The organism is Bacillus sp. NTK074B (genome assembly GCF_017303375.1).
Lineage (GTDB): Bacteria > Bacillota > Bacilli > Bacillales > Bacillaceae_B > Rossellomorea.
Window position 1 is genome coordinate 230,321 of the sequence record NZ_JAFKOH010000001.1, and the last position, 56,933, is coordinate 287,253.

General features: G+C 42.3%; 68 protein-coding genes and 1 riboswitch (2 of these 69 running past the window's edge). Of the genes, 10 read left to right on the plus strand and 58 right to left on the minus strand.

What is annotated here, in order from left to right:
* The 6 genes from JI667_RS01270 to sleB form a co-directional block, all read right to left on the minus strand.
* On the minus strand, window positions 1-104 hold the 5' portion of the coding sequence (locus tag JI667_RS01270; protein ID WP_206849339.1) for a lysophospholipid acyltransferase family protein. It extends 478 nt beyond the left edge of the window; 104 of the gene's 582 nt are visible here — the first part of the coding sequence; its start codon is at window positions 102-104; its stop codon lies off the left edge, out of view.
* 1 nt (window position 105) lies between these two features.
* A complete protein-coding gene (gene cmk, locus JI667_RS01275) occupies window positions 106-774 on the minus strand; it encodes a (d)CMP kinase (protein ID WP_211201151.1) in 669 nt (222 codons plus the stop codon).
* Window positions 775-901: 127 nt separating this feature from the next.
* On the minus strand, window positions 902-1,090 hold the full coding sequence (locus JI667_RS01280) for a YpfB family protein (protein ID WP_206849349.1): 189 nt from the start codon (window positions 1,088-1,090) through the stop codon (window positions 902-904).
* 52 nt (window positions 1,091-1,142) lie between these two features.
* Window positions 1,143-1,841 carry a flagellar brake protein gene (locus tag JI667_RS01285; protein ID WP_244668162.1) on the minus strand — a complete coding sequence of 233 codons (699 nt, stop codon included), beginning with the start codon at window positions 1,839-1,841 and terminating at the stop codon, window positions 1,143-1,145.
* A 93-nt stretch (window positions 1,842-1,934) separates the two neighbouring features.
* Window positions 1,935-3,281 carry a germination protein YpeB gene (gene ypeB / locus JI667_RS01290; RefSeq protein ID WP_206849357.1) on the minus strand — a complete coding sequence of 449 codons (1,347 nt, stop codon included), beginning with the start codon at window positions 3,279-3,281 and terminating at the stop codon, window positions 1,935-1,937.
* Window positions 3,282-3,295: 14 nt separating this feature from the next.
* Window positions 3,296-4,117, minus strand: a complete 822-nt coding sequence (gene sleB, locus JI667_RS01295; RefSeq protein ID WP_244668176.1) for a spore cortex-lytic enzyme — start codon at window positions 4,115-4,117, stop codon at window positions 3,296-3,298.
* A 256-nt stretch (window positions 4,118-4,373) separates the two neighbouring features.
* On the opposite strand from sleB, the gene JI667_RS01300 reads away from it, so the two are divergent.
* Entirely contained in the window at window positions 4,374-4,718 is a 345-nt protein-coding gene (locus JI667_RS01300) for a hypothetical protein (protein WP_206850486.1), read from the plus strand.
* A 32-nt stretch (window positions 4,719-4,750) separates the two neighbouring features.
* Here JI667_RS01300 and prsW read toward each other — a convergent pair whose 3' ends face one another.
* Window positions 4,751-5,434 carry a glutamic-type intramembrane protease PrsW gene (gene prsW, locus JI667_RS01305; protein WP_206849376.1) on the minus strand — a complete coding sequence of 228 codons (684 nt, stop codon included), beginning with the start codon at window positions 5,432-5,434 and terminating at the stop codon, window positions 4,751-4,753.
* A gap of 90 nt (window positions 5,435-5,524) precedes the next feature.
* Between prsW and JI667_RS01310 the strand changes: the two genes are divergently transcribed.
* Window positions 5,525-6,499, plus strand: a complete 975-nt coding sequence (locus JI667_RS01310) for an asparaginase (RefSeq protein ID WP_206849378.1) — start codon at window positions 5,525-5,527, stop codon at window positions 6,497-6,499.
* 47 nt (window positions 6,500-6,546) lie between these two features.
* Here JI667_RS01310 and JI667_RS01315 read toward each other — a convergent pair whose 3' ends face one another.
* The 7 genes from JI667_RS01315 to JI667_RS01345 form a co-directional block, all read right to left on the minus strand.
* Window positions 6,547-7,515, minus strand: a complete 969-nt coding sequence (locus tag JI667_RS01315; protein ID WP_206849380.1) for a YpdA family putative bacillithiol disulfide reductase — start codon at window positions 7,513-7,515, stop codon at window positions 6,547-6,549.
* A gap of 227 nt (window positions 7,516-7,742) precedes the next feature.
* A complete protein-coding gene (locus tag JI667_RS01320) occupies window positions 7,743-9,020 on the minus strand; it encodes a Glu/Leu/Phe/Val family dehydrogenase (protein ID WP_206849384.1) in 1,278 nt (425 codons plus the stop codon).
* Between the two features lie 666 nt (window positions 9,021-9,686).
* Window positions 9,687-10,271, minus strand: a complete 585-nt coding sequence (locus JI667_RS01325) for an adaptor protein MecA (protein ID WP_206849395.1) — start codon at window positions 10,269-10,271, stop codon at window positions 9,687-9,689.
* A gap of 71 nt (window positions 10,272-10,342) precedes the next feature.
* Entirely contained in the window at window positions 10,343-11,254 is a 912-nt protein-coding gene (locus JI667_RS01330) for a MerR family transcriptional regulator (RefSeq protein WP_206849397.1), read from the minus strand.
* 92 nt (window positions 11,255-11,346) lie between these two features.
* The gene (locus tag JI667_RS01335; protein WP_206849399.1) at window positions 11,347-12,114 is read right to left on the minus strand and encodes a metallophosphoesterase; all 768 of its coding nucleotides are present in this window, start codon (window positions 12,112-12,114) and stop codon (window positions 11,347-11,349) included.
* Entirely contained in the window at window positions 12,107-12,490 is a 384-nt protein-coding gene (locus JI667_RS01340) for a hypothetical protein (RefSeq protein WP_206849404.1), read from the minus strand. The genes JI667_RS01335 and JI667_RS01340 overlap by 8 nt, the downstream gene beginning before the upstream one ends.
* A gap of 59 nt (window positions 12,491-12,549) precedes the next feature.
* A complete protein-coding gene (locus tag JI667_RS01345) occupies window positions 12,550-13,185 on the minus strand; it encodes an HPP family protein (RefSeq protein WP_206849413.1) in 636 nt (211 codons plus the stop codon).
* 151 nt (window positions 13,186-13,336) lie between these two features.
* Here JI667_RS01345 and JI667_RS01350 point away from each other — a divergent pair, with 151 nt between their 5' ends.
* From JI667_RS01350 to JI667_RS01360, 3 genes are read left to right on the plus strand one after another with little or no spacing between them, the layout of a single operon-like run.
* Window positions 13,337-13,558: a spore coat associated protein CotJA gene (locus JI667_RS01350; RefSeq protein ID WP_206849415.1), complete on the plus strand. Its 222-nt coding sequence runs from the start codon at window positions 13,337-13,339 to the stop codon at window positions 13,556-13,558.
* Window positions 13,559-13,564: 6 nt separating this feature from the next.
* Window positions 13,565-13,825: a spore coat protein CotJB gene (locus JI667_RS01355; protein WP_173106616.1), complete on the plus strand. Its 261-nt coding sequence runs from the start codon at window positions 13,565-13,567 to the stop codon at window positions 13,823-13,825.
* Window positions 13,826-13,848: 23 nt separating this feature from the next.
* The gene (locus JI667_RS01360) at window positions 13,849-14,418 is read left to right on the plus strand and encodes a manganese catalase family protein (RefSeq protein WP_206849426.1); all 570 of its coding nucleotides are present in this window, start codon (window positions 13,849-13,851) and stop codon (window positions 14,416-14,418) included.
* Between the two features lie 78 nt (window positions 14,419-14,496).
* Here JI667_RS01360 and JI667_RS01365 read toward each other — a convergent pair whose 3' ends face one another.
* The 7 genes from JI667_RS01365 to JI667_RS01395 all read right to left on the minus strand — a co-directional run bounded on the left by JI667_RS01365 (window position 14,497) and on the right by JI667_RS01395 (window position 20,718).
* Complete coding sequence (locus JI667_RS01365) at window positions 14,497-14,952, minus strand: DUF2663 family protein (RefSeq protein WP_206849428.1); 456 nt, start codon at window positions 14,950-14,952, stop codon at window positions 14,497-14,499.
* Window positions 14,953-15,057: 105 nt separating this feature from the next.
* Window positions 15,058-16,203 (minus strand): glycosyltransferase family 4 protein, encoded by a 1,146-nt coding sequence (locus tag JI667_RS01370; RefSeq protein WP_206849430.1) that lies wholly within the window; start codon window positions 16,201-16,203, stop codon window positions 15,058-15,060.
* Window positions 16,204-16,254: 51 nt separating this feature from the next.
* The gene (locus JI667_RS01375) at window positions 16,255-16,782 is read right to left on the minus strand and encodes a phosphatase PAP2 family protein (RefSeq protein WP_211201152.1); all 528 of its coding nucleotides are present in this window, start codon (window positions 16,780-16,782) and stop codon (window positions 16,255-16,257) included.
* Between the two features lie 151 nt (window positions 16,783-16,933).
* Window positions 16,934-17,602, minus strand: coding sequence for a LysM peptidoglycan-binding domain-containing protein (locus JI667_RS01380; RefSeq protein ID WP_206849432.1), 669 nt, complete (start codon window positions 17,600-17,602; stop codon window positions 16,934-16,936).
* Entirely contained in the window at window positions 17,595-18,194 is a 600-nt protein-coding gene (locus JI667_RS01385) for a CPBP family intramembrane glutamic endopeptidase (RefSeq protein ID WP_206849434.1), read from the minus strand. The genes JI667_RS01380 and JI667_RS01385 overlap by 8 nt, the downstream gene beginning before the upstream one ends.
* Window positions 18,195-18,203: 9 nt before the next feature.
* A complete protein-coding gene (locus JI667_RS01390) occupies window positions 18,204-19,676 on the minus strand; it encodes a RecQ family ATP-dependent DNA helicase (protein WP_206849436.1) in 1,473 nt (490 codons plus the stop codon).
* Window positions 19,654-20,718 (minus strand): helix-turn-helix domain-containing protein, encoded by a 1,065-nt coding sequence (locus tag JI667_RS01395; RefSeq protein WP_206849438.1) that lies wholly within the window; start codon window positions 20,716-20,718, stop codon window positions 19,654-19,656. The genes JI667_RS01390 and JI667_RS01395 overlap by 23 nt, the downstream gene beginning before the upstream one ends.
* Window positions 20,719-20,940: 222 nt before the next feature.
* On the opposite strand from JI667_RS01395, the gene JI667_RS01400 reads away from it, so the two are divergent.
* A complete protein-coding gene (locus JI667_RS01400) occupies window positions 20,941-21,189 on the plus strand; it encodes a ferredoxin (RefSeq protein WP_138775684.1) in 249 nt (82 codons plus the stop codon).
* Window positions 21,190-21,302: 113 nt separating this feature from the next.
* On the opposite strand, the gene JI667_RS01405 is transcribed toward JI667_RS01400, so the two are convergent.
* The 15 genes from JI667_RS01405 to JI667_RS01475 all read right to left on the minus strand — a co-directional run bounded on the left by JI667_RS01405 (window position 21,303) and on the right by JI667_RS01475 (window position 36,671).
* Entirely contained in the window at window positions 21,303-21,872 is a 570-nt protein-coding gene (locus JI667_RS01405; RefSeq protein ID WP_206849446.1) for an ECF transporter S component, read from the minus strand.
* 153 nt (window positions 21,873-22,025) lie between these two features.
* A riboswitch (FMN riboswitch) is annotated at window positions 22,026-22,159 on the minus strand.
* Window positions 22,160-22,272: 113 nt separating this feature from the next.
* Window positions 22,273-23,166, minus strand: a complete 894-nt coding sequence (locus JI667_RS01410; RefSeq protein ID WP_206849454.1) for a peptidoglycan DD-metalloendopeptidase family protein — start codon at window positions 23,164-23,166, stop codon at window positions 22,273-22,275.
* Between the two features lie 228 nt (window positions 23,167-23,394).
* A complete protein-coding gene (locus JI667_RS01415; RefSeq protein ID WP_206849456.1) occupies window positions 23,395-24,615 on the minus strand; it encodes a hypothetical protein in 1,221 nt (406 codons plus the stop codon).
* Window positions 24,587-25,141 (minus strand): RNA polymerase sigma factor SigX, encoded by a 555-nt coding sequence (sigX, locus tag JI667_RS01420; protein WP_206849458.1) that lies wholly within the window; start codon window positions 25,139-25,141, stop codon window positions 24,587-24,589. The genes JI667_RS01415 and sigX overlap by 29 nt, the downstream gene beginning before the upstream one ends.
* A 252-nt stretch (window positions 25,142-25,393) precedes the next feature.
* Complete coding sequence (locus tag JI667_RS01425) at window positions 25,394-27,157, minus strand: ATP-binding protein (RefSeq protein ID WP_206849460.1); 1,764 nt, start codon at window positions 27,155-27,157, stop codon at window positions 25,394-25,396.
* A complete protein-coding gene (locus tag JI667_RS01430; protein WP_206849463.1) occupies window positions 27,154-27,870 on the minus strand; it encodes a response regulator transcription factor in 717 nt (238 codons plus the stop codon). Before JI667_RS01430 ends, JI667_RS01425 begins: the two co-directional genes overlap by 4 nt.
* 120 nt (window positions 27,871-27,990) lie before the next feature.
* Window positions 27,991-29,166, minus strand: a complete 1,176-nt coding sequence (gene ccsB / locus JI667_RS01435) for a c-type cytochrome biogenesis protein CcsB (RefSeq protein ID WP_206850497.1) — start codon at window positions 29,164-29,166, stop codon at window positions 27,991-27,993.
* Window positions 29,147-30,823 (minus strand): cytochrome c biogenesis protein ResB, encoded by a 1,677-nt coding sequence (gene resB, locus JI667_RS01440; protein ID WP_206849465.1) that lies wholly within the window; start codon window positions 30,821-30,823, stop codon window positions 29,147-29,149. Before resB ends, ccsB begins: the two co-directional genes overlap by 20 nt.
* Window positions 30,824-30,854: 31 nt before the next feature.
* The gene (gene resA / locus JI667_RS01445; RefSeq protein WP_206849467.1) at window positions 30,855-31,385 is read right to left on the minus strand and encodes a thiol-disulfide oxidoreductase ResA; all 531 of its coding nucleotides are present in this window, start codon (window positions 31,383-31,385) and stop codon (window positions 30,855-30,857) included.
* Between the two features lie 260 nt (window positions 31,386-31,645).
* A complete protein-coding gene (locus JI667_RS01450; protein WP_206849469.1) occupies window positions 31,646-32,377 on the minus strand; it encodes a pseudouridine synthase in 732 nt (243 codons plus the stop codon).
* Window positions 32,378-32,713: 336 nt separating this feature from the next.
* On the minus strand, window positions 32,714-33,241 hold the full coding sequence (locus JI667_RS01455) for a spore maturation protein (RefSeq protein WP_206849471.1): 528 nt from the start codon (window positions 33,239-33,241) through the stop codon (window positions 32,714-32,716).
* Window positions 33,242-33,835 carry a nucleoside recognition domain-containing protein gene (locus tag JI667_RS01460; RefSeq protein ID WP_206849473.1) on the minus strand — a complete coding sequence of 198 codons (594 nt, stop codon included), beginning with the start codon at window positions 33,833-33,835 and terminating at the stop codon, window positions 33,242-33,244.
* On the minus strand, window positions 33,828-34,934 hold the full coding sequence (locus tag JI667_RS01465; protein ID WP_244668177.1) for a D-alanyl-D-alanine carboxypeptidase family protein: 1,107 nt from the start codon (window positions 34,932-34,934) through the stop codon (window positions 33,828-33,830). The genes JI667_RS01460 and JI667_RS01465 overlap by 8 nt, the downstream gene beginning before the upstream one ends.
* A 359-nt stretch (window positions 34,935-35,293) precedes the next feature.
* The gene (gene scpB, locus JI667_RS01470) at window positions 35,294-35,887 is read right to left on the minus strand and encodes an SMC-Scp complex subunit ScpB (RefSeq protein WP_206849483.1); all 594 of its coding nucleotides are present in this window, start codon (window positions 35,885-35,887) and stop codon (window positions 35,294-35,296) included.
* Complete coding sequence (locus JI667_RS01475; RefSeq protein ID WP_206849493.1) at window positions 35,874-36,671, minus strand: segregation/condensation protein A; 798 nt, start codon at window positions 36,669-36,671, stop codon at window positions 35,874-35,876. The genes scpB and JI667_RS01475 overlap by 14 nt, the downstream gene beginning before the upstream one ends.
* A 132-nt stretch (window positions 36,672-36,803) precedes the next feature.
* Here JI667_RS01475 and JI667_RS01480 point away from each other — a divergent pair, with 132 nt between their 5' ends.
* Window positions 36,804-37,334 carry a DUF309 domain-containing protein gene (locus JI667_RS01480; protein WP_206849495.1) on the plus strand — a complete coding sequence of 177 codons (531 nt, stop codon included), beginning with the start codon at window positions 36,804-36,806 and terminating at the stop codon, window positions 37,332-37,334.
* A 17-nt stretch (window positions 37,335-37,351) separates the two neighbouring features.
* Here JI667_RS01480 and JI667_RS01485 read toward each other — a convergent pair whose 3' ends face one another.
* The 17 genes from JI667_RS01485 to spoIIM form a co-directional block, all read right to left on the minus strand.
* The gene (locus JI667_RS01485) at window positions 37,352-37,723 is read right to left on the minus strand and encodes a GNAT family N-acetyltransferase (protein WP_206849497.1); all 372 of its coding nucleotides are present in this window, start codon (window positions 37,721-37,723) and stop codon (window positions 37,352-37,354) included.
* 357 nt (window positions 37,724-38,080) lie between these two features.
* Window positions 38,081-39,379 (minus strand): diaminopimelate decarboxylase, encoded by a 1,299-nt coding sequence (gene lysA / locus JI667_RS01490; protein ID WP_206849499.1) that lies wholly within the window; start codon window positions 39,377-39,379, stop codon window positions 38,081-38,083.
* 76 nt (window positions 39,380-39,455) lie between these two features.
* Window positions 39,456-40,934: a spore germination protein gene (locus JI667_RS01495; protein WP_206849501.1), complete on the minus strand. Its 1,479-nt coding sequence runs from the start codon at window positions 40,932-40,934 to the stop codon at window positions 39,456-39,458.
* On the minus strand, window positions 40,900-41,496 hold the full coding sequence (locus JI667_RS01500; RefSeq protein ID WP_206849502.1) for a stage V sporulation protein AE: 597 nt from the start codon (window positions 41,494-41,496) through the stop codon (window positions 40,900-40,902). Before JI667_RS01500 ends, JI667_RS01495 begins: the two co-directional genes overlap by 35 nt.
* A gap of 22 nt (window positions 41,497-41,518) precedes the next feature.
* Window positions 41,519-41,941: a stage V sporulation protein AB gene (locus tag JI667_RS01505; RefSeq protein ID WP_206849510.1), complete on the minus strand. Its 423-nt coding sequence runs from the start codon at window positions 41,939-41,941 to the stop codon at window positions 41,519-41,521.
* Window positions 41,931-42,551 carry a stage V sporulation protein AA gene (locus JI667_RS01510; RefSeq protein WP_206849512.1) on the minus strand — a complete coding sequence of 207 codons (621 nt, stop codon included), beginning with the start codon at window positions 42,549-42,551 and terminating at the stop codon, window positions 41,931-41,933. Before JI667_RS01510 ends, JI667_RS01505 begins: the two co-directional genes overlap by 11 nt.
* A 234-nt stretch (window positions 42,552-42,785) precedes the next feature.
* Window positions 42,786-43,550 (minus strand): RNA polymerase sporulation sigma factor SigF, encoded by a 765-nt coding sequence (gene sigF / locus JI667_RS01515; RefSeq protein ID WP_206849514.1) that lies wholly within the window; start codon window positions 43,548-43,550, stop codon window positions 42,786-42,788.
* 12 nt (window positions 43,551-43,562) lie between these two features.
* Window positions 43,563-44,006, minus strand: coding sequence for an anti-sigma F factor (spoIIAB, locus tag JI667_RS01520; protein WP_206849516.1), 444 nt, complete (start codon window positions 44,004-44,006; stop codon window positions 43,563-43,565).
* 1 nt (window position 44,007) lies between these two features.
* Window positions 44,008-44,358 (minus strand): anti-sigma F factor antagonist, encoded by a 351-nt coding sequence (gene spoIIAA / locus JI667_RS01525; protein ID WP_044340116.1) that lies wholly within the window; start codon window positions 44,356-44,358, stop codon window positions 44,008-44,010.
* Window positions 44,359-44,474: 116 nt separating this feature from the next.
* Window positions 44,475-45,641: a D-alanyl-D-alanine carboxypeptidase family protein gene (locus JI667_RS01530; protein WP_206849518.1), complete on the minus strand. Its 1,167-nt coding sequence runs from the start codon at window positions 45,639-45,641 to the stop codon at window positions 44,475-44,477.
* Between the two features lie 427 nt (window positions 45,642-46,068).
* A complete protein-coding gene (locus JI667_RS01535; protein ID WP_206849533.1) occupies window positions 46,069-47,373 on the minus strand; it encodes a pyrimidine-nucleoside phosphorylase in 1,305 nt (434 codons plus the stop codon).
* A 39-nt stretch (window positions 47,374-47,412) separates the two neighbouring features.
* A complete protein-coding gene (locus JI667_RS01540) occupies window positions 47,413-48,228 on the minus strand; it encodes a purine-nucleoside phosphorylase (RefSeq protein ID WP_206849535.1) in 816 nt (271 codons plus the stop codon).
* Window positions 48,229-48,315: 87 nt separating this feature from the next.
* Complete coding sequence (deoB, locus tag JI667_RS01545; protein WP_206849537.1) at window positions 48,316-49,500, minus strand: phosphopentomutase; 1,185 nt, start codon at window positions 49,498-49,500, stop codon at window positions 48,316-48,318.
* Window positions 49,501-49,708: 208 nt separating this feature from the next.
* The gene (xerD, locus tag JI667_RS01550; RefSeq protein WP_206849539.1) at window positions 49,709-50,602 is read right to left on the minus strand and encodes a site-specific tyrosine recombinase XerD; all 894 of its coding nucleotides are present in this window, start codon (window positions 50,600-50,602) and stop codon (window positions 49,709-49,711) included.
* A 6-nt stretch (window positions 50,603-50,608) separates the two neighbouring features.
* Complete coding sequence (locus JI667_RS01555) at window positions 50,609-50,836, minus strand: YqzK family protein (RefSeq protein WP_244668163.1); 228 nt, start codon at window positions 50,834-50,836, stop codon at window positions 50,609-50,611.
* Window positions 50,837-51,023: 187 nt separating this feature from the next.
* Window positions 51,024-51,482 carry a Fur family transcriptional regulator gene (locus JI667_RS01560; RefSeq protein ID WP_206849543.1) on the minus strand — a complete coding sequence of 153 codons (459 nt, stop codon included), beginning with the start codon at window positions 51,480-51,482 and terminating at the stop codon, window positions 51,024-51,026.
* Window positions 51,483-51,593: 111 nt separating this feature from the next.
* Window positions 51,594-52,247, minus strand: a complete 654-nt coding sequence (spoIIM, locus tag JI667_RS01565; protein ID WP_206849550.1) for a stage II sporulation protein M — start codon at window positions 52,245-52,247, stop codon at window positions 51,594-51,596.
* A gap of 125 nt (window positions 52,248-52,372) precedes the next feature.
* On the opposite strand from spoIIM, the gene JI667_RS01570 reads away from it, so the two are divergent.
* Window positions 52,373-52,954 carry a GNAT family N-acetyltransferase gene (locus JI667_RS01570; RefSeq protein WP_206849551.1) on the plus strand — a complete coding sequence of 194 codons (582 nt, stop codon included), beginning with the start codon at window positions 52,373-52,375 and terminating at the stop codon, window positions 52,952-52,954.
* A 104-nt stretch (window positions 52,955-53,058) separates the two neighbouring features.
* Here the strand turns inward: JI667_RS01570 and JI667_RS01575 are convergent, their stop codons facing one another.
* Complete coding sequence (locus JI667_RS01575) at window positions 53,059-53,616, minus strand: NUDIX hydrolase (protein WP_206850499.1); 558 nt, start codon at window positions 53,614-53,616, stop codon at window positions 53,059-53,061.
* An 81-nt stretch (window positions 53,617-53,697) separates the two neighbouring features.
* Here JI667_RS01575 and mciZ point away from each other — a divergent pair, with 81 nt between their 5' ends.
* Both mciZ and JI667_RS01585 read left to right on the plus strand, forming a co-directional pair.
* A complete protein-coding gene (gene mciZ, locus JI667_RS01580) occupies window positions 53,698-53,823 on the plus strand; it encodes a Z-ring formation inhibitor MciZ (protein ID WP_206849552.1) in 126 nt (41 codons plus the stop codon).
* Window positions 53,824-53,902: 79 nt separating this feature from the next.
* Entirely contained in the window at window positions 53,903-54,826 is a 924-nt protein-coding gene (locus JI667_RS01585) for an aldo/keto reductase (protein ID WP_206849553.1), read from the plus strand.
* A 26-nt stretch (window positions 54,827-54,852) separates the two neighbouring features.
* On the opposite strand, the gene JI667_RS01590 is transcribed toward JI667_RS01585, so the two are convergent.
* The 4 genes from JI667_RS01590 to JI667_RS01605 all read right to left on the minus strand — a co-directional run.
* On the minus strand, window positions 54,853-55,401 hold the full coding sequence (locus JI667_RS01590) for a GrpB family protein (protein ID WP_244668164.1): 549 nt from the start codon (window positions 55,399-55,401) through the stop codon (window positions 54,853-54,855).
* A complete protein-coding gene (locus JI667_RS01595; protein ID WP_206849554.1) occupies window positions 55,380-55,610 on the minus strand; it encodes a YqkE family protein in 231 nt (76 codons plus the stop codon). Before JI667_RS01595 ends, JI667_RS01590 begins: the two co-directional genes overlap by 22 nt.
* 119 nt (window positions 55,611-55,729) lie before the next feature.
* Window positions 55,730-56,392 carry a CoA transferase subunit B gene (locus tag JI667_RS01600; RefSeq protein WP_206849555.1) on the minus strand — a complete coding sequence of 221 codons (663 nt, stop codon included), beginning with the start codon at window positions 56,390-56,392 and terminating at the stop codon, window positions 55,730-55,732.
* An 18-nt stretch (window positions 56,393-56,410) separates the two neighbouring features.
* Window positions 56,411-56,933 carry the 3' portion of a CoA transferase subunit A gene (locus JI667_RS01605; protein WP_206849556.1) on the minus strand. It continues 170 nt past the right edge of the window, so only the last 523 of its 693 coding nucleotides appear in the window; its start codon lies beyond the right edge, outside the window; it ends in the stop codon at window positions 56,411-56,413.

The window sequence follows — 56,933 nt, forward strand, 5'->3', positions numbered from 1 at the left end:
ACCCCTCCTTCTTTCGGGAAATGTTCAGTTCCCTTCACATCAATTCGGTACAATGGAAAAAGAATCGATTTAACGAGACCTCTAGCGAAGGTGTATAGGTTCACTTTAACCTTTCCTTTCTACTAACTTCATAATTTGATCCACGACTTCTGAAATGGAAAGAGACGTAGTATCGATTTCTGTTGCATCCGCCGCCTTCTTTAGTGGGGCGATCTCCCTTTCAGAATCAATCTTGTCACGGCGGGCAATTTCGTCTTTTAATTGTTCCAGATCAGATGGATACCCTTTGGATAAGTTCTCTTCGTGTCTCCTCTGTGCTCTTTCATCTACACTCGCAAGTAAGAATACCTTGATTTCCGCATCCGGAATGACATGGGTACCAATATCCCTGCCGTCCATTACAACAGCGCCTTCCCGTGCAAGTTCCTGCTGTCTTTTCACCATTTCTTCCCTGACCCCGGAATGAACAGCCACATGGGAAACTGAATTGGTAACTGCAGATTGACGGATTTCATCGGTCACATTTTTCCCGTCCAGAAACACAAGCTGTCCTTCATCAGAAGGTTCAAGTTCGATAATAGTTTCTGACAACAATTCGTTTAATTTACTTTCATTATGCAAGTCTACTTTCTCCGTCAAAGCTTTATATGTTAAAGAGCGGTACATCGCCCCGGTATCAATATAAAGATAAGATAATTTCCCTGCCACTATTTTGGCAACTGTGCTTTTCCCTGCAGCTGCAGGTCCATCGATCGCAATTCTTAATTTTTTCAATTCATCCACCTACTTAATTTCCTAATAATTTTCTTACCCATTTTAACATAAATCTTGTTTTTCGTTTAACGATTCTTACTTTACTATGTGTTTAGGGAACACGCATTCAAGAAAAATAGAGCAGGTATCAATCTCCTGCTCTTTTGGTTAGGGTTTCAACTATTTCACTGTATTTCATTTTCTCCACCCCTTCATAGAACACGATCTTATGAAGTTCGGGGAGGATATTCAGTTGATGTACCATGAATTGCACTGCTATAAGTAATATAAAGTGTATGATGGCTAATTTAATTAAAATTCGTTCTACTGTTTTCACGTGAATCACCCTTTTTCCGTTTTAAGAAAAAGTATGTGTACTTATGAGGATTTTATTCAAGCAAGCCTTTTTTTCTTAAATCGAGCTGTTTTTCAAAGCAATATCTTAAAATGAGTTGTCTCTGACTTTCAGTCAAGTGAACAAACTCAATGCTCGCAATCTCTTTATGCTCCTTCTTCCAGACGCGGATCACCCTGCCCTCGATCTCTACATACTGACACTCTCCGGTTTGCATAGGCAGAACGATAATAGTAGACAGCTTTGTACCACTTTTCACATCCATCCCCTTCCTCACCACCACCGCACAGCCCCCTGCACTGAGGTCTTCTGTGAGTGTCGGATAAAACTGGTCATTAATCCTCAAGGAGATATCCGTATTGGCCTCTACTCTAACAAATTGTCGCCGTTGGATCTTCACTAGGCCATCGTCCCCAGGGAAATGCAGATGAATCATCGGGATTTTGGATAATTTACGACCCATCACTTCCGTTTCAAACATCAGGACCGTTTGCTCATTGATGGTGAAGCTTGCTTTAAGCTGTGTACCATCAATTAAAAAAATGGCTTTCTCTGTCTTGGTATGAATGGGATAATCAATATAAATCCCATCCTCAGAAAGCTCGACGACCCTGCATCTATATCGATCAACATTTTCATTATGTATAGGTTCCAACTGCAATGTCGTTCCTGTCTTTATCATAGTCCAAAATTCCCACTTTCCTTTTTCTGTATCTATATTATGGCATGCCATCCCCCTCCTTTCCAGCCCTTTTTTGTTCATTCTGAATTTTCCAACACAGAAGAGGGACATAGCTCCGGCTGCGGAGCTATGTCCCTCAAAATATCAAACCACTTCTTCATAAATCGGCTCTGCCTTTTTGAGCCTTTCCACTTTTTCTTCTTCGCCTGTCTTCGCATTAACGAATATTCTGTAGGTATCTTTCCCCAGCATTCCTAAGAATTCATAGCATAGTACTTCTTCGTTCAAATCGTTCACGATCACTGCTTGCCGTTCTTCCATGATCTTCAGGTTTGGATTCGTCGTTTCTTTCGCTTGAGCTTTGGTTATAGTCGCTTTAGGTATTTCTCTCACGTGATTGTTCTTTAAGTATTCTTCTGCGGCAAATCCAACAATTTGTCCATTATCCAGGGCCACTTTTATTTTTAGAGAATCTGGATAAATCCTTACCCCGTCCAAAAGCGTCACGTAGGTGAAAATACCGATATTATCGTATTGTGCACTCTCAAACATCTCCATATTATGGAAGTTATTTTCTTTTAAGAACGCATTTGCCTCTTCTGCAGCCTTATTCAGGCTTATCTTTGGCTTTTTGATCTCACGGTTGTTGATGTACCAAATTGGATACCCGCCTTTTTGGGTCACATCCATGCTGGCTTCCGTATTTCCATTACCAACGGACACGCTAAAGAACTTGTAATCTGACCCTTTTCCGCTCTTCGAAACTTTTGCATCCTTCGATTTAGGAATACCGGAATATTTTCGTAGGATTTTGACGGCTTCCTCTTTTGAAATCTGTTTTCCCTTTAACTTTTTGAAATTCTGATCTTTTTTCTCCGTGTTTACGAATGTTGTCGATCCAAAGTTCGCTTCATCATATCCGGAAACATTTTTTTCGACGGTTTTGAAACCATCAATAATGGTATTATCCGCCTGTTCATCACCTGATGCCAATGCCATTTCTACATCCATCCATCGCAAGTTGTTTTCAATGACAAGATGCTGGACTTTACGTAACTGATTTTGTATATCGGCACTTTGTTCATACAGGTTTTCCAATGATTTATATTCTTTATCGGTTAATGGATTCTTGTCTAAGTCCCTTACAGCTACGCGATAGCTGAAATCACCGATTTTACTTAAGAATTCTTCCGTTTTATTGAATGGAAGCAGCGTCAAAGGCAACTGTCCCACGTCGCTGTGAGCTTGTGAGGTTAATCTCCAAACATCTGCAAGGGCAGGGGATAATGATTTTCTGGAATTCATGGCAAGTGTAGACCCGATTTGATCATGAAGCAGGTCCACCTGATAAGTCAATTCGTGAAATGCTCTTTGATAGTTATTTTCCGCATTGATTAATATCGCATTTTTCTCCTGGTGTTCCTGGTACCCCCAGAAAGCGGTTCCGGCAACACCGAGTACTAGTACCGTAATTAGAATGACACGCACCATTTCGATTCACCTCTTTAGTTACAGAATATATGTTTCCCTATTTTCTTGATTTGTGGACGCGACCATATCCATTTGCTTGTTGCCGTCGCAGGATTAAAGTAGTAGAGAGCACTTGAAGAAGGATCCCACCCATTGATTGCATCTAAAACTGCTTCTTTTGCTCTTTCATTAGGGGTTAACCATATTTGACCATCTGCTACCGCAGTGAACGCACCAGGTTCAAAGATGACCCCTGCCACAGTATTAGGAAACGCAGAACTGTCTATTCGATTAAGAATGACTGCCGCTACAGCCACTTGACCCTCGTAGGGCTCTCCACGTGATTCCCCATAAACGGCGTTGGCGATCAATTGAATGTCATTTTGAGAATATCCATTTGGTGTATTCGTTGCCGTTGGTTTCGAAGGTGCTGGTTTTGGTGCTGGTTTATTTTGTTGAGTTGATGTACCTCCACCACTCTTCCCCCCTCCATCAGGAGCCTTTTGTTTATTAAGGTCCGTTCCACCATAATGACTGAATTTTTTTCCTTTTTGGATTTGGTTTTTCACAAATTGTTTATTATACTTTGACGCCTTTACAAGCTTTTCTTTTGTTGTCTGTCCTGCCAGTCCATCGATTTTCAGGCCGAATTCGTACTGAAAGTTTCTAAGTGCCCAGTACGTCCCCCATCCAAAAACCCCATCAATATCACCGTTATAATATCCGATATATTGAAGTCTGGATTGAAGTTCAATAACATCTTCACCCGTTGCGCCTTGTTGAATTACCTGGTTTGTAAAAGCGTCCGCCTTCTCTCCCTCAGAAGAAATCATAAAGAGAGAACACATAAGCACCATGACGACTGAAGTAGAAACCCATTTGAAACGACTATTCATAATGCTATAACCTCCATATCTTCAATTAACATTAACTCTAGTTTTTGTAGAGACTCCCATTTTATACAATTGGAATGATAAAAATATGAAAAGGATATAAGGTTTCCGAATAAAAGAAACACTTTGATAACACACTGTAATGTCTAAGCAAACCCCATGTAAACAAGCCAAGATATACTGTGAAAAGGGAAGGTCAAAATATAATGGGAGGGTCATGATGGAAGATTATTTAGCAAAGTCTTTGGAAGAGTGGAAAGAGGATATTTCAGAGGTACTGGATCAAATTAATACGGACTATGAAGAGGTTAAGAAGGAATTGAAGGTCTACTCCTACAAATACGGTATAACAAAACAGGTCATACAGTCGACGGTGAATGAGGAAATCATTGAAAATATCAGGGAGATGTATCATAAGCCTTTTGAAGAAAAGTATAACGAACTGAAAGAATACATAAGGGATCTGGAAGAAAAAAGAAAAGTGTTTCAAATGTTTGTAAATAAAATTGATGAAGTAAAACGGAAAGAAGCTCCTAAAACCGATCTTGCCGCTGCATATAAATGAAACAGGAAAAGGCGCTCCTGGTGGGAGCGCCTTTACATGACTTCTTTCTTCAATTCCATTTTGTACTTCTTCTCAGTAAGCTGATGTGCACTCTTCACTTTCTTTAACCCCAGCCACCACAAGAATAACATAAACGGAATCATATAATAGATCCAGTTTTTCTCAGCCAGGAAGATATAGTTGTAGGTACCATGCAACAGGAGCGGAACCGATATGGCAAGAAAAAGCCATTTAAGCCGTTCTTCACTTGAAGAAAATTTGGCTTTTCCTAGATAATACCCCATAATGACACCGAAAAGAGCATGACTGGAAACTGGCAGTATAGCTCTTCCAATTGCATGTTCAACACCATTGGCAACCAAATATAAAATATTCTCCACTGTAGCGAAACCGAGTGATACACTCGCTCCGTACACAATCCCATCATATGGTTCATTGAAATCAACATGCTGAAAGATTGCAAACATCAAAATAAACCATTTAAAGAATTCTTCGAGGAAACCAGAGGAAATAAAAGCCGTTGACCAGTTAGAGTCAATGATTCCTTCGACTTCCAGGACATATTGTAAAAACATAATTGGAAAGGTGATTATCGCACCATACATAAACGTTTTAAACACCAGTGTAATGGGTTCCGCCTCGTATTGATCCCGTAAATAAAAGTAACTTAGCAATGCTAATCCTGGTGCTATACCCGCTGATAAAATCACCAGCATACAAAAGTCCTCTTTTCTTTCGGTTTTCTTAATCGTATCATGTTAATGTAGGATTTGAAATAGGAATTTAATTGGTTGGAGGAATGAGTGATGAAGAAAGATATTTTAGTCATACATACAGGCGGGACCATCTCTATGATGGAAGACGAACAGACGGGAGCCGTCACTACGGGGAAGGAAAACCCCCTTTCTGTACAGACGTCCATTGTATCAAACCTGGCGAATCTAACAGTGGAAGAGGCATTCCACCTGCCTTCCCCACATATTACGCCAATGCATATGCAGAAACTAAAAGAAATCATTGAAACGAAATATAAGGAAACCCCATTCCATGGTGTTGTCATCACCCATGGGACAGATACACTGGAAGAAACCGCCTACTTCCTGGACTTGACCCTGTCCCTTCCCATCTCGATTGTTGTAACAGGGGCGATGAGGTCAAGCAATGAAATTGGAGCGGACGGTTTATATAATCTGATTTCATCCGTGCGTGTTGCAGCTAGTGACAAATCAAAGGATAAAGGGGTACTGGTCGTCCTGAATGATGAAATCCATTCAGCGAAAAATGTAACCAAAACCCATACAAGCAACGTATCCACTTTTCAAAGCCCCCAATATGGACCGATTGGTATCGTGACCAAAAGGGGGGTACTCTTCCATCACCAGCCCACTTCCAATGAGTATTACCAGATCTGCGATATCTCAAAGAGGGTAACGCTCATTAAAGCATATGCCGGCATGGATTCGGGTCTCCTGATAGCCATAAAGGATCTTCAATACGACGGTGTGATCATTGAAGCACTTGGACAGGGAAATCTTCCTCCTGAAACGGTGAACGGCATTGAAGCACTCGTAGAAGCAAATATTCCCGTCGTATTGGTTTCAAGATGCTTCAACGGAATTGTTCAGGATATTTACGGGTACTCCGGTGGAGGAAAACAATTGAAGGAAAAAGGTGTTATTTTCTCCAATGGACTCAATGGGCAAAAAGCTAGAATTAAATTAATGGTTGCCCTTTCCCAGACGAGGGACATGAATGAATTAGAAATGATCTTTAAAAACTGAAAAAAATAAAGAGAAAGAGGTCCCTAATCAGGACCTCTTTCTTGGGATTAATCTTTACTTCTACCCGTAATGGATTCAGCAATCAGGCCACCGTGGTGACGGCCATTCTCAATAAATATTTCATTGGCATTATTCCCTGCTGCTATAACACCTGCAATATAAACTCCTTCCACATTCGTTTCCATTGTGTCCGGATTAAAAGCAGGACGTCCTGACGACCTGTCAATGTCTATGCCCATCCTTGTCAGGAAGCTGTGATCAGGGTGATAGCCCGTCATAGCAAAGACAAAGTCATTAACCACTTCTTTCTTCTCCCCATCGACGGTGTAAATAACCGAGTCATCCGTAATCTCTTCTACACATGCATTAAATTCCATGGTGACTTCGCCATTTCTCACCAGGGCATCAAAATTCGGGAGGATCCAGGGTTTTACGCTCTTGGAATATTCACTCCCCCGATATAACACCGTTACCCTTGCCCCCGCTTTATTTAATTCAAGCGCTGCGTCAACTGCCGAGTTTTTCCCTCCAACAACTGCCACATCAGTATCAAAAAATGGATGTGCTTCTTTGAAATAATGAAACACTTTTTCCAAATTTTCTCCGGGGATCTCCATATAATTGGGATGATCATAGTAACCCGTTGCGATGATAACAGCTTTGCATTCGTATTTCCCCTTGGAAGTTGAGACGGTAAAAGCTCCCTCATTTTTCTCAACTTCACGAACGGTTTCGAAGCGGTTGATTCTTAAGTCTTTGCGCTTAGCCACTTCACGATAATACACCAACGCCTGATTCCTTCTTGGCTTGTGGTCTTCAATGACAAATGGTACATCTCCGATTTCAAGTTTTTCACTTGATGAAAAAAACGTTTGATGAGTGGGATAGTGGTAGATCGCATTCACGATGTTTCCCTTTTCAATAATCAATGGATCGATCCCTTTTTCTTTCAAACTAATGGCAGCAGACAGTCCGCATGGGCCTCCGCCTACAATGATGCATTCTTCCTTTTTCAAATTCAGACACTCCTTCAATTCCTCTATCTGAATGGTCTTTTCCGTCCGTACGCTTCAGATTATAATAAAAGTACAATACATAATTATTATGGAATAGTTTTTCGTTCAGGTCAAAAAGGAACACTCGTTTCTTCCGGTCCCCTCACTTATATTATAGTTATTACGGTCGAAATGAATGTGATATGTAAAAAAGAATGGGATGCCCTGCACCCCATTCTCCTTTATATTTAAATCCACCCTCTGAATCGGCAGGCTTCAGCCATTTTCCTTACCCCTACCATATAAGCGGCAAGCCTCATATCCACTCTTCTTGTTTGTGCCGTTTCATAAACATTATTAAAAGAATTTACAAGGATTTTTTCGAGCTTTTCTTCCACTTCTTCTTCAGTCCAGTAATAGCCTTGATTGTTTTGAACCCATTCGAAATATGAAACCGTCACTCCACCTGACGAAGCTAATACATCAGGAACCAGAAGGATTCCCCTATCTGTCAAGATTTTCGTGGCTTCCAATGTCGTTGGACCATTAGCTGCCTCGACAACGATGCTCGCACGGATATTGTGGGCATTCTTGTCCGTAATCTGATTTTCAATGGCTGCCGGTACAAGAATGTCGCAATCAAGTTCCAGGAGTTCTTCATTGGTAATCGTATTATTAAATAGATTCGTGACCGTCCCGAAGCTGTCACGTCTGTCTAACAAGTAATCGATATCCAATCCCTCCTCGTCATGCAGGCCCCCATATGCATCAGAGATTCCAATCACCTTCGCGCCGGCTTCATGCATAAACTTGGCAAGGAAGCTTCCGGCATTCCCGAATCCTTGCACGACCACCCTTGCACCTTCCAGTTTGATTCCCTTTTTCTTTGCAGCTTCGTTGATGCAGATCGTCACTCCTTTGGCCGTTGCTGTTTCGCGGCCGTGAGATCCCCCGAGAACGAGTGGCTTCCCCGTGATAAACCCAGGAGAATTGTATTCATCAATCCGACTGTATTCATCCATCATCCAGGCCATGATTTGAGAGTTTGTGAATACATCCGGTGCAGGAATGTCTTTGGAGGGCCCGACAATCTGGCTGATGGCCCGGACATATCCACGGCTTAATCTTTCCAATTCCCTGAATGACATAACCCGTGGATCACAGATGATCCCGCCTTTACCTCCCCCATATGGTAGATCGACAATTCCGCATTTAAGGCTCATCCAGATCGAAAGCGCTTTAACTTCTTTTTCCGATACATTCGGATGAAAGCGTATCCCGCCCTTAGTCGGTCCGACCGCATCATTGTGTTGCGCGCGGTATCCCGTAAACACCTTTACTTTTCCATCGTCCATGCGGACAGGTATCTTAACCGTTAACATGCGTATAGGTTCTTTTAGTAATTCATAAACTTCTTCTGAGTATCCTAATTTATCAAGTGCAAGATGAATAACCGTTTGTGTAGATTTCAGTACATCATGTTGTTCTGATGCTTGGTGATTTTCTTTCCCCTTTTCGGCTACCATGTATGTAAACCTCCCAGTATCCTTCACTGTTTAGCGGAACCGTGCCCGCTTTCATGACATAGTATACACGTTTGATTTCCTCTTGCAAAGAAGGAAAATTAAATAAAGAATATTTTTTTGAAAACGCTGTCATAAAAGAAAAGCGGAGGCGGCTTGACCAGAGGCGACAAGCATAAGGCGAACCAGCCGAAAAGGCGCTTTTGCCTTTTTGGCTGGTTTGACTTATGACCTCGAGCCTCTAGCCGCCGGAGCTGGAAAAGAAAAGCGGAGGCGGCTTGACCAGAGGCGACAAGCATAAGGCGAACCAGCCGAAAAGGCGCTTTTTGCCTTTTTGGCTGGTTTGACTTATGACCTCGAGCCTCTAGCCGCCGGAGCTGGACACCAAGAAAAGCGGAAGGGGGCTCGCCCTGGGTCGACAAGCAGGATAAGGTTCGTGCAATAGTGAAAAGATCGAATACTGAAGAACGGTTGTTAAATTAATTAAAGGGTGGATTCAGTTCGTTCATCTCCCCCACCGATCTGCACGCACCCCATTAATCCCACTAAAAACGAAAAAAGCACTCTCAGGATCGCCTGAAAGTGCTAAAAAGGATACTCCTCAAAAACCTTGATGCTATTATATTAAAAAAGGGGGTAAAGATGCATTGCCTTAACCTGCGTGCAAGGTTAGAAATAATATAATATCTTGTCGATGGAATCCCTAGTCAGCACTGCATGGCCGTATTCCAACAGAATATATTTTGTAATCGTCGTTTGCAGACCATATTCGGCGCAAATTGCTTCCAGGATGAAGCTGTCTCCTTCAAGCAAATTCTCAATTAGGATATAGTATTTTTTTTCATAGAAATAAATACTGCATTGAAAAAGGGCATTGTTCACCTCTCCCATCTGCTTGATTCGTTTTAGAAGGGCAATTAAATCATCGAAATCATCGAAATAAACGAGCACATCGTGATCATTCATGGATTTCATCAATTCGGTGCTTTCTTCCCAGTCAGAAAAATCATCTTCTGATTCTAATGTAAGAATCATACAGATTTCATGGTCATCGAATGATTCGATTTCCACTGTGATCTCCATTTGGGTTTCAATGCCGAATTTCCCTTGAACTTCATCTAACATGTCTTCAAACAGATCATGCCACATGTAGGAATCTTTCCATTGGTCTTGTTCAAACAAGCCTTTTTGTTCCAATTCCTCTACACTAATGGAAAATTTTATTTTATTGTCCGAAATTCTCTCGAGCTTCATCTTCGTACCCCCTAGAGTGTGACGATTTATCATCATACTATGTAAGGGGCTGAAAACAGTGCATATTCCACTTATAATTTACTTTTGAGCCATTGTTCCCACTGGGATTTGGATTGTCCTACGATGTGTTCAACAAACTCTTTTTTTAAGTCTTTCGGAAGATGGTCTACAGCGAATCCCCCCATACCGATGACCAGATCACTCCGCTCATTTTTTAATGAAGTGACCAGAGATAGAAGATTGTCTACATTTTCAAGCAGGGTGCAGGAGAAGAATAGAAACTTTGGGTTCACTTCGTCCAGCACGATGTCTATATCGTTTTCTTTAATGCTTGATCCCAGATAGATGACTTCAAACCCTTTTCTCCTGACGAAAAGGGTGAAGATTAACAACCCCAATTCATGCCATTCCCCCGGTCCACAGACCGCGACTACTTTAGGTAAGATGCCGTTATGCGGGAAAGAGTGCATGATGATACCGATTCTGGACCTGAGAATAGATGTTGCAAAATGCTCATGAGCCGTCGTGATTTCACCTTTTTCCCATAGATCACCGATTCTGACGAGGAGGCTTCCGAGAATGTCAATGACGACTTTATCTATTGTATATACAGAAAAAGACTGATTGATCAAATCGTGGGCTTTCGTTTCATCAAAACTTAATAATGCCTTTAACAAGTCATCAGAAATCGTTTGAGTGCGATCTTTTTGATCAGAGGTAGTAATCTCATTTTCTTCAAGCTCCTGTTTATCCAGTAAAGCTACGGCCTGGCTGATGGTAAAACCCTGATCAACCTTTTCAACGAGCCATTTCAATATATTTAGATGCTGTTCCGTATAAAGGCGGTGACCCGATTCATTACGGACTGGGGCAATGATCTGATACCTTCTCTCCCATGCCCTCAAAGTACCCGGTTGAATACCTAAAATGGTAGACACAGCTTTTATATTATATTTTCCTTCTAACTTTTTTTCATTGCTCATCAATAGTCCCCCAAGTATTTCTCTTCTTATTAGAAATTATAATCGAGAAACCTCTTTGTGTAAAATTTGTATAGGTAATGAATAACAAATGTTCATTTATTATTTTTGATTATTAACAAGTGTGTTTCCGCCGGTGCACCCAAACGCAGGGGAATGGCGGTGGTCCCGTAACCGTTGCTCACTAATAAGGTGGTCTCCGGGAGATTATCAAGTCTCCCTTTTTTATACAATCCCCATCCGAACAGTCGAATCTGGCCTCCATGTGTATGACCGCTTATCATAAGATCGATTCCGTCTTCCTTACGTACCTGATTCAAAAGCCTTGGATCATGACTGATTAATACATTGAATTCATCTGGGGATACCTGATCAAGGGCGAGTGGATAATTTGCCCGTTGAGTACTTGCATCATCTACCCCTATCAAGTTCATCACACCGTTATGCAGGGGAACCTTGACTGAAGTATTAACGATTTCAATGATTCCCTTTTCATTAAATATTTTCTTTAGCCTTGTGGAATTGACTTCATAATCATTATTTCCCCATACGAAGTATACCTTCCCTACTGACTGTAGCTTATCCAGATTCCCCTCTACCCTTGAAAAGGGGACTCCCTTTTCCAAAAGATCCCCGCCGATGATGACAAAATCCGTTCTCCCCTTCACTTCTTCAATAATTTCATCCGAAATTTCACGGTTATGTATATCTGATATAAAAAAAATCGAGACAGGCTGCATATCGTCCGGCAACCCCGGAAGCTTAACCTCTTCAATTTTTACCACGTTTCGACGGGCTTCATACAACATAATTAAGAGGAGAATGACTCCCCCTGCCATTAAAATGATACATAATTCAAGCATTGTGGCCTCCTTGACGGCGAAAATCTATTGAAATAATACCATAAAAAAGGGCTGAACAGGAAAAAATCATCGTTTGCCAGCCCCCGTAAACGCTCAATGCGTAAATCAGTCCGATATGAAATGGGATAATCATCAATTCTCTATGTAGCCTTCCATTCCATAATTGTATGACGGAATGAATTTCAGCTTTCAAGACATTCCCCTGTACCAAAAGGCCGATCATCAGGGCGATGGAAGCAGCGAAAAACTGAATCGGGTTAAGCACCATCTCAACGATGAACTCTGATTCAGTCAAGCGTTCTGTCACAGGAAACCATGTAATGAATAGATACCCGAATACAAACGAGATGATCAGTTTCACAAAAAGATTGATCAAAAAAATCCCTCCCATAAATCTTATGAGAAGGATTTTTTTTCATACAGGATTTTCTTCACTTATTGGTCTTCGTGGATATCGAGGATGCGGAATCCTGATTTCTCGAGTTTATTAAGGAATTTCTCCATATTGTCCTTCTTTTCCACTTTAAGAACAATGCGTCGAAGTAATTTATCAGTTTCATCAAAGGTCACAAGGGAAATGACCGATTCAGAGTATTGCTGAATGATGTCGCCCAGGCGAGCGATCCGTCCTTCGGTTTCTACGGAAGAGAAGGCGATGCGCACTCCTTTTTGATCCATTCCGAATGCACTTCTAAATTGATCCAGAACATCGAATCGGGTAATGAGACCAAGGAATAAATGGTTGTCACCGACCACAGGGAGGATCGGTGAATCCTTTAATTCTATTAATGCATTTTCAAATACATCCTTGTCTGTAATGTATTTGTCCGAATTTGTGATAATATCCCGTGCTTTTTTCTCCTTGAGAAAGGCTTCCTTTTCCATACCTGATTGAAAGAAGGCCTGATAAATATTGTACCGGGTCGCCACACCTTTAAACTGATCATTTAAAAGGACCGGAACCCCGTCAATTTTATGATGCTCAAGAACCGTCAGCGTCTTTTCCAGGGAATCATTTTCGTCTACCACATAGCATTTGTGTTTTGGTATCATCGCATTTTTAACAAACATTTGACCACCTCATCATTTATATCCTACCCCTTATGTATTCAACATTTCCAGCGTATTATCCTGCATCATTATGAATTAAAATAAATTAACATGTTCCCCAACCCCCGTTCATATGTTGTTACGAAGGATTTTGTTTAAAGGAGGCATGATCATGCAGGAATATTATAAAGCATATTATCCGTATGTAAGTCCATTCGATCCGTGTAAACCGATTACACGAAAGGTATATTCGACTCCACCTAACCTTTACCTCGGGTTCCAGCCACCGAACTTAGAACAATATTCCCCGAAGGAAGCCCTGCAAAAAGGGACCCTTTGGAAAGTGTTTTATGACCCTTACTACAGTCCCTATGAAAAAACGAAGGGAGAGTAACCCAATATGAAACAGCTTCCTCCCCATTACTACGAGGTGCTAGAAGAATTGCAGGCCGTCGACTTTGTCATCGTGGACCTCACACTTTATCTGGATACACATCCGGAAGATTACGAAGCGATTTCCCAATACAATATGTATATAAAGACGAGAAAACAGATAAAAAAGAAATTCGAAAAAGAATTTGGCCCCCTGACCCATTATGGGTACAGCTACTCCAATTATCCTTGGGATTGGAAGGATGCGCCTTGGCCATGGCAGGTTTAATGAACTAGAGGAGGTTCGGGACTATGTGGGTTTATGAAAAGAAGCTTCAATACCCTGTCAGGGTAAGTACTTGCAATCCTAAATTGGCAAAATTTCTAATCGAACAGTATGGAGGGGCAGATGGAGAGCTTGCCGCTGCTCTCAGGTATCTCAACCAACGCTATTCAATCCCTGATAAGGTGATTGGATTATTAACAGATATCGGAACAGAAGAATTTGCTCATCTGGAAATGATTGCAACGATGGTTTATAAATTAATCAAAGATGCCACACCTGAGCAGATGAAAGAAGCGGGACTTGATCCCCATTATGTTAATCATGATGGAGCCATTTTTTATCAGAATGCGGCAGGCGTTCCGTTTACCACCGCTTATATTGCGGCTAAAGGCGATCCCATCGCAGATTTATATGAAGACATCGCCGCAGAGGAGAAAGCAAGGGCTACGTATCAGTGGATCATCAATATGAGTGATGATCCGGATCTGAATGACGGACTGCGCTTTTTAAGGGAGAGGGAGATCATCCATTCCCAGCGTTTCAGGGAAGCTGTTGAAATACTTAAGGAAGAAAGAGATAAAAAGATTTTCTTTTGATTCATCGATTTTTTTGGCTCATGACAAATGTGATGGGCCAGACCCTTTACACTTCCTCCCCCTGTATTCAAGGTCCGCTTACTTGCTCCCATGAAACAGATTAATGTCCCATTCTTTTTTCAATTTATCATATACATGATGCCTTTTTTTCCATGCTTCCTCCTTCCATAAATCTTTACTGCGATCGATGACTTCACATCTTAAATCATGAAATTCTTTTTCCTTTTTTTCCTTTTTTTCAAATAATATTTTGGTTGCACCAAATAGGACAACCAGTATAAGTGTCATGATCAGGTGCAACGAATTCGAGACAAAGACGGAAAACATTGCGGCAAACGAATTAGAGTAGGGACTCAGTACAAATTTCGTCATATAATACAGAAAAAAGAATGATGCAAATAATGTTCCCCACAAAGTGTAGAGATGCTCCTTCTTCGCTTTATCGAATTTTCGTTTTTTATCAATCAGGTTATGTAACATCTGTTCCGTCGCTTGATCCGTCCACTCACCAAACTCCTTGTCTGAACGCTCCATCCCTATCCTCCCCTTTCCTCCCTATAGTGTATGAGCTTGTCCGTAAAGATAGAATCAGCTCATAAAAAAAGGCCCTCTTAAAGAGGATCCTCCATTCACCTGCTATCACCCAAATAGCTGATTCTCACTGCGGGAGTCGCACACTTCCCTGAATTCTTTAAGAAGTCCATCAAATATAACATCCCAGGATTGCTTTTCTGCCATTTGTAATGCTTTTCGTTTCATGTACGTAAAACGGTCTTCATTCAACATTTCGATAATATGATGGATGAACGACTGATACCGGTGAGCTTCTGCTATTCTACCAGTCTGGTTGTGCTCCACGATGTTCGTCACCCCCCCCTTATCGGCCACTATCGCCGGCAAGCCAGATGCAAAGGCTTCCAATATGACATTACCGAAAGTCTCTGAAGCAGAAGGGAAGACAAATAAATCGGATGAAGCATACATTTCCGCTAATTCATCCCCTGTGGCATAGCCTGTGAAGATGACATCTTCCTCTCTTGTCTTTTCCATCAGTTCTTTCTTCATGGGCCCATCTCCTACGATAAGCCATTGAACCTGATCCTTCACTTCCTGGGGAAGGTATTTTATCGTTTTCTCCAAAGTGTCTAAATCTTTCTCAGGAGCCAATCTCCCTACATATAACAGGATATATTTCTTTTCAATCTTATATTTTTTCCTTAAAGAATCATTTCGCTTCTCCGGTGTATAGGCAGAACAATCGACCCCCCTGCCCCATATTGACAAATCAGTAAAGCCTTGATCTGCAAGATGCTGCTTCGTTTCTTGTGAAGGCACAAAAATTCGATCAGCTTGTGAATAGAACCACTTCATATATTTCCAAAGCAACGGTGAAGCCCACATCATCCTGTAATAATTCAAGTACATGTCAAAATGGGTGTGATAGGAGGCGACCAAGGGGATCTCCATTTTCTTTGCTCCGCGTATCCCGTAAAGCCCCATTGTAAGAGGGGTTGTGACATGAATCAGAGATGGGGAAAAATCTTTCAGCTGTTTTACGATGGTCTTTGGATTTGCAATGGCGGTCCTGCATTCAGGATAGAGAAAAAAGGGAAAGCTCGTGAATGAGTGTACATTGGGATACGATGGTTTATGATCCTGAAGATCCGGAACAAATACTTTGTATTCAATCCTTCTTTTCTCATAATGATCCGTCAATCTTTTTAATGTCCTTGCCACTCCGTTTACTTGAGGATGATACGTATCAGAAAAAAGGGCCACTCTCATGTACAACTCCCCCTTTATATGGCGTTGAATTTAGCACATTCATATCGTCATCTAATAAAACAGCATCACAAACATAGTCGTTGCGCATGCAAGGAATGCCCCTGCTAATACATCTGAGGGGTAGTGCACCCCAAGGACGACTCGTGAATACCCTACAAGCCAGCTTAAAGGAAATAGAACAAGCATGGTAATCGGATAATGGATCATAAACGGGATCGTGAGTGAAAAAATGGCCGTGGAATGACCAGACGGAAAAGAGTGATCTTTGAATTCATATCCGTGAATGACTGCATCTGGTAAGGTCATATATGGACGAATTCGTTTAACTCCTTTTTTCACAAAGGTCATCAGGATATGACTTACGACAAGGGAGGTCATCGCAATGAAGACCGTATGCTTGATCCCTGTATAATACTGACAAAGGATAAACAGGATGAGGATGGTACTTATTGTGAGCCTGGCTCCCCCCAGATGTGTCACATACCCAAATAATGATCGATACAGTTCTTTACTAGCATTGATTCTGTAAAATAACTTATCATCGGCCTGCCGAAAGCGCGTCAACATTCTGTCCACCATATCAACTCCTCTTTCCTGTACTAATACTGTCATCTTTAGTATATTTTCAATTTGTATTCCCTCTCTTAATGGAATGTAAATTTTATAGAAAGATGTTGCAAAGAAATGTAAATAAAAAACCCCCACCCCAAATACAAGGGGATGGAGGCTATTAGTGATCTAACGGAATTTCCAACACTTGTCCTGTCTGAATTTCATTGTCCTGAATCTTATTCCATTCTTTGATGCGGTCGACGCCTGATGGTGAATTGTAGTAATTCATTGCAATTCGAAAGAGTGTTTCCTGAGGTTTAACCGTGTGGTATACAATCTTGACCTCTGGTTGTTCTTTTATCTCTTCTTTTGGTTCTTCTTTTGGCTCTTTTTTAACATTTTCTTTAGCTTTTGGAGGTGAAGCCGGTTGATTTGTGCCGTTAGCAGTATCGGATTTTTCTGTTGATTCTTTCAGGTCCGTTTTATCAGACGTCCCCTCTTCTTTAGTATTCACAACTTCTTCACTCTCTTCTTGATTGCTATCAGATTGATCATATCTGACTTCAACCACATCATCTGCATCTTCTGACAAGACGACTAGTGGACCATTTCTGTTATCAAAAAAAGAGTATATGCTAAATACAGTCAGTGGCATAAAAATAAAAAACAAGAGCAGCATGCTGATCAATGGATGTTTCATTTTCCAAGTTTTCTTTATTTGTTTCTCTCTATGGAGCTCACTTCTCGGGGGAAGGGGCTCCCTTTTTTTGACTGGTCGTTCTTCAGGGACTTTTTCAATTCTTTTTTTCAGTTTCGCTGCCTGATCTCTATATGGGTCTTTACTCATGAGACATCCCTTCTTTACTTCTTTGTCTTCCATTCTTACGCATATGCAATCCCAGTAAAAAATCAATGACAAAGTGCATGATGATTGTAACCAATACATTCTCTGTGATTTCGTAAATGAAACCGATCCAAAAGCTTAGGAGTACAATATTGATGATAAGAAACCAGTGAGCCCAATACCTGAAATGTATAAGAGCGAAAATGATGCTTGAAATGATCAGACCAAAATGATATTGGAGCACACCCCTGAATAATATCTCTTCACTCACACTAATGAAAAAAGCTAAAAGGGCAATCTCTCCCATACTTCTATTCGTGAAGATTTGGGCGTTCACCCCACCATCATCATAATATTTCGCAGGTAACACCTTCATTAGAAAGATATCAATCAAGACAATCAGTAAGCCACTTGACATCCCCACCGTTAAGATGTTCCAGGAAATGTGGAATTGCCCCCAGAAACCCGACTCTGAGTCAAATAAAAATATACCTAAAACGCATGCAATCGTTAATAGTAAAAATTGAGTAAAATACAAATGGAAGGTTAATTGCTTCTTTGTAAGTTGTTGAATGATTTCCCCTTGTTTCTGCATCGGTACCACTTATCCTAATAGTAATTTTTCTAACCTTTTTTTCCAATTGGCAGGTTCCTGATCTGGTGAATCCCCCGTGAAATATTCAACCTTAAACTCATTGGGTGAATATCCGCATACATCACAGCAGAATGGATTCTCCTCCACATGTCTTTCATTGAAATAATGGAGGAGCTTCTGTCTTCTGCATGTCCCACCCTTCAGCCAGTGGACCATGGTGTTAAGTTTCTCCTTTTTGTATTGTAAACGATTGTTCCGTATTTGTTTCACTTTATCTAGTAATCTATCTTGGTTAAGACTTCGGCCCCCGGTCAGCTCTTCTGTATAATAAGTTAGAAACCGGTACTGCACATCGGTCAATTGCAGCTGATCGATTAAGTCTTTTGTACGTCCCTTGGTCCATCCTTCAATGAAACCATGAATTTGATCATTCTCAGGTAACTCGCTTTGAATGAGCTGCAATGGCAGAGAGAAATCCTGTTCAGAGTAAAGAACGACAGACACACTATTCTTGCCATCACGGCCTGCCCTCCCAATTTCCTGTAGAAATGCTTCTATGCTTGATGGGAAATGAAAGTGAATCACAAACCGGATATCTTCTTTATTTACCCCCATCCCAAAAGCAGAGGTAGCACATATCATTCTCAGCTTCCCCGAAAGGAATTGTTGCTGAATAAGGATCCGTTCCTCTTGTTCCATGCCCCCATGATAGTGGGCAACACCTGACACTCCGTTCTCGGACAGCCAGAGTGCAACATCTTCAGCCATTCGTTTACTCGAGAAGTAGACAATCCCCGGACCACCCCAGGCTAACACATATTCCAACAGGCTATTCAATTTGTCGCTTTGACCGGATACCTTCTGGACAAATAATCCAATGTTTTCACGATCGACTGAATAGACCATTTCAACTGCATGCACCATTTGAAGGACTTCTTGAATATCTTCCCTGACTTCCTCCGTAGCCGTCGCCGTCAATGCCAGGGTGGTAGGATTCCCGATCTTTTCTTTCAGCTCACCAAGTTTAAGATAATCGGGCCTGAAATCAGGTCCCCATTGGGATATGCAATGAGCTTCATCAATTACGTATAGTTCAATGTTTAATGTCATGAGGGAAGGTATCACACTCGTGTTCATCAACATCTCAGGAGAAATGAAAATGAACTTATATCTGTGCAACTGTTCCAATGCTGCTTTTCTTTCAGCAAATGGCAGGAACGAGTTCAGTGCGATGACCCGCTTCTCCCCCCTCACTTTCATCTGTTCCACTTGATCCTGCATCAAGGAGAGTAATGGAGAGATAATTAATACATGCCCCTCCATCAGGTAGCCTGGCAATTGATAACACAAAGACTTTCCTGTGCCCGTTGGAAGCATAGCTACCGTATCGCGTTGATTTAATACGGAACGGATGATATCTTCCTGCCCTTCTCTAAAAGAAGAATAACCAAATCTTTTTTTAAGTTCTAGTTGTAGATTCACGTGTCTCACCTGCCTTCGCAATCGCCACCCGGATTTGAAAATAGGTCAATTGAGGGAGCTTTTCTTTAATGGACTTCAGTCTTTTTGTTTTTTCTTTTTTCATCACATCCAGGACTTTAACATAATCTTCCCGGGTAATGAATGGGTCTATGACCAACTCTTCTTGTGTAAGGATCAATTCGATGACATGATCCTCTATGGTGTTCTGCTTCAATTTTCGAATTCGCGAAATTTCTTCAAGGGAATGTCCCCTTTTATACAAATCGTAGGTCTTACTCGTTGATATCGTCAGGTTTTGTCCAGAATCATTTTTTAAACTGATGGAATATAATAAAGGGTATTTTGATGGGTCACTTTCTATTTCCGCCAGCATACGATGAAGCAGGTTAAGGAATTTAAAGCGAAATTCTTCTTTATCCATTTCCAGCATGTCTGCCACCTGCAATTCAGTCCACCCGTAGTCTTTATATCCCGTCAGACGGTATACTAATATGGATGGATCACTCTCTTGGCTATTCAGGATGATTGAGAGCTCGTTAAAAAGTACACTTGAAAGATTATCTTTATTAGGATTGGTCCTGATACAATTCTTGACCCACTCCTGGATTATCCTGTTCCGCTGAACAGGGAAATAAACGGTTTCAAGCCTCTTTCCATTGGAGAGTACTTGTACAAGAAGGCTTAGTCTCATCCAAAACAGGCGGGTTTGATCACCATAGAGGAGCCCGTTCATATCCGAAGGAAATTGATCAGCCTGAAAATGTTCTCTTACGTCTTTTAACCCTTTTTCTGTCACGGAGGCATTATCACTCTCCCCAAGAGTAATACACCCGGCGTTCTCAAGCTCCTTTACCTTCTGATTGAAATATGATCGTTTCAACTTTGGCAGCGATAGAAAAAATGGCTGTAGATGAAAGATATGTGCATCCTGAATGGATTGGGAAGACTTCTTCCCTTTTACGATATGGTACACAGAGTAAATCGAGCGTTCCCCATTGATTTGCATAAAACAATATAGAATCACATAATTAAGATAGGTCAATTCTCTACTCCTTAATATGTAGGTTATTGTCAAATATTGTACCATGAATTTGGCTTTTCACCATGTTTTGTTTTTCTTATATAGGATAAAAATAAAAAGAGAGCACCTAACTATTGAAAAGTCGTTCAATCCTCTATAAAATAAACATTAAGTGATTTTCACAAATTGACATTGTGTATAATGATGAATTATATAGAATTATTTTTTCGGGAGGTTTTTTCTTTGCCAAAATATACGATCGTTGACAAGGATACATGCATTGCATGTGGAGCATGTGGGGCTGCCGCTCCAGATATTTACGACTATGATGATGAAGGTATTGCATTTGTAACATTAGATGATAACCAGGGAACCGTCGAAGTTCCTGACGTATTGGAAGATGATATGGTTGATGCATTCGAAGGCTGTCCGACAGATTCCATTAAAATATCTGAAGAACCATTCGATGGAGATGCCCTTAAATTTGAATAGTAGGGATGGAGGCTAAGGAGGAATAATTCCCTTAGCCTTTTCTATTGTCGATCTACTTATCCACATATGAAAAACCCCTCAAGAAAAGTTGAGGGGTTCTTTTTATTTGATCACTATGCCGCTTTGTTGAAGGCTACTTGTCTTGACAACCAGCCTTGAAGGCGGACGAACAGTAAAGTAAATACGGTTGCTACCAATATTCCTTTAAGGATATTAAATGGAACGATTCCTGTAATGATGATTTCAGCAGGCAACTCGAAATTCATGAAGTATTTATAAGCAGGAAGGAATACAAAGTAATTTAAAATCCCCATGCTTAGGCTCATTACGACTGTTCCTGTAATTAATCCAGTCAACAAGCCTTTTTTTGATTGAAAACGTGAATAGATATAATATGTTGGAAGAATCAGAAGCACTCCCGCTAAAAAGTTAGCTGCATGACCAATAGGTACACCTGTATCGCTTCCAGTCATAACGTAATCAATCACGTTTTTAAACAGTTCCACCAATATTCCAGCAAGCGGTCCTAATGTAACCGTTGCAATTAAAGCAGGTACATCACTGAAATCGACCATTAAGAATTTTGGAAATGGTGGTATTGGGAAGTTGAACAACATTAACACATACGAAATGGCACTAAGCATACCAACTGTGACAAACATTCGTGTATTCATTTTCTTCATAACTCTCTCTCCTTTAGGAGATTCATCTCATTTCGAAGATGGTTCCGACCAAAAGGTAGCATTAAAAAACTCCTAGATACTTGTATCTAAGAGAATGAAAGGCATACCCTAATAAACGTTCAGCTTCCCATTTCTAAACGTTCTGGCATAAACCTTCATCTTCTCCCATCCAGACTATACTGTCGGCTTTGGAATCACACCAAATCCTGCCCCTGAAGGCTCGCGGGCTTAGAAACAATTGTTTCATCACCGCCGGTAGGGAATTTCACCCTGCCCCGAAGACGAATCTTTATTTTTTTGTACATTTACATTATACATAATGTGAAGGAGAATGTGAAGATAAAAAGCTCGAATTCGAACTATATCAAAATATCATATGCCTAAATAGGCTGCGGAAGGGTCATTGTACCTTTAGAACTTGTCGAGGATAAATGGCTGACTGCAAATCCAGACCGTTCTTATGGACAAGATCATCTAAATCGATTCCCTGAGCCAGAGAGATGGAAGATAATGTGTCACCCTTCTTTACGACGTACCGATCATTCCTATGAATTGTCGGGATCTTCAAGATCTGACTGATGACAAGATCGGTGTTGTTTAATGCGTTCTGTGACATGATCTCTTCAATCGACACGGCGTACTTCTGAGATATCCCCCAAAGGGTCTCTCCTTTTTGAACGGTATGTGTCAAAGTATGTACATCTTCATTCAGATTTCCTTCAGGAGTACCCGCTACATCCACTGTCTGAAAAGGATCTTTTTCTTTTGCAAATACAAGTTGCCCGACTTCACCGTTTCCAAAGACACGATAGGGATCGATGGCATTTTCCTTATTGATTGTCCACTCCCCTTTATGAACTTCAAAATGGAGATGGGCACCGGTCGATCTTCCGGTATTCCCCAGGGTGCCAAGCTGTGCTCCTTGTACAACTTCCTGATTCTCGTCCACCAATCTGCTCTCAAGGTGGGCATAGACTGTTTCATATCCGTTTTCATGTCTGATAAATACCACATGACCATAGCTATTAGAAAGATAGGATTTACTCACTATCCCTTTTGCTACAGAATAAACGGGTGATCCTGCCTCTCCTCCAATATCCATACCCTTGTGCGTACCACCTCTTGTACCAAATGAATCTGTGATCATCCCTTCCACGGGAAAAATCCATATTCCGGTGTCCTTTGCCACTTCATCACCCTCCGCTTTAGCATTATTACCGGTAATGAACATCACGCTTACACAAATTCCCAATACAAAAACGATGAATAGCCTTCTTGCATAATCAAAAATCATGCTTGTCCTCCTTAAAAATTTTGACTGGCTCATCTTCGATTTCTATGTATTACACCAGTCTAACCTTTTAGTACTCATTACATGCACATATGGCTGCCAAATGACAAAACATACAATTCATTTTCCTTCGGGTAGTATGGCTAAGTATGTGTTAAATATTCCTTTCTGCTATGTGTAAAATAAGAAGGACCAGAAGCGGATAGTTATCCGCTTCTGGTCCTTCTTCCTTTAATTATCTATGTTTTTTTTATTTGGGCTGATCGGGGTCTCTATAGGTCCATCAAAGTTGAAACCGTTCCAGTTAACCTGTTTGACATTCCCAAACTGTGCCCTGTCAAACCCGGAGCTCCTGCACGTTAATAATATCCCTTCAATCATTTCCAATGCGGATTGTTCCTCCAATGTGTCCAAATCCAATTCATTCAAGAAGCTGATTGTCGCCCATCCATCTCCTTCAGTCACACTGAAATTGATATCTTTTGGAATGACACTCTGAAGAAGGCCAGTTTCTTCATTTTTCATTGCTTCCATGGACGCCTTGATGTCACCCCTGTTGATATTATCCGGTACAAGAAAGCGCTCCCTGCCATTTGGTGAATACGCATAGTAAGCCGTATGGGTTTCTTCATTCAAATCGATCTTTGAGAACTCACCAGCGGTACTGAATTGAGGGACAGCACCGTCGGAATTCTTCAAAGTGATTTCCTCTATCCCCTTATGCTGGAATGAATACTGAAGAGAATGATAAAATGCATATTCCACAGCACTGCTGCCGCTGTATGGGTGATCAGCATCCAGAGTGAAAACGACTTTGTTGTTATCCATAGTGAACTTACCATCTAATGGAAGGTAGTCCTCAAGTCCCCAATCTGTTTCAGGCAGCTTTTCCGCAATTTGCTCATGACGGGTTAACCAGTCTTCTTCAGGTTCCTCTACAATGGAGACGGGTATCGGTACCGCATCTGGAGAAACCAGTCCAAAGGAGTAAAACTCCTTTCCCTTAAGGTCTTCTTCATAGAGTGAAAGCCTTTCTTCAGGTTCTTTTAAGCTCTCTGACATCATTACTTCGCTGTTTTCCTTTTGATCATCTTTGGTTATAGCTATTTTCTTATCTTCACTAGATTCAGGAGAGATCTCTGTTTCCTTCTTTTGTGGAGCCATTTCGATTTTGTTTTCTGAACTACCCGAAGAATCCGCTATTTTCGATTCGGACTTCTCCATGCTCGTTTCAGTGAGTTGATTTAGAACGGTTGGTGCCAAGAGGACCATAATAAATATGGCGGCACATGCAGCAACTGCAGGTATGAACCGTTTAAATGAAGATTGACTCTTCTTCTTTTGTCGTACTATTCGGGCATGAATAGATTGAGATGTTCGATCATCTTTGATTTGGGGAAGCTTTCTGACAAGCTCCTCAATATCACGATCTTTCCATTCTGACTGGTTCAAAGTCTCTTTCCTCCTTTGGGAGTCGTTGATTCATTTCACTTCGTAACCACTTGATGGCCCTATGTTGGGTTGTCTTCACTTTGCTTTCCGACCATCCGAGCACCTCAGAAGTTTCGATGATGGAAAGTTCCTGTAAGTACCGCATAATGATGACCATCCGGAAATCTGTTGAGCAAAGCTTTAAGCACTCGTACAGAACTTGGACTTCCTCATTGGAAACAGTAATTTCTTCAGGAAGAGCCCCATTGTCTGTCACTTCGTTTCGACTCCAATCAAATTTATCGAGAATACGGTTTTTCCAGTATCTCTGCTTTCTGAAATGATCAATGGCCACATTTTTCGCAATGGAAAAAAGCCAGGTTTTCTCGGAACTTTTCCCTTCAAAATTCTTATGGGATTTAAGCACCCGAATATAAACTTCCTGAACTAAGTCTTCAGCCTGCTGTTTATTCTGTACCATGTATATGAGGAACTGAAATACATCCTGATGATAGCTAGAGTATAATCTCTCGAAAACGGAGTCCACTTAATTCCCTCCCCGTCAATTTATTAGTCGTTCCCTATGTAAAAAAGTTACACACTATCAATATAGTGTTTTTTGGTTGAAAAGGAAAGACCTATATGAATCGGGCTACAGCATAAAAAAACCAACAGGGAAGGGAACCCTGCTGGCTTATAAATTTTACCACTAAAATAAGGATAATTTTGCAAATATAAAGAATGTTTCCCATGTAACAAGAAAAATCGCCATTTTTCTAAAGAGATCATCGATTCTTGACTAAACGGGAAGAAAGAAGGTGAAAGCTGTCCCTTGATCCACTTTGCTTTGAACCTGAATATGACCTTTATGGGCTTCTATGATATTCTTTGCGATCGCAAGTCCTAGACCCGTCCCGGACTTTCCTCTCGTTCTTGCCTTGTCAGCCTTATAGAAACGTTCAAAGACAAAAGGAAGATCCTCTTCAGGTATTCCGGAACCCGTGTCTCTTACATGGAACAAGTATCCCCCTTTCTTTTCGGTCAGGGAAACCGTCACTTCCCCTCCTGTCGGTGTATGCCTCAACGCGTTATCGATGAGATTGGTTAATACTTGTTCAATTCGATCCGGGTCCATATAGATTTCTTTCTTGATTTCCACATTACTTTCAAAATAGATGGATACCTTCTTTTCCTTGGCCAACCCGATAAACTTGTTTGTCACTCTTTCTGTGAAAGGCATGACCGCTATCACATCTTTGTTTAAAGTGATATGTCCCGCTTCCATTCGGGCAAGATCAAGGAGATCATTCACAAGCCTCCCCATACGGAGAGATTCATCATAAATGATCCTGGCAATTTCCTTCTTTTCTTCTTCCGAGCCTGCAATGTCATCCACAATCGCTTCACTATACCCTTGCAGCATGGAGATAGGTGTGCGAAGTTCATGGGAAACGTTTGCGATAAAGTCCTTGCGGAGCTTATCCAATCTCCGTTCCTCTGTCATATCACGGACCACCGCCACGGCTCCCCTGATGGTATTGTTATTATACAGGGGACTCACGATCACCACATAGGAACGGCCCTGCAGACTCAGTTCACCTGTTTGTTCCATTTCAGTTACGACCACACTCTGCAATAATTCTCTAACTGTCGTCGGAATCGCCTCTTCGCTCTCTTCACTTTGCTCATAATACCAGTGTTGCAGAAACCGGTCTGCAGGAGGATTGGTGATCAGGATGGTGCCGTCTCGATTAAAGGTGATGACCCCATCAGCCATACTGCTCAGAATGGACGATAGCTGCTCTTTTTCCTGACTTAGCGCATTGATGTGAAACTTCAATTGCCTCCCCATCTGATTGAAACCTGTGGCAAGCTCTCCGATTTCATCCTTCGTCAGGATCGGGACCTTGGTATCGAATTTCCCTTTAGCCACCTCAAATGCCGCTTCTCTCATTTTCCTCAGGGGGGCAGTGATACGGGTAGAGAGAAAGAATGCGAAGATGGTTGTAAGGATGATGGCGATGCCTGCTGCAAGTAGGATCAGCTTCGTCGTCTGTCTGGTCGTGTCTTTGATTACACCAAGCGACTGATAGAGATAAACAGCCCCGTCTTTCCCGTTAATATGGAGAGGAGTACCGACAATGATGACATTCTCGTACCGATTGGAGGATTCCTTAGACAGTTCAACCTCTTTTTTTAAAGTGATTTCCTTTGCTTTGACAGATTGAAGTTCGCTATCCTTCGATATATAATCATGGATTTTCTTCTGAAAGGCAGTCGAATCCTGTGAATATAGAGATTCATTTTGATCCAATGATATGATGATATTCACGGGTTCGTCGATGATTTCTTTTCCCAATTCCATCCCAAGGGTCAGATCATTATGATTTTCAATGACCCTCGCCACCTTTTCCGCTGTGTGGGTTAGTTCTTTCTCTACCACATCGACATGATAATTCTGAAAGAATTCCAGTAATAAAATGGTCAGTATGAACAACACAAATGAAACCAAAAGCAGGATGGTGAGCCACAGTTTCCCTACTACACTACGCCAGAGCCTCATTCATTTGTTACCTCGAATTTATAGCCCACTCCCCAAACGGTCACGATCATTTTTGCTGCCATTTCAGAGACTTTATTCAACTTTTCCCTTAATCGTTTTACATGGGTGTCGACCGTTCTGAGATCGCCGAAGAATTCGTAGTGCCACACTTCCTTCAGGAGATGCTCACGATCGAATACTTTATCCGGTGCTTTCGCAAGAAAATATAGAAGCTCATATTCTTTAGGTGTCAAGTTAACATCCATCCCATCTGCCGTTACACGGTGGGCGTCATTATCAATTGTCAGATGCGGGTAGACAATGAGATCCTTAGCCTTTGTATCACTTTGGATAAAGCTGGATTTCGTAGACCTTCGTAATAATGCTTTCACCCTCAGCACCACTTCCCGTGGAGAAAAAGGTTTCACGATATAGTCATCGGTCCCGACTTCAAACCCTTGTACTCTATTCACTTCCTCCCCCTTGGCAGTAAGCATGATGACAGGGGTTGCCTTACTTTCACGAAGATGCTGACACATTTCGATCCCGTCCATGCCAGGCATCATGATATCCAAGAGAATGCAATCGTAATTTTGCTCAAGAGCCATTTCCAACGCCTTTTCTCCATTTTCTGCTTCATCGATTTCATAGTTTTCTCTTTCCAGATACATTTTTAACAGTCTGCGGATACGATCTTCATCATCCACAACTAAGATTCGAATGTTTTCGTCCATGGGTTTCATCCCCCTTTGTATAATTAACCATATTATCCTATATTTTATATGAAAAAAGAAGCTGACTCAAAGAGAATACAATTCTCGTGATCATCAGCTCCTTCCGGCGGTTACGATTGATTAAGCATATGAATGTAATCCCGCAATGATGAGATTAACGGCTACAAGGTTGAATAGAATGATCGCAACTCCCACTACGGCAAGCCATGCTGACTTTTCACCATGCCATCCTTTTGATAGGCGCAGGTGAAGAAAAGCTGCATAGAATAAAAATGTGATTAAAGCCCATACCTCTTTGGGATCCCATCCCCAGAAACGGGTCCAGGCAATCTGTGCCCAGATCATTGCAAAGATGAGTCCACCAAGAGTGAAAACAGGAAACCCGATCAATACGGAACGGTAACCAATTTCGTCCATCAAATCGAGGTTCACATTTTTCACAAGTGGCTGCAACTTAGCAGCAATCCGCTTTCTGAAGATCAAACGCAGAATTAGATACAGCCCTGTTCCGATTAGAAATGACCAAATGACCGTATTTAACTTCTTGGCATTAATAAGAGCGGGCATTTCAATTATCGGCTTCATTACACCGTCTGTCATGGAATGCCCTTCATTCGGACCTACAAGGGCAGGAAGGGTGTATTCGGCAACTGCTTCTTCCCCCTGTTGATTTACATATTGAAAGTCAGCTTCGTAATGGGAAAGCGTAAAAGCCGTTGAAGCGACAACAAACCCCAATACAACAACCAATGAATACATCACGGTTTCAAGCCAGAATGACTGCTTACTCCCCTTTGTATGCTGAACGGATTTCAACAAATAGATGAGTCCTGCGACGAAGCTGATGGAAAGAATCGCTTCACCTGCTGATACAGTTGTTACATGTATCTTTAACCAGTCACTTTGAAGTGCAGGGATGAGTGGGCTGATATCTTTAGGAAACATACTGGCATAAGCGATCACCAACAAGGCGAATGGCAGTGCAATGACACCAAGTATCGTCGTCTTATACATAAAGTACAGAATGATGAATGCCCCGACAAGCATCATTCCGAAAAAGGTTGTAAATTCAAATAAATTACTGACAGGGGCATGTCCAGATGCTCCCCATCTTAGAAAGAAGTACCCTAACTGTGAAGCAAATCCCACAAGGGTTAAGACAATCCCGATAAACCCCCATTTCTTCTGGTTTGTTTCCGTTGTATTTTTCTGACGGATGCTTCCGCCAAAAAACAACGTAGCAATCAAGTACATTATGAAGGATACGTAGAGTAAATTACTGCTCCACTCCGCCATTGCTGTCGTTGACATCCTCATTCCTCCTTACTTCATCCTTTTGTTGCTGGTCTTCGGGCTCGTAAATCCCAGTGCCTTCCAACGCAAATCTGATTTCATTTTTTAAACCGTGCCAGTTTTTATTCGTATGACCGGCTATAATGACTCCATCTCCATCTTCATTACGTCTGATCCAAATTCTTCTATGGTGCCAATAGGCTCCCTGAATGACCCCAATCATGAAGATCGCTCCCCCGAGAGCCAAAATCCAGAGTGTCAGATCTTTATGCACAGTTAAAGCGGATACATCTCTCGTCTCAACTCCGGCAAATGACAGCTTATACTCATTTTCCCCCAGGGGCTCGAGATTTTTTCGGATTCCTACAAAGCTGATTTCACCTTCAGGCTTTTCAGGTGAGAATAATTTAAAGAGGAAAGCCGGATTATTTGGAAGCGGGGACTTCGTTTGGGGTTCCCCCTGCTCATTGAAACCTGAGAAATCCGGATAATATCCCATTAGTTCTGCTTTATATCCATCCTCAAATGTGTAAGCATCCTGAGGATCAAATAAATCGACGGTGAATTTACCGAAAGTTTCTCCCGACTTTTTATTATCCATAGTAAAGGACATGGATTTGAACTCATCTAATTTATAGCTTGTCTGATATACGGCAAAATTCCCGAATTTCAGGGGGTGGTTTACCTTGATGGAATCCTCTTGCTCCTTCGTTCGTTCAGCCTTTTGACCAGGAAGGCGATCACCCGACTCTTTATACAGGACGACATCAGACTGGAAATTCTTAGCGATTGTCCCGTTCTTGTCGATCGCTTCACCAAACACTTCTTTATCTTTATTCTTGTCATACGTCTCTAGTGTAAAACCCTTGTTTTCTAAGTAATATTCCTGATCCGTACCCGGTACGGCCCTCGTTTCACCCTCTCGGATCCATACCGTTTCATCGATATACATCCCTGGAACGAATCGAAGCATACCGCCGAAAAGGAAAATGATAAGTCCTATGTGGTTCACATAAGGACCCCATCTTGAGAAACGGTTCTTCTCCGCAAGAATATTGCCATCCTCTTCCCAAATCTTATATTTCTTCTGGACCAACCTTTCTTTTATCAGGCTGACCGGCTCATCGAATTCTAGCGTATCTGTTTTCCCGTATATTCTTTGACGTTTCAAAAAACCGACATGTCTAGCTACTCGTTGGTTCTTCAAGGCGCGATAGAGGGGGATTACACGGTCCAAACTACAAATGACCAGTGACACTCCGATTGATGCGATTAAAAGCAAATACCACCATGAACTATATAAGTCATGGAAACCGAGAGTATAGTATAATTCTCCGAAGAATCCATAGACATCCCCATAGTATTCATCTGCAGGCTGGGCATTTGGAATATACTGTTCCTGTGGTAATATGGTTCCCACCGCAGAAGCGATAAGTGTGAGAACGATTAACCACACCCCTACTTTTACAGAAGAAAAAAAGTTCCAGATCTTATCTATAATCGATTTATTATACGTTTGGGAACGTCTTGCACTCCCCTCATAACGCATGTCATGGAGCTTTTCATTCTTTGCTTCTTCCGTTAGAGCACGTCCACAGGATTCACAAAGAACCGTACCGTTTGGATTCACATGACCGCATTCACACTTAATCTCTTTCATGTAAAAACTCCTTATATCAAGTTAAACTGCCTTACGGCTTGATGCTCTCTAAATCTTCGATGATATCTTCTTCGGTCATCGTACCGGTGATGATCTTTTCAATTTCCCCTTGAGGGTTAATCAGGAACGTCGTTGGAAGTGGATCGATTCCGTATGTATTCTGCACTTCCTCTTCTTTGTCTACTAAAATAGGGAATTTCAGTCCGTGCTTTGAAACGAAACGGTTTATAAGAAAATCGGATTCCCCCACATTCACAGCCAGTATCTGTACACCCTGCTTTTGATATTTCTTATACTGATTATTCATATAAGGCATTTCCCTTTCACACGGTTTGCACCATGTTCCCCAGAAATTCAAGAAGACTCCCTGCCCCTTATAATCAGAAAGGCGGTGTGCATTCCCTTCCATATCCGTAAGGACAAAGTCAGGAGCCTTGTCGCCAGCTTTTAACATTCCTCTTTCGTCCTTCGTAAAGTTTGCATACAACGTATATGCAACTGCAGAAGTCAGCACAATGAGAATAATGGTCCGAATGAGTAATCTGCGCTTTTTCTTATTCATTTACGTGTGCCTCCCATAGTGAAATCGTTCTCAAGAAAGGAGAAAATTTTATCTCTCTTTACAGTAGCAAAGGGCCTGAAGTCATAAGATTTCACTTATGAGATCAGTCCCTGCCAAAATGTACTGTTTCATATCCTCATAATAAGCAGAGAAATCTCCCCATGACTTTATGGGTAAAATTTCTTTCTCATTATATCATTTATCACTTTAACGGTTGTGTAAATTATATGAAGGATATGTGACACTTTCCTTGTCAATTTTTATCGAATGCTTCCCGTCTCCGCCAATGTTCTTAATTGTTTCACTTCATGCGGTGTCAATTCCCTGCCTTCTCCTGCATTTAATCCATGAAGCGACAGGAATGCGTACCTTTCCCTTTTTAATTTTTGGACAGGGTATCCCAGGGCTTCGAACATCCGTCGTACCTGACGGTTTCTGCCTTCATGGATTGTGATTTCAACAATCGATTTCCCTTGCTTTTTATCGATGCTCAGAACCTTCACTTTGGCAGGAGCAGTCATTCCATCCTCCAGCTTGATCCCTTTTTCGAGTTCACGGATCTTAAATTTAGATGGGATTCCTTTTAATCTTGCCACATACGTCTTTTCTATCTCATTGCTTGGGTGCATAAGGGCATTGGCAAAGTCCCCATCATTGGTCAACAGAAGGATTCCGGAGGTTTCATAATCCAGTCTGCCTACCGGATAGATCCTTTCCTCGATTTCCGGGAAGAAGTCTGTTACAACCTGACGATCTTTATCATCGGTCACAGCGGAGATGACTCCTCTGGGCTTATAAAGCATATAATATACTTTGTTTTCTCTTTCAATCTGGATTCCGGTTACTTCCACCCGGTCAGAGTTTGAAACCTTTGTTCCAAGTTCTTTCACTACTTTTCCGTTGACCTTCACTTTGCCTTCTATTATTAATTGCTCTGCTTTACGTCGGGATGCCACCCCACTATGAGCAATAACCTTTTGTAATCGTTCCACGGTCTTTCACCTCATTATCAATTTCAATACATTTGTCTTCATGAATTATTACACAATCCAGGGAAAATAGAAAGGCATAAAGGAAAATCGACCTTTTCAGTCGATGCCTTTATGCCTAAATACTTCTATTTTACTATTCTACTTGAATGTTACTGTAAAATAATTGCTCTTACTATGCGAGTGGTGGTTGATTTCCGCTGCAGGTGCTCGCTTCAATCAACTTTCGAAGGGTACGTTTTTCACCACTATTAAAGTAAATGATTACTCCAATACAACTATAGCATTACGAATTCCTTAATTTGTAAGTTAATTAATGAACATGTAATCATGCATCTTTTAGAACATGATGGTGACGATGAAGATGGCTGCGGCGATTCCTACGAGGTCTGCGAGGAGACCTACTTTTAGTGCGTCGCCCATTTTCCGGATTCCGACTGCTCCAAAATACACGGTTAATACGTATAGTGTGGTATCTGTACTGCCTTGTAAGGTTGAAGCCAGTCTTCCGATGAAGGAATCCGGACCGTACGTTGCGATCATATCACTCATCATCCCAAGAGCAGCCGTTCCGGAAATGGGTCTGATGATGGCCAGGGGAACGATCTCCGGCGGAATTCCGAGTGCAAGCAATGCCGGGCGCATGAGACCAACGAAAAATTCAAGGGCCCCCGACTCACGAAAGATCGTAATGGCCACAAGCATTCCGATTAGAAAGGGAATGATGGATACCGCTATTTTTATTCCTTCTTTCCCACCATCCACAAACACTTCATACGTAGGTACCTTTTTGATTGTACCGTAGATTAATATAAAGCCAATCATGACAGGGATCAGCCATAATGAGATTGTCGTGATCCATTGCATCTATTTCACCTCTCGACGGGTACGCCTATAATGGAAATAACGGTCAATCAGTATCGCACCAACAGTGGATAAAATCGTAGCAATCAAGGTGGGACCCACAATTTCAGTAGGTGACACAGAATCATATTTCATCCGGATGGCAATAACCGTGGTCGGAATGATGGTAATGCTTGATGTATTGATTGCGAGGAATGTAATCATCGACCTGCTCGCAAAGTCCCTGCCTCCATTCAATTCTTTCAATTGCTCCATGGCTTTGATTCCGAGAGGAGTCGCCGCATTTCCCAGTCCAAACATATTAGCCATCATATTCGATAGGATATACCCCATGGCGGGATGGTTTTCGGGTACTTCGGGGAAAAGTCTCGTCACGAGCGGTCTGAACATCTTTGCCAGTTTATCAAGTAAACCCGCTTCCTGAGCAATTCTCATAATGCCCAACCAAAATACTAAAACACTGACCAATCCAATACAAAGGGTGACTGCTTCATTCGCCGAAGTGAAAATGGCTTCGTTCACTTCGGACATCTTTCCATTAACCACTGCGAATACCAATCCGATGATGGTCATTCCCACCCATATGAAGTTAACCATTGTTGCGAACCCCTGTAAAAGCTTCAAATGAATAAGCCCAGAATTTCCACCAGCTCTTTTTTTCCTTTTCTTTAACGAATGATTGATAGTAAACAGGAAGAGTATCCACTTCCTTCTCCCCTAGGTATACCACGGCTTTACCGACAACATCAGGCACCTGTTGATTCTTAAGCCATTCCTGCTTGGGCTTCAACATTTTGTATTCCACTTTTACCTCTCCCACTTCTTCATCCGTCAATGTAAGCACAGACTCCCGTTTTAGGTAAGCATGGCCTTTATATATTTCATCATCCATTTTTTCAATCTTCCCTTTTTCCAGAACGACTCTGTAATCGTATTGTTTAAATCCGAATTCAAACATTGCGATGTGATCATTCCAGTCATCAGGCCCATTCAATGTCACGGAAATCAGATTCTCTCCATCTTTGGTGGCCGTAGACACGAGGGTTCTTTTTGCGAGTTTCGTATATCCCGTTTTCCCGCCGGTACTGAATTTATATAATTCCGTCAGTAATCTATTTTTGTTCTTCCACTTCCGATCCCACTTCTCATCGGGGTTGGGTGCTGTATGGACTTTCGTTCCTGAAATTTCTTTATACATATCGTTTTTCATTGAATATCTTGTCAGTACTGCCATATCATACGCAGTGGAATAGTGATCCTCATGATCGTCAAGGCCATGAGGGTTGGAGAAATGAGTATTCTCCATACCGATTTCATTCGCCTTTTCATTCATCAAATACGTAAACCCGTCAAGACTCCCTCCAACAAACTCAGCGATGGCAACGGCGGCATCATTCCCCGATCTCAGCATCAGCCCATACACGAGGTCTTCCAGTTTGATCTTCTCCCCTGCTTTCAAGTAAAGAGAAGAACCTTCCGTTCCTGCAGCATTCTCCGAGACGGTCACTACCTGATCCATCTTTCCGGACTCGACAGCAAGGACGGCTGTCATGATCTTCGTGATACTTGCAATCCGGCTCTCCGTATGAGCATCCTTTTCATACAGAACCCTTCCTGTTTCCTGATCCATTAAGATCGCCCTTTGTGAACTGACAGAAGGTGCTGCCTGAACCTCACCTGAAACAGTAACGAACATAAATGCAAATATAAGGAAATAATATATGTAAAATTTCGCTCGCTTTCGATTCACGGCCATCTACTCCTTTACATCTAACGTGTTTGTACAAGTTTATGAGAGGACAAGGAGTAATATGAGTGAAATGTTGAAAGCGGTGGGGCCACTTCACATGTAGCCGATACTTAAGGTCATCAAAAAAATTGCGTGAAACAAAAAAACACAGCCACGCTGTGTTTTGGCCTTTCATAAACTCGTTCATCTATTCCCACTCGCCTAACATCAAATGTTTTCAGAAAGTTCTAAATTCACCGCTCAAAATAACAGGCAGGACCCTTTATCATTTCGATAAAGGGTCCTGCCCATTCATACAGATATGATTATTCGTTTGATTCCAGGGTCTCCTGAAATTTCTCAAAGAAGAGATCGGCTTCATCCTGGGCGAATTCGTCTTCAATATTTTCCGGGAGGGGGGGAAGCTCCTCGATGCTTTTCAGACCGAAATAGTCGAGGAATTCCTTGGTTGTCCCAAACAGGTATGCCCGGCCGGTGCCTTCTGCCCTTCCCACTTCCTTGACAAGTCCTTTGGACGCAAGGGTCTGGATGGGCCGCTCGGTCTTCACACCTCTTATATGTTCAATTTCTGTCCTTGTGATCGGTTGTTTATACGCAATGATCGCAAGGGTTTCAAGAGCTGCCTGGGAAAGAAAGCTTACATGGGGTGATTCCACCAGCTTCTTCAAGTAATCAGCATTGCTTTTCTTTGTCACGAGTTGAAATGTTCCTGCTATTTCTACGATATAAATGCCTCTGTCGGCATCGTTCTCATAATCTTGCATTAAGTCTTCAAGGATGCCCATCGCTCTTTCTTCTTCGATCTCCAGTACTGAACAGACCTGCTTCATTGAAAGACCTTCATCCCCCGCTGCAAAGAGCAGGCTTTCCAGTATCCCTTTCCAATTAATACTGTTCAACAAGTCCTGCCTCCTCTCCTGCTTCCACAAATATTTCCGTGAAGTTTTTTTCCTGATTGACGATAATCTGCTTCCGCTTCATTAATTCGAGCACAGCAAGAAATGTGACGACGAGATGCTCTTTGTTATCAATGGGGAAGAGGCTCGTAAAGGATGTACGTTGTTTAAGGTTCCGCAAATTCTCCAGAATGTCATTCATCCTCTTCTCAATGGATATTTCCTGCCTGGTAATTCTTGTTTGCACGGGCCGTTGGAGTTTTTTCCTTCTTAATAATTTATGAAAAGCCCCAAGCATATCGTATAATGACACCTGAACCTCTGTGTTCTTTATATCCACCGCGTCACTGAATTCAGAAAGGTCACTGGGAGGCTTCGTATACACTTGGCCCCGTTCTTCTTCACGATGCTTAAGTTCATTTGCTGCTTCCTTAAATTTACGATACTCGATCAATCGTTCCACCAGTTCATCACGTGGATCTTCTTCTTGAAATTCAATCTCATCATTCAACATGCCCTCATCATGTTTCGGTAGGAGCATTTTACTCTTGATGGCGAGTAATGTAGCCGCCATTACTAAGTATTCACTTGCAACATCCAGTTGCAGATTTTTCATCGTATGTACATATAACATATATTGCTCAGTAATTTGAGCCATAGGAATATCATATATATCAATTTCCAACGAATTAATAAGATGCAAAAGAAGATCCATAGGACCTTCAAAAGCGTCAATCTTCACATTGTATTCCACTTTATCACCAAATTTCTCATTACAATCTTTCATGATAGCTACTTAATAGTATAGTAGAAAGCCCCCCATTCTCCAATAGAAAGTTTTGCAATTATGAGCCTCCCTGTCGCTTCGACTATGGTTTATGCTACAATCTAACTACCTTACACCTAATGGAGTGATCTTATGGTTTATCCAAAAGCCTTTATCGATTTCCTAATGTATTTCCACGGAAATCGTGATTATTTTGAGTGTCACGAAATATTGGAAGAACATTGGAAGGAAGTAGATCCCAGGAACAGGACTTCTCATTGGGTGGGATTGATCCAAGTCGCAGTCGGGTTCTACCATTATAGAAGGGGGAATCTGACGGGAGCGGAACGAACATTCAAGAAGGCAGTCCAGACTATACAACGGAATCAAAAAAAACTGAATGAACTCGGGGTTCATTCCATTAAGCTTCACGATATGATTGTTGCTACCATTCACCAAATCAATCTGGATCAACCTTATCACAGCATCGACTTCCCTTTAACCGATGATTCACTCGTTGATGAAGTTAAAACCCGATGCAAGGATAACGGATACACCTGGTGCTCACCGAGTGACCTGTCCAATACGGGACTCGTTCACCGCCATTCCTACAGAGACCGTTCTGAAGTCATACTGGAACGGGAAAATGCCTTGAGAAAAAAAAGAGGCAGACCACCCTTATAGGCGGTCTGCCAATTTGATCAATCCTCGTGTTTCACTTCTAAAGGATCCATCTCATCACACTTCTCGAAAAATGAAACTGTTTCTGAATTTGGTTTCACTTCAAGCTCGGAATGCATCTCCCTCAGGTGTTTCACCATCGACTTCCCGATTCCTTCGTGACGGTGTGATGGATTGACTGATATATGTTGAATCTCTAATGTATTATCTGTTTTGTAAACTCCGATCAATCCTACTATGTCCTCTTCTTTCCATAAAAAGAGCTGCCAATTATCTTCAGTTTCGTATTGCTTCATCGTTTGTTGAAGCTTCTTCAAATCCTTTTCATTTGGCATAAAAGATAATAATCCCATTGCAATCTTTTCAAACGCCTTTTTATACCGAATTAACATATTAACCCCTCGTTATGTTTTATGCCTAATCTATTTATTCCCTATTTTAGACAAAAACTAGAAATTTAATTGATATGAACGTTTATTTATCTTACTAAATTTACTTTTATTAAGCAAATCAAACCAATCAGTTCCCTGCGATGAACATCCAGTAAATGACGCCCCACCCGAGACCTGCAATGATTAATAGCAAAAACAATCCTTTATTACTGATCTTCATGACTGTCTCCTTTGTTAACCCTATTCACTAATGTCATAGTTATTGTATAGTAAAAAAGAATATTGTTAAAGTATGTAATTCAGAAAGCAAAAAAGTAGTCTTTAAGTACGATATACTTAAAGACTAGATCCCCCTATTCAAATCATAACATCAAGGCTGATTAGATCATCATATGTCTCCCTCCGTACGGCTAATCTTTCTTCACCGTTCTCGACAAATATCACCGCGGGACGCGGAATCCGATTGTAGTTATTCGCCATGGAATATCCGTAGGCACCTGTACAGAAAACCGCAAGAACATCGCCAGGTTCTGACAATGGCAATGGTAAATCCCATATCAACATATCCCCGGACTCACAACATTTCCCTGCAACGGAAACCGTTTCTTCCGCAACCAGGTCAGCTTTATTTGCTATGACCGCTTCATACTTCGCCTTATAAAGGGCAGGCCTGATATTATCACTCATCCCCCCATCAATCGCTACATACTTACGGATGCCGGGTACATCTTTCTGTGACCCCAATGTATATAGACTGGTTCCTGCATCCCCCACAAGAGAACGTCCTGGTTCAATCCAGATCTCCGGCATTTTCAAATTATATTTTACAGTTTCTTCTTTCACAGCAGCAATCATTTCCTTCACATACTGGGCAGGCGGAATTGGGTCATCTTCTCCCGTATAGCGGATGCCAAATCCTCCACCCAGATTAAGGACCTTCGGGTGAAAGTTGTATTGTGAAGTCCACTGAGCAACCTTTTCGATGATCTTCCTCGCGGCAAGAATGAAACCGGTCGTTTCGAAAATTTGCGAACCGATATGGCAATGCAGACCCAATAATTCAATTGCTGTAGAGCCCACTGCCAATTTCATTGCCTTTTCTGCCTGACCATTTGCTAAATCGAACCCGAATTTCGAATCTTCCTGTCCCGTAAGGATATAATCATGCGTATGGGCTTCAACCCCCGGCGTCACTCTTAACAATACCCTGGTTGACCGTTCCAGAGAACTTGATAACTCACTAACAAGCTTCAACTCATGAAAATTATCGACTACTATGCAGCCGATTCCTTCCTCGATGGCGAGCATCAGCTCATCCTTCGACTTATTATTTCCATTAAAATGTATGCGCTCAGGAGGAAATCCTGCCTTCAGTGCAGTAAACAGCTCTCCTCCTGAAACAACGTCCAGGGATAATCCTTCTTCCTTCATGACCTGAAACATCGCAATACAAGAGAATGCTTTACTCGCGTAAGCGACTTCCGCTTTGACTCCCAGGGATTCAAATGTTTCTTTGAAGCCCCTTGCACGCTCTCTTATGAGTTTAGTGTCATAAACGTAAAGGGGGGTACCATATTGCTTTGCCAGCTCTATAGTACTTACCCCTCCTATTTCTAAGTTCCCATTTTTGATTTCTGCTGATCCATGAAGATACACGAGACTCCTCATTCCCCTCTGTCATGCTCTACTAATACAACGTAATTTACCACAGAACGATCATTGTTGCAATATTCTAAGATTTAGCGGGCTGCTTGTATTTGTTTCGCGGTTGAACGATACTTGGACGAATCTTTGATCCGGGAACCGATTTACGGATAAGAATTTGCATAAATGCCTTCGGGCTGAATGGCAAGAGCGGCCAAAGATACGGTGTATTAAGTGACTTAATATTCGCTACATACAGAATAAAAAGGGTACTCCCTACCATTAACCCTGGTATATGGAAGAAAGCAACTGCCACCAGGAGGAAAAGCCTTGCCATCTTATTTGCTACACTTAATTCATAACTCGGAGTTGCAAACGTACCGATTGAAGCTACCGCTACATATAAGATTACTTCAGGCTGGAATAGCCCGACGTCAATGGCAATCTGCCCGATTAATACAGCGGCGATCAGACCCATGGCGGTTGAGAGCGGCGTCGGAGTATGAATGGCCGCGATCCTGAACATCTCCACCCCCAGGTCAGCGATAAATAATTGCACGATGACAGGAATATTGGTCTGTTCTTGAGGACCGACATACTTAATCACTTCCGGAAGCAGCGAAGGATCCAGAACAAACAAATACCACAAGGGTAGAAGGAATAATGAAGCAAGAACCCCAATAAAACGTGTCCACCTTACGAACGTACCGACAGCCGGCGACTGTCTGTATTCTTCAGCATGCTGCAGATGGTGAAAGAAAGTGGTCGGAGTGATAATCACACTTGGCGACGTATCGACAAAGATCAGGACATGCCCTTCTAATAAGTGTGTGGCAGCAACGTCCGCTCTTTCTGTGTACCTGACCAGTGGGTAAGGATTATACCCCTGTTTCACAAGGAACTCTTCCACTGTTTTGTCTGCCATTGTCAATCCATCAATTTTAATGTTTTTTAATTCTTTCTTTATGACTTCAATCATGCTTGGATTTGCCACATCGTCGATATACGCAATGGAAATATCCGTCTTGGAGCGTTCCCCGATCCGGAAGATTTCAAACCTCAGTCTGGGGTCCCTGATTCTCCTTCTTGTCAATGCTGTGTTTACAATAATGTTCTCGACGTATCCGTCACGGGAGCCCCGGACCACCTTCTCTGTATCAGGTTCTGATGGCTGTCTTCCAGGATAGCTGCGAACATCCACAATCAATGCTTCTTCATAGCCTTCAACAAAGATCGCAATTAATCCGGAGAGCACTTCATCCACTGCTTCTTCGATTGTTTTAACCGGCTCTACGGATTGATGAACGAGGCGATTATGTACGATATCATACAATCGGCTAGTCGCCCGCTCATGGTCATTGATTTCCACAAGTTCTTCTACTATCTCAATAATATAGGAGGCATCTGTCAGTCCGTTTATATAATAAAAATGAACCCCTTTTTTCAATATCATAAGCTTGCGTACACCAATATCGAAACTGGTGTTCAGTCCAACGTGATTTTTCATGTAATCTTCAATGACGGTTAAATCTTTAGGAATCGGTGTTTCCTTCGTCTTTTGTGGCATAAAATCCGCTCCTTTCTAAGATGATTTCCACTGCTTTTTTCGTAATGGGGGCCCCTTGTGAATAATGATCCCGTTTGGCCATCTTGCCTATGTCACCAATTCCTACAATCACCGGGACATCCAGTTCATCCAGGCAATAGACGGTATCACCCGTCAATCTGCCTACATCCATTTCAGGTACTCCGAATTTATCTACACCATAGGGCGTCAACTCTCCGAATTTATCAATGCATACATCCACCCGGGTCCATTCTGCCTGTCGTGTTTTACTGGCCACGGCAATGATTCCAAGGACTTCAAGATCAGGGTGATTTGCAACATATTTTAAGGCACGCTCCCCTGCACCTTCCCCAATAAATCCACTATCATCAAACATAACAAAGACAGGGTCGTTCTTGGCTCTTTTGATCAGTTTTACGATTTCTGGTCCTGTCAGTACAGATGGATTCCCTTTAGAGCTTGAGATACACCTTCCACCATACTCTTTGGCAACGCACTCAATAGCGCGCTTTGCATATTCATCTCCATCTGTTATCAGGATCACTTTCCGTTTGTTGTCCATATGAACCCCTGCCCCTTGCTAATTATTGGTGTACCAAATAGAGCCAATGAAATAGTGAACCGAAAATCTTACCAAATACGATTGCCATGATCAGAATCACAATCTGACCATCGATCCCGATTCGTTTGGCCAGGATGGGAAACACATTTAATACTTCCGTCAGTGCGGCAGCCAAAAGTCCGATAAATACTCCGCTCAAGAGTCCGATTGGGATAAGGACTAATGGGGAAAGATGGAGAGTGTAGTTATTCAGGCTAATGAACCCTCCAGCGAGGGCACCGGTTATGACAGCCATTTCATAGTAATGAATCATTTTCATTGTTTTCGTCAATTGGGTTAATCGCGGAATGATTCCCAATACCGTTAAGAAAGCGACAAACCCTGAGCCCACTGCCAGTCCACCCGCAAATCCGATAAATACGGTGATCAACACATTAATGGTCATCTAGTTTCTTCTGACTTTCTTTATTTTCGTGCATGATGACATATTGATCTAAGTCCTGCTGGTAGTTAAACATTTCAACCTCGAGTGGGCTTGGCTCTTCATTGAGTCTTTTTCGAAACACATGATTGAAAAACAAGATCATTCCAAGACCTAAACCAAATGAATAGGGAACCTGGAACAATAATGGATGAGGATCCACTCCTCCAGTCACAAAATGATACAGCCTTTGATGAACTTCTCTCATACTTACATCCTCATGAAAATTCATAATCGCCAGGGCCGCACCGATGAATAAAAGTAACCACACGCCAATGAATAACGGGAGAGAGACTTTCTTTTTCTCATAAATCACTTCTATGATGCTCTGTGTGGGCCCGATCGTCTGTATATCCAGGTCAGAATGCTTTTTGCATACTTCCCTAATGACCCTCATGACATCCACTACGATAATATTTTTATCTGAGGGGGTCACCTGATGAATCGGGATATCCTTTATATTGTCCACAATCTCCTCAGGTGCTATGATCTGTGCCAACTGAGAAAGCCTGACCATGCTCTCTTCCCTTACCTGCACTCGATGACGTAAGCGTATATACAAGATACCTTCCATGCAGTTCACTTCCTGAAAACATGATTTTCTCTTCGTACCAATAGTATGGATTAACGGAATTTATTTATGTAATGACCAGGTGGTGGACGGTAAGCATCAGACGCTCAAGTGGGATGAATGGAACCTGACGAGAAGGACTGGCGCTATAAGTACTGGAGAAAATTTCAAATGATTGTCAATAAAAAAAATACCCATGTTAGCTCAATTAGAATTGAACCAACACAGGTATTTCACCTATGACTCTGTATGCATATGATCTTTCATCGTTTGTAATATCTTCTTCTCTAGCCTCGATACCTGTACCTGTGATATCCCCAGCCGATCTGCTACTTCTGATTGGGTCTGATCTTTGTAGTACCTCAAATAGACAATCAGACGCTCCCGGTCATCCAATTCACGGATGGCTTCTTTCAAAGCAATCTTGTCAAACCATTTGTTATCCGTATTATCAGCGATTTGATCTAAAAGCGTGATGGGATCTCCATCATTTTCATAGACGGTTTCATGGATTGAGGAAGGGGCCCGGCTCGCTTCCTGGGCCATGATGACCTCTTCAACGGAATATTCGAGATGCTCGGCAAGCTCACTGACGGTCGGAACCCTGCCGAATTTCTTCGAGAGCTCATCCTTCGCTTTCCTTATTTTGTTTCCCATTTCCTTCAGGGACCGACTCACTTTGACCGTCCCGTCATCCCGTATGAATCGCTGGATTTCCCCGATGATCATCGGGACAGCGTAAGTCGAAAACTTGACATCGTAGGTTAAATCAAACTTATCCACTGATTTCAGCAGCCCGATACTGCCTATTTGAAAGAGATCATCAGGCTCGTATCCCCGATTTAGAAAACGTTGGACCACGGACCATACGAGTCGCATGTTCTTCTGGACAATTATGTCCCTTGCGCTCTGGTCACCATCCTGGCTTTTCTTAATCAGCTCTTTCACCTCGTGATCTTTCAAAAAAGGCTGTTCCTTTTCATTTTTCACTTCGACATCCATGGGCACGACTCCTTAATTGCATAGCGCTTTACTATTGGTCAAGTGCTTCTTCAATCTAACCGTGGTGCCTGTACCTGGGTGTGATGACACTTCTATTTCATCCATGAAATTCTCCATAATGGTAAAGCCCATTCCAGAACGTTCAAGCTCAGGTTTGGAGGTGAATAGAGGTTGACGGGCTTCCTCAACGTCTCCGATCCCGATTCCCTCATCGCGAATGGTCATATCAATAAATCCATTTTCTTCCATGATAACAGAAATATATACTGTCCCATTCGGCTTGTTATCATATCCATGAATGATTGCATTGGTCACAGCTTCTGAAACGACGGTTTTGATCTCGGTCAATTCATCCATAGTCGGATCCAGCTGGGCTATAAATGATGCAACAGTCACCCGGGCAAAAGATTCATTTTGGCTTAAAGAACTGAATTGGATGTTCATTTCATTTCTCATGTTATGCGACCCCCAATCTTTGTAATGCATTTTCTTCAGATGGTTCAAGACGAATGATCTTAAACAACCCTGACATTTCAAATAATCGGTTTACAGAAGGGGAAATCGCACATACCACCATTTCTCCATGCTTTTGCTTGATCTGCTTGTATCTTCCCAAAATGACGCCTAAACCTGAGCTATCCATAAAGCTTAGTTCCTCTAAATTCAGAATGATATGCTTCACATTCTCACTTTCAATCAGATTCGAAGCTTTTTCCCTGAGCTCATCGGCAGTATGATGATCCAACTCACCACTTAAACGGACACACAGTACATCTTTTTTGACTTCTAAGTTAATAGCAAGACTCACTATCAGAAAGCCTCCTTCTCTGTCGTATAGTGAGTCATTTCGCTATTCTTTTAGTAAATTCCTTCTCCATGACAAAACTAGTAGGAATTCGTCATAATTAGAGGTTATTTTCGTGCTTATTTTCCGACCTTCGTGAAAAGCCCAAAGGATTTTTTATAAAGTTCCCACCAGCCGGCTTCCTTTACATCTTTCTTGGCCACGAGTGTGCTCTCCACTACTTTCTTCCCTTTATTCGTCACCACGAGTATCCCGACTTTATCCCCTTTATGAATGGGAGCTTTCAGATCCTTTGAAAGAGTGACCTTTTGCTTGATTCCATCCAATTTTTCTCCTTTGTGGGCAAGAAGGGAAATCGGCTCATCCGTCACCGCTTCGACTTTGTTTTCTTTCCCTTTGGACACCTCCACCTTAGCCAGGGCATCACCTTTTTTGAACAGAGGCTTGGTTGAATACTGATTGAAGGCATAATCAAGCATTTTACTGACTTCATTGTTCCGTTCCTTCGGCGTAGGTGCACCGAATACCACCGCAATCACTCTCATATTGTCTTTCTTTGCCGTTGCAGTCAGGCAATATTTCGCTTCATTTGTGAAACCTGTTTTCAAACCGTCCACACCGTCATAGAACCGGACCAATTTATTCGTATTCACTAGCCAGAACTTTTTATCCGAACCTTCACGTAAATAGGATTCATAGCTGCCCGTAAATTTTGTGATTCCTTCATATTTTAGAAGCTCCTTCGCCATCATGGACATATCATGTGCCGAACTGTAATGGTCTTTGGAAGGTAAGCCTGTCGGGTTTTTGAAATGAGTTTCTTTTAGTCCCAGCTCTTTCGCCTTTTTGTTCATCTTCTCAACAAACGCTTCTTCACTACCTGCGATATGCTCAGCCATCGCTACAGAGGCGTCATTGGCGGAACCAATGGCAATGCCCTTCAGCATTTCCTCGACAGACATGCTTTCACCCGGCTCCAGGAAGATCTGGGATCCTCCCATAGAAGCAGCGTATTCACTCGCTCGAACTTTGTCTTCCCACTTTATTTGACCTTTTTCAAGTGCTTCCATGATTAAAGTCATGGTCATAATTTTTGTCATGGACGCAGGTGCGAGCTTTTCATGGCTGTTCTTTTCGTATAGAACCGCTCCTGTGTCACGCTCGATTAATATTGCTGATTTCGCCACAGCTGCCAATTCGGATTTCTTTTCCTGTGCAAACCCCATCGAAGGAAAAAGAAAAGCTGTCAAAACAAATGTCACCATTATATACGCTAAACGTTTCATCCAACTGTCCTCCAATCAAAATCTCGTTATTATTTCAATACTCATAGATCCATTTTTTCCATCCTCAGTATTTTTATACAAACATTGGTAAAAAAGTAGGAGGGGCAAAGAGGAGCCATGGATGCAGGGGGAGATAGGTGTTAATTTATGGTTTGGTAAGGAATAGAGAATCCGTATTGAAGAAAATGGAAACCCGGAATGAGAAATGATTATTTTGCTTGAAGATTTGGTTTTTTTGGCCTGCTTCAGTTGAGGTTTATATACTTAGAAGAGCCACTGTTTTTATGAGTCGCATCACTTTCTCCAATAATTGCGTTATCTTACAATAAATCGAATTACCCCCTCCCCTCACTCTACTAAATCCAATCGAAAAAAGCCTTTGCCAAAGGATATATCCCTTCGGCAAAGGCTTCGTCAAAAATATAGATCAACCCGTGATTTCAGTATGGATCAGTGTAGGTGCTTCCACATGTTCAGATGTCACTTTAATGCTTTCATATAATTTATCTTTCACGTTGTCGATGTTTTCATCGTTGCTGTAAATGGTTGCCAGGGATTCTCCTGCTTTGACGGCATCTCCGATCTTTTTGCGAAGTTCTAGACCAACTGCCAAGTCGATGACAGAATCCTTTGTTGCACGTCCTGCCCCCAGCCACATGGCAGCTGTTCCGACTGCATCGGCCACGATTTCAGAAACATAGCCATCCTGTTTCGCTTCAAGCTCGATCTTGTAGGTAGCTTGAGGCAGCTTGGATGGTTCATCCACAACAGAGGGATCTCCACCTTGTGATGCAAGGAATACTTTGAAATTCTCAAGAGCCGATCCATCATCAATCGCTTTTTGTAATAATGTCCTTGCTTCTTCTAACGTTGAAGCTTTCTCTGCCAAGAATACCATGTGGCTTCCAAGAGTCAGGCAAAGTTCTGTTAAGTCTTCAGGACCTTCCCCTTTTAACGTATCGATTGCTTCCTTCACTTCAAGGGCGTTCCCGATTGCATATCCTAGGGGCTGGCTCATATCGGAAATGACCGCCATTGTTTTTCTTCCCACATTGTTCCCGATGTTCACCATTGCTTTTGCTAGGTCCTTCGAATCGTCCAGCGTCTTCATGAAGGCACCCGCACCGGTTTTCACATCCAGTACGATGGCATCGGCTCCGGCAGCAATTTTTTTGCTCATGATCGAGCTTGCAATCAACGGAATGCTGTTTACTGTTGCCGTTACGTCACGCAATGAGTACAACTTTTTATCCGCAGGCGTCAAGTTACCGCTTTGACCGATGACGGCAAGTTTATTCTTGTTGACTAAACGGATGAACTCATCGTTTTCGATTTCCACATGAAAGCCTTCCACGGATTCCAGCTTGTCGATGGTTCCTCCTGTGTGTCCAAGACCTCTTCCGCTCATCTTCGCTACAGGGACTCCCACAGATGCCACAAGCGGCCCAAGTACAAGTGTCGTTGTATCACCGACTCCGCCTGTGGAGTGCTTATCGACTTTGATGCCTTCAATGGCGGACAAATCAATCTGATCCCCTGATTCAACCATGGCCATCGTCAGGTCGGCCCTTTCTCTATCACTCATATCTTTGAAGAAAATGGCCATCGTCAGGGCACTCACTTGATAATCAGGGATGCTTCCATCCGTATACCCTCCCACGATGAATTTGATTTCGTCCGTAGATAATTCTTTTCCTTCACGCTTTTTCTCTATTAAGTCAACCATTCTCATTGTTGTCACCCACTCTTTTCAATTTGTCTGAATCAGATTTTATATTGACTTTACGATTTCTTTCACATATGAAAGGAAATTGGCGCGGACCATTTCCGTCGTTTCCATTACTTCATCATGAGAGAGAGGTTGATCCAAAATTCCTGCAGCCATGTTAGAAATACAAGAAATCCCCAGTACTTTAATGCCAGCATGACGGGCCACGATGACTTCAGGTACCGTTGACATCCCGACTGCGTCACCACCAAGGGTGCGGGCAAGGCGAACTTCAGCAGGCGTTTCATACGTAGGGCCTGTATTTCCTACATAAATGCCTTCTTGCACTTCAATGGATAGTTTCGTTGCGATTTCTTTCGCTTTTTGGCGAAGTTCTTTACAATACGCTTCTGACATATCCGGGAATCTTGGCCCTAATCGTGAGTCATTCGCTCCGATAAGGGGATTGCCGCCCATATTATTGATATGATCTGAAATCAGCATCAAATCCCCTGCCTGGAAGCTTTCATTCACACCACCGGCTGCATTGGTCACAATCAATACCTCGACGCCAAGTTCTTTCATTACACGAACAGGGAATGTCACTTTATCGAAACCATATCCCTCATAATAATGAAAGCGTCCTTGCATGGCTACGACTTCCTGCCCGGCTAATTGGCCAAACACTAATTGCCCCGCATGACCGGCAACCGTTGAAACGGGGAAGTCCGGAATCTCTTTATAAGGGATTTTCACCGAGTTTTGGATTTCATCAGCAAGCACCCCAAGTCCAGATCCCAGGATCAATCCGACTTTCGGCTGTCCAGTATATTGATTTTTCAAATGATTCGCTGCGTTTTGGATATTTTCGTAATTCATTTTCATTACTCCTTTTCAACGTAAAGAGGAGGAAATGAGCCTTTCCTTCAGCTTCATCCCTCTCCTACTCGTATTTTTCTTTATTTTCTATTTTAAGTTCGTCAAGAAGCTTTGACCGAACTTCGGCATGGTCACATTGAAGTTATCTGCAACTGTTGCCCCGATATCTGCGAATGTTTCAGAGATAGGAAGTTCTTTCCCTCCATCGAAACGCTTAGAATATACGAGTAGTGGAACGTACTCCCTCGTATGATCTGTTCCAGGAGCAGTAGGATCGTTCCCGTGATCAGCTGTAATGATCAGAAGATCATCTTCGGTCATTTTCTCGAACACTTCAGGCAGTCGTGCATCAAATTCTTCCAGCGCCTTCCCATAGCCCTCTGGATCGCGACGATGTCCATACAACGCGTCGAAGTCAACAAGATTCAGGAAGCTTAAGCCTGTGAAGTCCTGATCGAATGATTCAATGAGTCCATCCATTCCGTGCATGTTATGCTTCGTTCGAATGGAATCAGTCACACCTTCACCATTATAAATATCTGATATTTTCCCAATGGCAATCACGTCAAAGCCGGAGTCCTTCAACTCATTCATGACGGTACGGTCAAATGGCTTTAACGCATAGTCATGGCGATTGGATGTGCGCTTAAACGCTCCCGGCTCCCCGATGAACGGACGGGCAATCACACGTCCCACTAGGTATTCCTCTTCTTTCGTAATTTCACGGGCAATCTCACAGATCTTATACTGTTCTTCAATCGGGATGATGTCTTCATGAGCAGCGATCTGCAAGACAGGGTCAGCTGAAGTATAGACAATTAGAGCTCCGGTTTCCATGTGTTCTTTGCCTAACTCTTCAATAATTTCAGTTCCACTAGCAGGTTTGTTTCCAATGATCGTCCTGCCCGTTTCAGCTTCAAGTCTTTGGATAAGCTTTTCAGGAAAACCATCCGGGTACGTCTTGAACGGTTTATCGATATTAAGGCCCATGATTTCCCAGTGACCTGTCATCGTATCTTTCCCGACAGATGCTTCCTGCATTTTTGTATAATAAGCAAGCGGCTTGTCGGCCTTATTAATGCCCTTCACTTCTTTAATATTAGAAAGACCCAGTTTCCCCATATTCGGCATCTTGAGCCCGTTCATATGCTCAGCAATGTGGCCAATGGTATCCGACCCCTTATCGTTGAATAGTTCTGCGTCGGGTGCTTCCCCGATCCCGACAGAATCCATTACAATCAAATGAACCCGTTTGTATGTATAGTTACTCATTCAAGTAAACCTCCTATATATGATCCTTTTTTAAAAAAGCGGTTACATTTTTGATCGTCAATCGTATCATACCCTTATCTGCTTTGTAGCAATCGACAGGATGTAACGTCAGAAGTCTGACATCTATATTTTACTTTTCCCGTTCAAAAAAAACAAGAGAGATCCCTTAAAGAATCGTAATTTCTTTATGGAATCTCCCCTCTTACTATTAAGCTCTTGGATGGAATTGCGAGTAGACATCCTTTAGTCTCGTTTTCGTTACATGTGTATAAATTTGGGTAGTGGAAATATCGGCATGCCCTAGCATTTCCTGGACGGCCCTGAGATCTGCCCCATTTTCCAATAAATGAGTGGCAAATGAATGCCGAAGTGTGTGAGGCGTCAAGTCTTTCTCGATATTGGCTTTCTTGGCAAGAGCCTTTAGGTTCTTCCAGAATCCCTGTCTTGTTAGGCCTTTACCATGATGATTCAGGAAGAGATGATCATCTCGGTGCTTCTGGCTCCGTAATTTCAGCCTTGCATCGCCCAAGTACTTCTCCAGGACATTCATGGCCGTCTGACCGATCGGGATAATCCTCTCTTTATTCCCTTTTCCGATGCATCGGACAAATCCCATCGTCAAATGGACATCATCCAACTTAAGCTGGATGAGCTCGCTTACCCTGATTCCGGTTGCATATAGGATTTCAAGCATAGCCTTGTCTCTCATCCCCAAAGGAGTCGATTCTTCAGGAGCTTCAAGTAAGGCTTCCACTTCTGCGATGCTTAGAATCTTTGGTAGTGTCCGTTCAGTTTTCGGTGTCTCAATATGCACCGTTGGATCCTGTTCCGTAGTCTTTTCCCTCAAGAGGAATTGATGAAAGGATCGGATGGATGCTACGTGACGTGCGACGGTTTTAGAGGACTTCCCCTGGCTTTTCAAATGGCCAAGAAATTGGAGGATATTCACCCTTGATACTGCGTTCAGTTCACCCACTTCTTCCACCTTCGTTAAATATAAGGCGTAGTTCTTTAAATCGCGCTGATACGACTCGATCGTATTTTTGGCCAGCCCTTTTTCTACTATTAAAAAGTGCATGAAATCTTGAATATGGTCTTCCACACTGCATTACTCCCCGTTCATATAAAAAAATAATAATCGGTCATACCAATGGCTTTCTTCCTCTGTCACGGAAGAATATACCTTTATCGCTGCTCCCTCGGGCTCATCATATCTGTGATAGCCTTCGTACTCTTCACTGATCCACATGATACCATAGTAAAACAAAATCGTTGATCCCGTAAATAAAATAAACACCTTAATGGTCTGCCATACCATTTGGGCCCCTTTAATCATCCTGTCACCCTCCATATTCGCCGGCTTATTAATACAAGCTATGACGATTTTGAATGGTTTTATACCTTATGGAGTCAGAAACTGTGAAAAATTCTATGTGTGTATGAAAAAAAGCCTTAAAGAGTATGTATGGGATGTTTCCGGGTGAGAAACAACACAGGGGTCTTTAAGGCTTTTTGGCATCATCTTATTCTTCTGGGTTTTCATCTTTATCATGGCATCTTGAACAAATCCCATGAAAGGTGAGCCGGTGATCTTTTATTTTAAACTTCCAGTCTCGTTCGACAATCGCTTCCACATCTTCTAAGAGATCTTCTTGGATTTCATCAACCGCTCCACACTCTATACATACTAAATGGTGATGGAAGTGGGCTGCCCCTTCTTGCCTGAGATCATAGCGCGATACACCATCGCCAAAATTGATTTTATCCACAACTTTCAGTTCAGATAACAATTCCAATGTACGATATACGGTTGCCAGTCCAATTTCCGGAGATTTTTCCTTAACGAGGAGGTATACATCTTCGGCGCTGAGGTGGTCTTCTTCATGTTCCAATAACACGCGTACCGTTGCTTCACGCTGTGGCGTAAGCTTGTAGCTGGCAGAATGAAGCTGTTTTTTGATTCGTTCAATGCGGCTTTCCATAGTCCCTTCCTCCCTCGTCAATGTCTTTACTATTATATCAAAAAGGGAGGAAGAAGCAAAATAAAATAATTATAATCAAACAAATGAAATGATTCTTACATAAGAACTATTTCACTTCAATTTCGATATGACCGCTTCCATTAAATTAGGAGAAAGATAGGCTTCAATACTTGCGGCGACGGTGACGATCCCGATGGCCACCACCATAAAGATGACGTACCTGGATAGAAAAGGGATCATCTGGAACTGCATGGAAGAGGTATGCCTCATAAAGATCTTCCGTATCAATGTAAGGGAGAAGTTTGCACTGATCGCCCCGATGAAAATGAACGCAGGAATAATGATAATGTTTTGAGGCAATATGCTCACAAAAGATAATAGAAACCCATTCCAGCTCATTTGATTCACAAGGAAGCCGACGGAAAAACCAACCACGACACCTTTCATGAATAATAGAACGAATATAAGGGGAAGCCCGATAATCGAAATGCCAAGCAGCCACATCAACCCGAGATATTTCACGTTATGAAGGAAGCTCTGACGGAAAAGTTCTTCTGAAGACGTCATACTCCCATCCTCCATTTCACTGAAGAACTTACTCAAATAAAAATACAGGTCCTCCTTTTGGGCAAAAGACAAGGAATTAACCACGATGGCACCAAAAATGATCCCCATTAAAAACAGCGTAATGATAAATAAATAGATTGAGGAATGTGCTTGTACATGTTGAACGAGTGGATTTGAATTTGATAGTTTTTTACGCATCACAGTGCTCCTCCTAGATATCGATTACTAATCTATATGTAAGGGGGGAGATGTTTATTCTATTCTATTGAACTTCTATAGGGATAAACGTATAATCATAGGAACTTGAACAGGAGGAAGATAGAATGTACAAACCAAGTTTGCTAGAGTTCCCCTCCAGGATCGAAACCCCACGCCTTTTTATTCGGCCGTGCATGCCTGGTGACGGATCAGACGTATGGAAAGCTATTTCCGAATCAAGGAGCGAGTTAAAACCATGGCTCCCCTTCGCTCGTAAAGAACAGACCTTTGAAGAGATTGAAGCCGGCGTCCGGGAATCCTATGCAGAGTTCATTAAGAAGACCGATATCCGGTTGCATATCTATCTGAAAGAAACGAATGAATTCATCGGTTCCACAGGACTTCACCGCATCGATTGGGACGTACCTAAAGTGGAAATTGGATATTGGCTTCACACGAAACACACAAAGAAGGGATATATCGTGGAAGCTGTAAGGGCGTTGACCCGCTTTGCCCTGAATGACCTTTCCTGCAAGAGGGTTGAAATTCGTTGTGATGTAAGGAATACTGCCTCCCGGAAGGTGCCGGAGAGGCTGGGATTCGAGCTTGAGGGGATTTTAAGGAATGATCACCTTGATGAGAATGGGTTTGATGGACGGGATACGTGCGTGTATTCTCTTGTTCCTGGGGATCTGATTCCGATTTGATTCTTGCATGAAGTCTGGCCGGTAGTATTGACCGGCCTGGCATTTCACCATTATCAACCAAATAAAAGCTGGACCCCTTCTCAAACGGAGTCCGGCTTCCTTTGTCACTCACTCTTATCCATAAGCTTTTGCATCTGCAAATACTGAACCGCATAAGCCGTTTTTGCATCAAAAATCCGCTTGTCTTTTATGAGCTGGAGGGCTTCCTCCACTGTCACTTCAATTAATTCGACAAATTCATCCTCGTCCGTTTCTCTTGACTCCTGAATGGAATATAGATCGCTAGCCACATATAAGTGAACAAGTTCATCGGCGAATCCCGGTGACGTATAGAACGAAATCAAATGTTCAAGATTCCCACATCCATAGCCCGTTTCTTCTTCTAACTCACGGAGGGCGGTTTTATCGGGTTCTTCACCCGGCTCAAGCTTACCTGCAGGAATTTCAATAATGGATTTCTCCAGTGCCTTACGATACTGCTCCACCATTACCAATTTCCCTTCCGGTGTTAACGCAATGACCGCCACGGCCCCAGGATGCTTGATCAATTCCCTCTTAGATGTCTTCCCGTTTGGCAGCTCCACTTCATCCACTTGAAGATCAATGATTTTTCCTTGATAGATCGTTTCCGTGTTGAGTGTTTTTTCTTCAAATTTTTTCATCATTCAACTCTCCTTGTTCTGTCATTGACCTTGTCCTCATACATTTTACCATATCCTATTCGAGGATCGAGGTGAAAACCCTTGAAGGTGATTGTTGAAAAGGACCGGATCATCCTGGTAGGGAAAGCATGGGAAATCAAGGAAAAGCTGAAGCAATATAATCAACACTACGCCACGGTAAAGGAATGGATCGAAGCCAATCGTTGAAGGCAGTCGTTTTCTTTGTTTATTCGTCCCCACTTTCGTTAATATAATAGAGAATGCTAATGTCGAAAGGACGGATACAATGGAAAAAAGACAAATCGGTAACTCCGCTTTACATGTATCAAAAATGGGGCTCGGCTGTATGTCCCTTGGAACCGGAGAAAGTGCAGCCAAGGACATTGTGAAGCATGCTTTAGATAATGGAATCAACTACCTTGATACCGCTGATTTATATGACTTTGGTCAAAATGAAGAATTGGTCGGGAAAGCTATCCATGAGGTGAGGGACGATATCATTCTTGCAACTAAAGTCGGGAACCGCTGGAATGACGTGGAAGACGGCTGGCGCTGGGACCCTTCCAAATCGTATATCAAGTCTGCCGTGAAGGACAGCCTTTCCCGTCTGAAAGTGGACTATATTGATCTTTATCAACTTCACGGAGGGACGATTGAAGACCATGTTGAAGAAACGATCGAAGCATTTGAAGAATTGAAGAAAGAAGGGCTGATTCGCTATTATGGCATTTCTTCTATTAGGCCGAATGTCATCAAACGTTTCTTGACTTCTGCTTCCATTGAAAGCGTGATGATGCAGTACAGTCTACTCGACCGCCGACCGGAAGAGTGGATGGACCTCCTGGATGAAAATAAGGTGAGCATCGTGGCACGTGGGCCTTTGGCTAAAGGGCTTCTTTCTGAAAAAATGCTTTCCAAAGCATCCAACAAAATGAAAGAAGACGGCTATCTGGACTATTCTTATCAAGAGCTTGAAGAAACACTAAAGTCCATCCATGGGAAAATGGGAGACAACCGTTCAATGAACCAGCTTGCCCTTCAATATATTCTCGCTCATGAGTCGGTGGCTGCTGTCATCCCGGGAGCAAGTTCTGTTCAACAGCTTCAGGAAAACATCGATGCTGTCAATTCGGGAGCACTATCTTCCAATGAGCTAGAGATGCTAGGACAATTAACCAAATTATCACGATATGAGCAACACAGGGATTGAATGATTAATAAGCGGGTCAGGGTTTCTTATTTCCCTGCCCGCTTATTTTTTTCATACCAGCTTAATGCCTTTTTCTCCAGGTCCTTCACCAGTTGATCTTTCCCTTGAATGTAATCCTCCATATCATGTGGGAACTTCTTTGCAAGCATTGACTTCAGTTCACCATATCTTTGGGCTTCAACGTCATGTTCTCTTAAATAATCGCGGAACGCTATGTGCCTGACGACATGATGAATTCCATATGGAAAAATGTGAAGATGCACAGCTCTCTCATTTCCTTCTCCCTTATAAAAAAAGCGGCGGTTCGGGATACCATTTTCACCTTTACTCACAAAATCCAGTTGATTGAATTCGTCTATCAGGTCATCAATGCCATCCAGGTCAGGTACTTCTATCAGGATATCGATAATCGGTTTAGCGTTCAATCCCTGTATGGAGGTCGACCCTATATGATGAATGGCTGCATCAGGAAGAAAATTATTCAGAATGCGTTTTTCTTTTTCAAATTTCTCTTTCCAGGCAGCTTGATGAGGCACCACTTTTACATCCCTCATCAATCCTTGAAATTCTTCCAATTCATATTGCTTTCATTCAACAACTCTTCAAAGCTTTTATTCTTCTCACGCTGTCTTTTCTCTTCTATTTTCCGGAGACGATCTTCTTCCTTCTTCACAGACTCTACCTTTTCAAGCTCTGCTTTCTTTTCTTTCAATTGTTCGAAGAGGTCGCCACTGATTGAGTTCTTTAACGTCAATCCTGCTTCCTGTTTATTCTTCTTAGACATGTCCTTAATTCCCCCTATCTGTCATAGTTATAAATCTTTTTATGATTTTAGTCAAAAGCCAGGCTCAAAAAAAGCCGGTTAAAAAGGGTAATACACCCCCTCCTAACCGACTGTTTGCTTCAAAAGGCTTCAAGTTTCACATCTTCCCCGATGATCAGCTTGGCATCGGTGGACGATTGGATATCTTCCACCGAGAAACCGTTGGCTACTTCACGGAGGAATAATCCTTCCTCCGTTACATCCATCACGGCACGATCCGTGATGATGCGGTCCACAACGCCTTTACCTGTCAAAGGTAATGTGCACTCCTTCAGGATCTTACTCTCCCCTGCCTTATTGACATGTTCCATGATGACGATGATGCGCTGAGCCCCGTGGACGAGATCCATCGCTCCGCCCATTCCTTTGATCATCTTCCCCGGAATCATCCAGTTGGCAAGGTCCCCGTTTTCGGCTACTTCCATTCCACCGAGGATGGCGATATTGATATGCCCTCCGCGGATCATTCCGAATGACTCCGAGCTGTTAAAGTAAGAGGAGCCCGGAATCGCTGTGACAGTCTCTTTTCCGGCGTTGATGAGGTCGGCATCCACTTCATCTTCCCCTGGATAAGGGCCGATACCGAGTAATCCATTTTCCGATTGAAGGACAACCTGTTTGTTTTCTGTTATATAGTTGGCCACCAGTGTGGGCATCCCGATTCCTAAATTGACATAGAAACCATCTTCTATTTCCTTTTCTGCTCTTCTCGCTATTCTTTCACGCATTTTGGCACGATCCATCCCGGTCCACTCTCCTTCTTATGCTTGCCTCACTGTTCTTCTTTCAATGCGCTTCTCCTGCTCGGCCTGAATCAGACGCTGAACGTAGATGCTTGGTGTGTGGACTTCATTAGGATTGATATCCCCGATTTCAACGAGGTCTTCCACCTCAGCGATCGTCACTTTTCCCGCTGCCGCAATCATCGGGTTAAAGTTTTGAGCCGTTTTGTTATAAATCAAGTTCCCCATCTTGTCGGCCTTCCAGGCCCTAACAAGTGAGAAGTCTGCCGTATAGGCTTCTTCGAGCAAGTATTCTTTCCCATTGAATGTGCGGGTTTCCTTTCCTTCCGCTACCGGTGTCCCAACTCCTGCAGGCGTAAAGAAGGCTGGGATCCCTGCCCCACCTGCACGGATTTTCTCCGCAAGCGTGCCTTGAGGAACGAGTTCCACCTCGAGCTCTCCCGATAAAACCTGTCTTTCAAATTCTTTGTTTTCCCCGACATAGGAACCTATCATTTTATCAATCTGCTTATTTTTCAGTAATAAACCCAGTCCCCAGTCG

Bases quoted from the DNA above. Each gene is read 5' to 3' on its own strand.
- JI667_RS01595 (WP_206849554.1), bottom strand. From the start codon at position 55,610: ATGTCTAAGAAGAATAAACAGGAAGCAGGATTGACGTTAAAGAACTCA.
- JI667_RS01335 (WP_206849399.1), bottom strand. From the start codon at position 12,114: ATGCTTGAATTATGTATCATTTTAATGGCAGGGGGAGTCATTCTCCTC.
- JI667_RS01575 (WP_206850499.1), bottom strand. From the start codon at position 53,616: ATGAAAAAATTTGAAGAAAAAACACTCAACACGGAAACGATCTATCAA.
- JI667_RS01310 (WP_206849378.1), top strand. From the start codon at position 5,525: ATGAAGAAAGATATTTTAGTCATACATACAGGCGGGACCATCTCTATG.
- JI667_RS01430 (WP_206849463.1), bottom strand. From the start codon at position 27,870: ATGGACGAAAACATTCGAATCTTAGTTGTGGATGATGAAGATCGTATC.
- JI667_RS01600 (WP_206849555.1), bottom strand. From the start codon at position 56,392: ATGGATCGTGCCAAAATGCGTGAAAGAATAGCGAGAAGAGCAGAAAAG.
- JI667_RS01480 (WP_206849495.1), top strand. From the start codon at position 36,804: ATGGTTTATCCAAAAGCCTTTATCGATTTCCTAATGTATTTCCACGGA.
- sleB (WP_244668176.1), bottom strand. From the start codon at position 4,117: ATGGTGCTTATGTGTTCTCTCTTTATGATTTCTTCTGAGGGAGAGAAG.
- resA (WP_206849467.1), bottom strand. From the start codon at position 31,385: ATGAATAAGAAAAAGCGCAGATTACTCATTCGGACCATTATTCTCATT.
- JI667_RS01410 (WP_206849454.1), bottom strand. From the start codon at position 23,166: ATGATTTTTGATTATGCAAGAAGGCTATTCATCGTTTTTGTATTGGGA.
- JI667_RS01540 (WP_206849535.1), bottom strand. From the start codon at position 48,228: ATGAATTACGAAAATATCCAAAACGCAGCGAATCATTTGAAAAATCAA.
- resB (WP_206849465.1), bottom strand. From the start codon at position 30,823: ATGAAAGAGATTAAGTGTGAATGCGGTCATGTGAATCCAAACGGTACG.
- JI667_RS01455 (WP_206849471.1), bottom strand. From the start codon at position 33,241: ATGCAATGGATCACGACAATCTCATTATGGCTGATCCCTGTCATGATT.
- JI667_RS01320 (WP_206849384.1), bottom strand. From the start codon at position 9,020: ATGGTAGCCGAAAAGGGGAAAGAAAATCACCAAGCATCAGAACAACAT.
- JI667_RS01375 (WP_211201152.1), bottom strand. From the start codon at position 16,782: ATGGTGGACAGAATGTTGACGCGCTTTCGGCAGGCCGATGATAAGTTA.
- ypeB (WP_206849357.1), bottom strand. From the start codon at position 3,281: ATGGTGCGTGTCATTCTAATTACGGTACTAGTACTCGGTGTTGCCGGA.
- JI667_RS01370 (WP_206849430.1), bottom strand. From the start codon at position 16,203: ATGAGAGTGGCCCTTTTTTCTGATACGTATCATCCTCAAGTAAACGGA.
- JI667_RS01325 (WP_206849395.1), bottom strand. From the start codon at position 10,271: ATGAAGCTCGAGAGAATTTCGGACAATAAAATAAAATTTTCCATTAGT.
- prsW (WP_206849376.1), bottom strand. From the start codon at position 5,434: ATGCTGGTGATTTTATCAGCGGGTATAGCACCAGGATTAGCATTGCTA.
- JI667_RS01425 (WP_206849460.1), bottom strand. From the start codon at position 27,157: ATGAGGCTCTGGCGTAGTGTAGTAGGGAAACTGTGGCTCACCATCCTG.
- JI667_RS01285 (WP_244668162.1), bottom strand. From the start codon at position 1,841: ATGGCATGCCATAATATAGATACAGAAAAAGGAAAGTGGGAATTTTGG.
- spoIIAB (WP_206849516.1), bottom strand. From the start codon at position 44,006: ATGAGAAATGAAATGAACATCCAATTCAGTTCTTTAAGCCAAAATGAA.
- JI667_RS01570 (WP_206849551.1), top strand. From the start codon at position 52,373: ATGTACAAACCAAGTTTGCTAGAGTTCCCCTCCAGGATCGAAACCCCA.
- sigF (WP_206849514.1), bottom strand. From the start codon at position 43,550: ATGGATGTCGAAGTGAAAAATGAAAAGGAACAGCCTTTTTTGAAAGAT.
- JI667_RS01500 (WP_206849502.1), bottom strand. From the start codon at position 41,496: ATGGACAACAAACGGAAAGTGATCCTGATAACAGATGGAGATGAATAT.
- JI667_RS01350 (WP_206849415.1), top strand. From the start codon at position 13,337: ATGCAGGAATATTATAAAGCATATTATCCGTATGTAAGTCCATTCGAT.
- JI667_RS01460 (WP_206849473.1), bottom strand. From the start codon at position 33,835: ATGGTTAACTTCATATGGGTGGGAATGACCATCATCGGATTGGTATTC.
- JI667_RS01330 (WP_206849397.1), bottom strand. From the start codon at position 11,254: ATGAGCAATGAAAAAAAGTTAGAAGGAAAATATAATATAAAAGCTGTG.
- JI667_RS01345 (WP_206849413.1), bottom strand. From the start codon at position 13,185: ATGTTTGTTAAAAATGCGATGATACCAAAACACAAATGCTATGTGGTA.
- JI667_RS01405 (WP_206849446.1), bottom strand. From the start codon at position 21,872: ATGAAGAAAATGAATACACGAATGTTTGTCACAGTTGGTATGCTTAGT.
- JI667_RS01360 (WP_206849426.1), top strand. From the start codon at position 13,849: ATGTGGGTTTATGAAAAGAAGCTTCAATACCCTGTCAGGGTAAGTACT.
- JI667_RS01300 (WP_206850486.1), top strand. From the start codon at position 4,374: ATGGAAGATTATTTAGCAAAGTCTTTGGAAGAGTGGAAAGAGGATATT.
- ccsB (WP_206850497.1), bottom strand. From the start codon at position 29,166: ATGGCGGAGTGGAGCAGTAATTTACTCTACGTATCCTTCATAATGTAC.
- JI667_RS01465 (WP_244668177.1), bottom strand. From the start codon at position 34,934: ATGTTCGTTACTGTTTCAGGTGAGGTTCAGGCAGCACCTTCTGTCAGT.
- JI667_RS01380 (WP_206849432.1), bottom strand. From the start codon at position 17,602: ATGAGTAAAGACCCATATAGAGATCAGGCAGCGAAACTGAAAAAAAGA.
- JI667_RS01485 (WP_206849497.1), bottom strand. From the start codon at position 37,723: ATGTTAATTCGGTATAAAAAGGCGTTTGAAAAGATTGCAATGGGATTA.
- JI667_RS01585 (WP_206849553.1), top strand. From the start codon at position 53,903: ATGGAAAAAAGACAAATCGGTAACTCCGCTTTACATGTATCAAAAATG.
- JI667_RS01475 (WP_206849493.1), bottom strand. From the start codon at position 36,671: ATGAAAGATTGTAATGAGAAATTTGGTGATAAAGTGGAATACAATGTG.
- JI667_RS01365 (WP_206849428.1), bottom strand. From the start codon at position 14,952: ATGGAGCGTTCAGACAAGGAGTTTGGTGAGTGGACGGATCAAGCGACG.
- spoIIM (WP_206849550.1), bottom strand. From the start codon at position 52,247: ATGCGTAAAAAACTATCAAATTCAAATCCACTCGTTCAACATGTACAA.
- JI667_RS01535 (WP_206849533.1), bottom strand. From the start codon at position 47,373: ATGAGAATGGTTGACTTAATAGAGAAAAAGCGTGAAGGAAAAGAATTA.
- JI667_RS01560 (WP_206849543.1), bottom strand. From the start codon at position 51,482: ATGGAAAGCCGCATTGAACGAATCAAAAAACAGCTTCATTCTGCCAGC.
- JI667_RS01355 (WP_173106616.1), top strand. From the start codon at position 13,565: ATGAAACAGCTTCCTCCCCATTACTACGAGGTGCTAGAAGAATTGCAG.
- JI667_RS01385 (WP_206849434.1), bottom strand. From the start codon at position 18,194: ATGCAGAAACAAGGGGAAATCATTCAACAACTTACAAAGAAGCAATTA.
- deoB (WP_206849537.1), bottom strand. From the start codon at position 49,500: ATGAGTAACTATACATACAAACGGGTTCATTTGATTGTAATGGATTCT.
- JI667_RS01555 (WP_244668163.1), bottom strand. From the start codon at position 50,836: ATGATTAAAGGGGCCCAAATGGTATGGCAGACCATTAAGGTGTTTATT.
- JI667_RS01495 (WP_206849501.1), bottom strand. From the start codon at position 40,934: ATGCCACAAAAGACGAAGGAAACACCGATTCCTAAAGATTTAACCGTC.
- JI667_RS01530 (WP_206849518.1), bottom strand. From the start codon at position 45,641: ATGAAACGTTTAGCGTATATAATGGTGACATTTGTTTTGACAGCTTTT.
- JI667_RS01510 (WP_206849512.1), bottom strand. From the start codon at position 42,551: ATGGAAGGTATCTTGTATATACGCTTACGTCATCGAGTGCAGGTAAGG.
- JI667_RS01505 (WP_206849510.1), bottom strand. From the start codon at position 41,941: ATGACCATTAATGTGTTGATCACCGTATTTATCGGATTTGCGGGTGGA.